The organism is Streptomyces sp. NPDC031210 (assembly GCF_055570395.1).
The window spans coordinates 110,427-167,811 of record NZ_JBVIHH010000015.1; the positions used below are offsets into that span (position 1 = coordinate 110,427).

Genomic DNA, 57,385 nt, shown 5'->3' on the forward strand with positions numbered 1-57,385 from the left:
GACACCGGCTGTCCACGAACGGCCTGGGCATCGACATCGCCCGGCGGATCCCCGTCGCCGGGCGCGAGTTCGTGCTGCTGAGGTCCCCCGACGTGCCACGGGTCCGGGCCGTCTACCAGGGCGTGCGTACGGCGGCGCTGTCGCTGCCCCCGGCGGCGGCCCTGTGCCTGGCGGCCGGACTGCTGCTGACCCGCCGCCGGCGGCGCGCCCTGATCTGCGCCGGGGCGGCCTGCGCGACGACCACCGCCCTGCTGGCCACCGCCCTCGCCGCCGCCCGCACCCGCCTCCTCAACGCCCTGCCCACCGCGATCTCCCGCCCGGCCGCCGACGCCTACACCGACGCCCTCACCGCCCCCCTGCGCACCGCCGTCTGGCTCCTCCTGACCGCCGCACTCCTGACCGCCACCGTCGCCGCGGCGGGACCACCGGCCGTACGGGCACTGCGGCGCGGCGGGTATCGGTGACGGCGGCGCGGCGCAAACGTCCGGCGGCCTTCCGCTATCCGCCGTCCGCCGTCCGCCGTCCGCTGTCCGCTGTCCGCCGTCCGCTGCCTTTTGTCTGTCGCCCCCCACCGCCCACCGCCTCAGAGCGTCAACACCGTCTTCCCCTGTGCCCGTCCCGTGCGGCTTGTCGCGAGGGCGTCCGGGGCCTCCTCCAGGGGGACCTCGCGGCCGACGAGGACGGTCAGGCGGCCGGCGTCGACCTGGCCGGCGAGGATTTCCAGGAGTTGGGGGGAGGGGCGGTTGGCGAAGTTGAAGCCGCGGAGGTTGTGTTCGGTCAGGATGTCCGCGTCGGCGGAGCCGATGGTGGAGACGGCCGTGCCGCCGTCGCGTACCGTCCGGGTCAACTCCACGAAGTCCTCCGGCCCGCTGACCAGGTCGATCAGGACGTCCACACCGTCGGGGCGGGCGGCGAGCACCTGGTCGGCGACCGGGGCCGCGGTGTGGTCGATGGTCTCGGTGGCGCCCAGCGCGTGCATCAGGTCCGACTTGGGCGGGCGGGCGGTGGCGATCACCTCGGCGCCGCGGCCGGCCGCCAGTTGGGTGGCGAAGGTGCCCACCCCGCCGGTCGCGCCGACGATCAGCACCCGCCGCCCCTCGCTGACCCGCGTCTCCTCGACCAGGTTGTAGGCGGCCGTCCCGGCCATCGGGACGGCCGCCGAGGCGGCGTAGGTCACGCTGCGGGCGGCCGGGGCGATGGACCGTTCGTCGGCGAGGGCGAGTTCGCAGTACGAACCGCCGCCCCGCTCCGGCCGCTGGAACTGGCCGAACACCGCGTCGCCGACCGTGAACCGTCGCACCCCGGTCCCGATCGCGAGCACCTCGCCCGCCCCGTCCGAACCCAGGATGAGGGGGAAGATCGCGGGCACCGCCGCGCCGAGCAGGCCGTCGGCGAGCTTCCAGTCGACGGGGTTGAGCCCGGCGGCCGACAGCCGCACGAGTACCTCACCCGGCCCTGGTTCGGGCTGTGGCAGATCCATGAGCTGCGGCTGTTCACCGAATGCGCTGACTGCTACGGCTCTCATCGTGCGTTCCTTCCACCCTTCCGAACCGGGGGCCGGAGTGGATCGTAAGCACGCCGGTGGTGCCGGACGCGGCAGGAGGACAGGCGGTGCCCCTTAAGCAACTCGTACGGCCCCCGTGCCGGCCCGGTCCGGCCGCCGCCGAACGTGTGGCCGGGTCCTGGGAGGAGCGGACGGCGTGACCGGGCCCGCACCTCGTGAGCCGCGTGGGCCGGGCCCGGTCCTCGTGGACCGCGTGGGCCGGGCCCGGCCCGCCGCCGGTCCTACGCCGCCTGGAGGGCGAGCGTGGGCGAGAGGCGGGCGGCCCGTACGGCCGGGTAGAGGCCGGCGACGCAGCCGATCGCCAGCGTCGCGCCGAAACCGCCGCCGACCGCCCAGGGCGGCACCACCCACGGCATGCCGCCCGCGGCCGCGAAGACGTAGGTGGCGGCCGCGCCCAGGACGATGCCGGCGAGCCCGCCCAGGCCCGACAGCAGCAGGGACTCGGTCACGAACTGGAGGCGGATCTGGCCCCGGGTGGCGCCCATGGAGCGGCGCAACCCGATCTCGTGCCGGCGCTCCAACACCGAAATGATCATGGTGTTGGCGACCCCGACCCCGCCGACGAGCAGGGCCACCCCGCCCAGCCCGAGCAGCAGATCCGTGAACGCGCCCGCCGCCTGCGCCTTGGCCTGGAGCGCCGAGGACGGGTCGGTGACCTGCACGTTGCGCGGATTGCGCGGATCGACGGTGCGCGGGATCAGGTCGCGTACGGCGTGCACGGACGCGTCGGTGGACCGCTCGTAGACGGCCGTGGGGTGGCCGTCGAAGCCGAGCAGGTCGCGCGCGGCCGACCAGCCCACCAGGGCGGACCGTTCGATCTCGGGGGCCAGCGGCAGCGGGCCGAGGATGCCGACGACGGTGAAGTAACGGCCGCCGAGGTGGACCTGCTGGCCGGGCCGGGTGATGCCGAGCCGGTCGGCGCTGACGTCGCCGAGGACGACGGAGGGGTAGCGGCCGTTGGCGCGGTTGAGCCAGGAGCCGGCCGCCATGGTGCCGCGCAGCGTACGCAGCAGGCCCTCGTCGGCGGCCTTGACCGTGATACCGCCGGTCTCCTCCCGGGGGATCTTCTCGTTGCGGCGCACGACGGCGGACAGGTCGCCGGTGGCGCCCACCTGCCGCACCCCCTCGATCCGCCCGACCCTTCCCGGCGCCTGTCCGTCCAGCTTCACCTTTTCCCCGAACATGCCCTGACCGGGCGTGACGACCAGCAGGTTGGTACCCAACGTGTCGAGCTTGCGCAGGAGTTGGGCCTTGCTGGAGGCGGAGATGCCGACCACCGCGATCATCGTGGCGATGCCGATGGCGATGCCGAGCGCGGACAGGACGACGCGCAGGGGGCGGGTGCGCAGGCCGGCGGAGCCGACGTGCAGGACATCGCGCGGGCCGAGGGGGGAGGGGGCGAGTTCGGCGGCCGGTCCCTTGTGCCTCACCGCTCCGCGCTCCGGGGCGCGGTGGTGTGCCGCTCGTCCGCGACCACCCGGCCGTCGCGGATCCGTACCTGCCGGGGCAGCGCGGCGGCGATGTCGCTGTCGTGCGTGATGACGGCGATGGTGGCGCCCTCCTTGTTGAGGTCGTGCAGCAGGGCCATGACCGCCTCGCCGGAGGCGGAGTCCAGCGCGCCGGTCGGTTCGTCGGCCAGCAGCAGATCGGGTTCGCCGACCACCGCCCGCGCGATGGCCACCCGCTGCTTCTGACCGCCCGACAGCTCGTGCGGGCGGTGTCCCATCCGGTCGGCGAGCCCGACCCGTTCCAGGGCGTCCGCCGCCCGGCGGCGGCGGACGGCCCGCGGCAGGCCGGAGTACAGCAGGCCCTCGGCGACGTTGTCCCGTGCGCTGATGCCGGGCACCAGGTGGAAGGACTGGAAGACGAAGCCGATGTGCCGGGCGCGCAGTGCGGACAGCCGGCGGTCGGTCAGCGCGGCCACGTCGTGGCCCGCGAGGGTGACCGCGCCGGCCGTCGGGCGGTCCAGGGTGCCGACGATGTGCAGCAGCGTGGACTTGCCGGAGCCGGACGGGCCGACGATGGCCAGCAACTCCGCGCGCGCCACCCGGAGGTCGACCCCGCGCAGCGCGGCGACCCCGCCGGGGTACTCCTTGGTGACTCCGGCCAGTTCTACGACGTAATCGGTGACGACGTGATCGGTGGGGTGGGGGGTGGGGGGTGGGGCGGCCGGCAGAGTGGGCTCTGCGGTCGGGGGGCCGTTCATGACGCCGGCACCCCGACCTTCGTGCCCGGTTTCAGGCCGCCGCCGGTGACCTCGACCCGGCCCTGGCCGAACATGCCCAGTTTCACCCGCACTTCGCGGGCCCTGCCGCCCTCGACAACCTGGACGCCGAAGCCGCCCGAGGGCAGGGCGAGCAGCGCGTTGACCGGCACCGTCAGCACGTCCTCGCGTACCTCGCCGACGAGGTCGACGGTGACCGGCGACCGGTCGAAGGCGGTGACCTCGCCGGGGTCGGTGAAGGTGACCCGCGCGGTGATCTTCGGGGTTTTCTCCTGGCCGTCGCCACCCTCCTCGGTGACCGTCCGGTCGACCGAGGCGACCTTGCCGCCGGCGGTGGTGCCGTCCGGCAGGTTCACCGTGACCTCGGTGCCGGGCTCGGCCAGAGCGGCCTGCGCGACATCGAGCTTGACCCGGACCTCGCGCGCCGAACCGGTGACGGACAGCACCGGCCGGCCGGGCGCGGCCTGGTCGCCGACCGCCGCCGCTCTCGCGCTGATCCGTACGGCGCCGGGCTGGAAGGAGATCTGGTCCGGGCCGGTGGTGCCGCTCTGTTTCAGGCCGTGCGCCTTCTGCCAGCGCTTGACGGCGTCGGTGGTGCCCGCGGTGAACTCCTCGTCCGTGGCCAGTTGGTCGCCGTAGCCCAGCGCGCGCAGGTTCTCCTTCAACTGCTGGACGTCCTCGCCCTCGTCCCCCTGTTTCAGGGGCCGGTACATGGGTTTCGGGCCGTACATCAGCCGGACCGGGTGGCCGTCGGCCTCGTAGAGCGCGCCGTCCCGCCGCACCGTGGAGCCGGTGGCGGGCAGCCACGTCAGGGTGCCGCTCGCACCGGCGTTGATCCTGCGTTCCTTGGCGTAGCCGAGGGTGCCGTCGACCTGGGTGCTGTTGCTGAGGTCCTGGCGCCGGACGGTGTCGGTGGCGGGCGGCAGGGCGCCCCCGCCGCCGTGCCGCGCTCCGGTGTCCGCCCGGCCGGTGAACGAGCCGAGCGCCGCGCCGCCGCCGGCCAGCAGGGCGACGACGGCCAGTGCGCAGAGCACGGAGGTCTTCGCGCGGCCGCGGCGGGCGTCCGGCCGCCGCTCGTCAGCCGGCATTCTGGCCGCCGCACGCCGAGTTGGCCTTTTCGAACTTCTTTTCCTGGCCCTTGGGAATGCCCATCGCCTTCTGCATCCCGTCGCCGCCGAACTTGGGGTCGGGCATGTGGAATCCGTTCTCGCGCATACAGCGGGCGTACGCGAGCGCCTTGTCCTTGTCCGCCTGGCTCGGCCCGTCCTGACCGGCGCCCGGACCGCTGTCCTGGCACGCCTTGAACGCCTTCTTCATCTTGGCCGGATCGGTTTTCTGATCGCCGCCGACGACCATGCTGCGCGGGTCCTGCCCCGGCTTGGGCTCCTCGACCTTCACCCCGTGTTCCCGCAGGCACTGGCGGTGCTTGTACGCCGCGTCCGCCGCCTTGCCCTTCCCGCCCGCGCCGGAGCCGCCGCCCGCGCCCTTGTCCGCCGCGCCGCCCCCGCCGGAGCAGGCGGTGGCGAACACCGCCAGGCCCGCCATCAACGATGCCGCCGCGAGTGACGCCTTGCGCTGCCTCATGGTTTTCCTCCGTGCCGAATTCGGATGTGACCGACGGCGCAGAGGCTGGCAGGGGGCGGCATTTCGTTTCTCTAACCTGTCTCCGAAACAGGTCTCGCCTGTCTGGGAAACAGCTCTCGCCTGTCTCCGAAACAGGTCTCGCCGGCTGGGCCGCGCCCGGCGGCCTCCGCGTTTACACCGCCGAAAGGTGCCTGTCGGGTACACATGACCCATGCGCGTTCTGGTGGTGGAGGACGAGGAATTCCTCGCGGAAATGATTGCCGAGGGGTTGCGCCGTGACGCGATCGCGGCGGATATCGCCCATGACGGCCGGGAGGCGCTGGGCAAGCTGCGGCTCGGCGCGTACGACGTGCTCGTCCTGGACCGGGACCTGCCCGGAATGCACGGCGACGAGGTCTGCCGGCAGGTCGTCGGGCAGCGGCTGCTGACCCGGGTGCTGATGCTCACCGCCTCCGGCACGGTCCGCGACCGGGTCGACGGCCTCGGCCGGGGCGCCGACGACTACCTGACCAAGCCGTTCGCGTACGAGGAGCTGCTCGCCCGGGTCCTGGCGCTCGGCCGGCGCGCCCGCCCGGCGCTGCCGCCGGTCCTGGAGCGGGCGGGCGTGAGCGTCGACACCGCGCGCCGGCTCGCGCTGCGCGACGGCCGCCCGCTGGCGCTGTCGCGCAAGGAGTTCGGGGTGCTGGAGGTGCTGCTGCGCGCCGAGGGGGCGGTGGTCAGCGGCGACGACCTGATCGAGGAGGTCTGGGAGGAGCACACCAGCTACCGCACCAACGCCGTCCGCGTCACCCTCAGCAAACTGCGCGCCAAGCTGGGCGAGCCGCCGGTGATCGAGACGGTCCCGGGCGCGGGCTACCGGATGAGCGAGGGGCCGGACGCACCAGAGGCACGAGCCGCGCGATGAGCGCTTCCCCGACCGGCCGCCGCCGACTGCCCGGCGGCGAACGCCTGCGGCTCACCGCCCTCTACGGCGGACTGCTGGTCCTGGCCGGCACGATGCTGACCGGCCTCGTCTACGTCCTGCTGCGGCGCGGCCTCTACTCCACCCTCAGCCTGGCCGTCACGACCGCGGCCCCCAGCCGGCCGGGCCCGCTCGCACCGGCCGGCACCGCCATACCCTCCCCCGGCCCCACCATGACCCCGGCCTCGCCGCTGCCCTCCCCCGCCCGGCAGCTCGCCGACGGCGGCCTCTACAGCGTCACCAGGAACATCACCAGTGCCGCCGAAGAGGCCGCGCTCAGCCGCCTGGTGACGGTCTCGCTGACCGCGCTGCTGGTCTTCGCCGTCGTCTCCGTGGCGCTGGCCTGGTGGATGGCCGGGCGGGTGCTGCGCCCGGTGTCCGTCATTACCCGCACCGCCCGCCGGCTGTCCGCCGCCAACCTGCACGAACGCATCGCACTGGACGCGCCGCCCGGCGAACTCAAGCACCTCGCCGACACCTTCGACGAAATGCTCGACCGGATCCAGCACCTGGTCTCCGCGCAGCAGCGGTTCGCCGCCAACGCCGCCCACGAGCTGCGGACCCCGCTGGCCGTGCAGCGCGCCGCCGCCGAGATCGGCCTGGCGGACCCGGACCCGGCCAACGTACGGCGCATCCGCGGCAAGCTGATCGAGGTCGCCGAGGACAGTGAGCAACTGATCGAGGGTTTGCTGCTGCTGTCCGTCTCCGACCAGGGGCTGCAACGCCGGGAGCCGGTCGCGCTCGGCGCGCTCGCCGAGTCCGTGGCCGCCGAGTACGCCGACGACGCCTGGCGGCGCGGCCTGACGCTCGCCACCGACGTCCTCCCGCTGACCGTCGACGGCGACCCGGTCCTGCTCGCCCATCTGGTCCGCAACCTCGTGGCCAACGCCGTACGCCACAACCGTCCCGACGGTCGCATCACGCTCAGCGTCCACGACCGCACCCTGGAGATCAGCAACACCGGTCCGCCCGTGCCGCCGGAGTCCGTCCCCTACCTCTTCGAGCCCTTCCGCCGCCTGGAGGAACGCCGGCACGCGCCCGGCGAGGGCGCCGGCCTCGGACTGTCGATCGTCGCCTCGCTGGCCCGCGCGCACGCCGCCTCGGCCACCGCCCACGCCAACCCCGGGGGCGGCCTGACGGTACGGGTGACGTTCCCCGCCCGGTTGCCCGCCTGATCGCTTCGCGAGCGCGCCCTGAACGGGCCGCCGATGCCTTACACACCCCATGTATACATCCAGTGTGTACTTGCTATGTATAGTCCGCCGCATGTCGAAGAAGAAGAGGTCCGCGGGCCACCGCACGTCCATAGCCGGGCTGCTGACGGCCGCCTCCCTGGCCATGGCCCTCAGCGGCTGCGCGACGTACGACGTCACCGCACCGGCCGACGCCCGGGACGAGGCCCCGCCGGCCGCCGTCGAAGCGAAGGACGCGCAGGACGGGAAGAACGGGAGGCCGCGGGACGGCGGCGGCGGCGCCGGCCGGGACGTCGACTGCCGCAAGGCCAAGTGCGTCGCCCTCACCTTCGACGCGGGCCCCAGCGAGAACACCCCCCGGCTGCTGGACATCCTCAAGCGCGAGAAGGTCCACGCGACGTTCTTCATGCTCGGCAGGAACCACATCGCCGAGCGTCCCGAGGACGTGAAGCGGATCGACGCCGAGGGCCACGAACTGGCCAACCACACCTGGTCGCACCAGATCCTGACGGACATCGCGCCCGCCGAGGTGAAGAAGGAGCTCTCCCTGGTCCAGGACGCGGTGCGCGACCTCACCGGCAAGACGCCCCGGCTGATGCGTCCGCCGCAGGGCAGGACCGACGGCGAGGTCTCCAGGATCAGCGAGGAGCTGGGGCTCGCGCAGGTCCTGTGGAGCGTGACCGCCAAGGATTACCAGACCAACGACTCCGCGCTGATCACCGAGCGGGTGCTCGAACAGACCGAGCGCGACGGCGTCATCCTGCTGCACGACATCTACAAGGGCACCGTGCCGGCCGTCCCCGGCATCCTCAAGGAACTCAAGAAGCGCGGCTATACCGTCGTCACCGTCTCCCAGTTGCTGTCCCCGGCGAAGCCGGAGCCGGGGATGGTCTACCGGCCGTAGGACCGCTCACAGGACCGCTCGCAGGGCCGCTCGCAGGGCGTCGGCCGGCGGACCACGTCGAAGGGGGGCGCCGGACAATCCGGCGCCCCCCTTCGACGATCCTCGCGGCGTCAGCCCCGCGACGGCTCCGCCTCTACCCGCTTGCGGTCGGCGGCCCCCGGCGACGCGGTCGGCGCCTTCGGCCCACCGGGCGCACCCGCCGCACCGGACGTCGGCTTGCCCGGCCGCGCGATGGCCTCCGTGTCCTGCGGGAACGTGAGCTGCCGACTCTGCCACTCCAGCGCGGGCACGACCTCGCGCCGCCACGTCGTGAACTGGTGGCTGCCCTGCGGCAGGATGATCGAGTCCACCGTCATCGGCGGCTTCGCCGCGCGGACGAACCGCATGGTGGGGCCGTAGCCCTTCTCGCCCTTGCGGCTGCTGGCCACCAGCGCGGAGATCTGCGGTGCGGGCAGGTGCTCCAGACGCCACAGCAGATCGTGCTCGCGCTCGCGCCGCGCGCCGTCCTCGCCGCTGCCGAAGAGGCTGCCGGTGGTGAGGTCGTCCTTGATCGCGTAGTCACCGGAGAGGGACACGGCCGAGGTGTAGATCCCGGGATTGCGCATCGCGAGCTGGAGCGCGCAGGTGCCACCGGACGAATAGCCGAACGCGCCCCAGGCGCTGGGGTCGCGGCCCACCCGGTACGCCGACTTCATGGCGTCCGGCAGGTCCTTGGTGAAGAACGTCTCGGCCTGCGGTCCGTCCGGCACGTCCACGCACTCGGTGTCCCGGGGCGGCGCGATGGTCGGCCGCACCATGACGATCACGGTGGGCTGCATCTTGCCCTGCGCGATCAGCCGGCCGGCGTTCTGCGGCACCTGGAGGTGCTGGGCGAGGTTCATGATGCCGCCGGGGTAACCGCTGATGACGACCATGACGGGGAACCGCTGGCGGCGGAACTGCGGCTGGAAATACTGCGGCGGCAGATAGACGAAGCCCGGGTTGATGGCGCGCGTCCGGCGGCCGATGATGCGGACGGACTCGATCTTGCCGACCTTGTCGGCGGGGCCCTGGGGAAGGCCGGTCACCCGGTCGAGGCCCTGCGGGCCGGCCGGCTGGACCAGGCCGCCCTTGGTGTCGCCGACGGAGGCGTACTGCCCGCCGCCGTTGCTGACCGACACCGGTGCCTTCTCCTCGTTGCCCAGGAGGTCGTCCCAGGTGCCGTAGAACTCGAAGCTCGAATTCACCGCGAGGGCGAGGGCGCACAGGATGGAGAGCTGCGTGACCGCGATGGCGCCGAGCCTGCCCAGGACGGGCCGCAGGCCGCGCCGCGACAGCCGGGGCCAGAGCCAGACCGTGGCGGCCACGCTGATCAAGGCCAGCACGATCACCGTGTATTCGAGCGACTGACTGGTCAGCCCCATGCGCCCACATCTCCCGTCACCCTCGAAAGGGTTCTTGCCTTTTTAACGGCCGCCTAGAGGCACAACGGGCGGCTCCGGACAATGGTCACCGGAGAAGAGGGGCACACCTGCGAATCGGATACCTGAACGACTTACTTCTTACCCAGATCTTGCCTTCCCGTTTCCGCGGCGTGATGTGGGGCGCCCCTTCCCCCGGCAACAGGGGCGCCCCGGCTCACGTGGCAGCACCGACGCGACGGGCCGTGCGCGGGGCTCCGCGACCCCACCGACGCCCGCCCGCGCGGCTTTTACGCCCCGATGTCCCGCCCGTCCTCGCGCCACACGCCGACCACCGACGGCCGCACCAGCTTCCCGGGCCCGTCCGGCCAGAGCGACGCCGGCCGCTCCACACTCGCGCCGTCCACCTCGCCCGGGTGCTGCACGGCGACCAGCACCCGCCGGTCCTGCACGATCGGCCCGCACGTCTCGGCACCGGTCGGCACGGTCAGGAACTGCCGGACCTCGCCCCGCCGGGCGCCGGCCGTCGCCACACCGAACAGCCCGTCATGACTGCCCAGCGCGTTGCCGTCCGTCGAGATCCACAGGTTGCCGTACGCGTCGAAGGTGAGGTTGTCCGGGCAGGAGATCGGGCTGACCTGGTCCTTGGGGAAGCCGCCGAAGTACGTCGAGGGGTCCTCGGGGTCGCCGCACACCAGGAACAGCCGCCAGTGGAAACGGCCCGCCGCCGGGTCGTCCCGGTGCTCGGCCAGCTCCAGAACCTGCCCGTGCTTGTTGGCGTTGCGCGGATTGGCCTCGTCGGCGGGCGCCTTGCCGGCCTTGCCCCGGTCGCCGTTGTTCGTCAGCGCGATGTAGACGCGGCCGGTGCGCGGGCTGGGCTCGACATCCTCGGGTCGGTCCATCTTCGTGGCGCCCACCTTGTCGGCGGCCATCCGCGTGAAGACGTACACCTCTTCCGCCGTCATCCCCGGCACATGCGAGGTGGTGCCGGTCGCCAGCGGGATCCACCGCCCCGACCCGTCGAACCGCCCGTCCTCCGGCAGCTTCCCGGAGCCGTCGATCTCGTCCGCCGGGCTGTCCCCCGTGAACTTCGCGACGTACAGCGTCCCCTCGTCCAGCAGCGTGCGGTTGTGCTCCCGGGCGGCCCGTCCGCCGCCCCGCTTCATCCGCTTGCCGGAGACGAACTTGTAGAAGTAGTCGAACTTCTCGTCGTCGCCCATGTAGAGCACCGGCCGGCCGTCCGCCGTCAGCCGCGGCTCGGCCGCCTCGTGCTTGAAGCGCCCCAGCGCCGTCAGCTTGCGCGGTGTCGACTCGGGGTCGTACGGGTCGATCTCCACGACCCACCCGAACCGGTTCGCCTCGTTGGGCTCACGCGTCACATCGAAGCGCCGGTCGAACCGCTCCCACTTGCGCTGGCTCGCACCCCCCGTGATCCCGTACCGCTTGAGCCGGGCCGCGGCGGCGGGATCGGTGACGGATCCCCCGTTGGCGAAGTACTGGTTGAAGTTCTCCTCACCGGAGAGCACCGTGCCCCACGGCGTGATGCCGCCGCCGCAGTTGTTGAGCGTGCCGAGTACGCGGGTGCCCTCGGGGTCGGCGGACGTCCTCAGCAGTTCGCTGCCCGCCGCCGGGCCGGTGACGTCGAACGGCGTGGTGCCGGTGATCCGCCGGTTGAGGTGGTGGCGGGTGACCGCCGTCAGCTTCCCCGTCCGCCGCTCCTCCTGCGCCACGAGGACGGACAGCCCGTGCGCGGCCCAGCCGATCTCCGCCTGTTCGCGGGTCGGGTTCTCCGCGTCGTAGCCGGCGAACATGAGCTGCTCGTCGGTGTACTCGTGGTTGATCACCAGCAGTTGCCGGCCGCGCTCGCCCGGCACGTCCAGCACCGCCATGTAGTCGTTGTTGTAACCGAACTGACCCGCCTGCGCCGTGGCCGACTGCCGTTCCGGGTCGAAGGCCGGCGCCCCGCGCAGAATCGGGTCACCCCATCGGATGAGGACATTCTGCGCATGCCCGTCCGGAACGACCACCGCGTCAACGGTGTTGGGCGCGACCGTCGGGAACCGCAGCCCCCGCGCCGCCTTGCCCGTCTTCCCGCCGGCCGCGCTCGCGGCGTCGTCGGCGGTGGCGGCCGCGGCCTCGGGCGCACCCGCACCGGCCAGGGCGCCGCCCGCGGCCGCCGCGACCGTCACCACGGCCGCCGCCCGCACCACCGACCGACGCGAGAGGGCCCCCGCGATGACCTCACCGACGTACTCGTTGCCGCTCACATTGGGCGTGTCGTGAAAACACGCGTCGCCACAGCGGTACCGGCAGGTCATGGCCGAACGCCCGCCCGGATGCGAGCCGATCAGTGGCAGAAACTTGCGCACGCTTTCCCCTCCGTATGGATCCGTGCGGCCCTTCCCGGGAGCCGGACGGCATCGAACGCGACCGTTCGATTCGCCGTGACGCTATGGGCGCCGCCCCGCCTCCCGGCATCGCAAACATGAACGCCCGGTGAATCCGACACCACGACAAGTCCGCGCGGCACGGTACGAACGGTCAACCCGGGCTCTGCGGAGGCATGTCCTCCCGGCCGACGGAGCGGGCCGGATCCCTGGCGAACGGAGCGGCCCAACTCCCCGGTCCACGCACCGAGACGGCGCCCGCCCCGTCACGAATGTCCGAGGGCCGAAACCCCCTCCCATCCACACAGACCCGGATGGCCCAGCAATCCCCCACCACACGAGGCGCGGGGTCCCACGATGAGCCCGGTGCAGGCCGCTACCCTTACGTATCCGTCCTGGTCAGGGACATGTCTGTGCTTCACGGACATACGCCGCACCCACCACACGCTAAGAGAGGTTCGCCGATGGGCATTCGGAGTCTGCTGCGCAACGCTTTCGGTCGCTCCAAGGCGACCCGTGAAGAATCCGGCGCGGCACCGACCGGCGCCGATACGCCGGAGTCGGCAACGATCCCGGAGGCCCGCGAGGAGTCCGCCCCGGCATCGACCACCCCGGCCTCGGAACCCGAGGTCCCCGCCGCCCGCACGGCGCCCACCGAGCCCACGGCCCCCGAGCCGGCCCCGGCGGCGACCCTGCCGACCCAGGGCACCCCCTCGGAGAGCACGGGCGACGGCGCGCCGGTGAGCGCGGACCGGCCGGAGGCCGAGGCGCGCGTCGAGGCCCCGGCCGAGCCCACGCCCGTCAAGGCCGAGGTGGCCGACGAGCCCGACGCGGCCGACGAGGCCCCGCGGGGCGACAAGGCCGTCCAGGTCGAGGAGAGGGCCGAAGCCGCCGAGGCAGCCGCCGACCCGGTGGACGCGGCCCCCGCCGACAACCTCTCCGACCTGGTGAGCCGGGCCTTCGACAACCCGGCCCCGACCGCTGTCACCGAGGCGGCTCCCGAGCCGGCGAAGGCCGAGACCACGGAGGCGGAGCCCGTCGAGGCCGAGGCCGTGGAGCCCGAGACCGTTGAGCCGAAGGCCGTTGAGCCGAAGGCCGTTGAACCGAAGGCCGTAGAGCCCGAGGCCACGGTCGAGGCCGCCGAGCCCGCCCCGGCCCCCGAGGCCGAGCAGGAGCCCGCCTCCGCCGCCCTCTCCCTCTCCAAGGTCGAGGCCACCGCCCCCGGGCTCGTCAGCCTCTACAAGTCGGCGTCCGCCACCCTGGAGAAGCACGGGCTCACCACCCAGCGCGCCGCCGTCTACCTGGTCCTCGACCGCTCCGGCTCGATGCGCAACTACTACAAGGACGGCACGGTCCAGCACCTCGCCGAACAGGCCCTCGGCCTCTCCGCCAACCTCGACGACGACGGCACCGTCCCGGTCATCTTCTTCTCCACCGACATCGACGGCTCGGCCGACCTCGACCTGACCAACTACGAGGGCCGCATCGAGGAACTGCACGCGGGCCTCGGCCACATGGGCCGGACGAACTACCACTGGGCCATCAACGCCGTGGTCGACCACTACAAGAAGTCCGGCTCCACCGTCCCCGCGTTCGTCATCTTCCAGACCGACGGCGCCCCGACCTCCAAGCCGGCCGCCGAAAAGGCCCTGTGCGAGGCGGCCCAACTGCCCATCTTCTGGCAGTTCGTCGGTTTCGGCGACCCGGACGCCAAGGGCTTCGACTTCCTCCGCAAGCTCGACGACCTGGCCGTCCCGGACAAGCGCGTCGTCGACAACGCCGGCTTCTTCCACGCCGGCCGCGAGCCCCGCGGCCTCTCCTCCGACGAGCTCTACCAGCAGCTCATGGTCGAATTCCCCGAGTGGCTCACCGAGGCCCGCAGCGCCGGCGTCCTCAAGGACAACTGACCCCTCCCACCCCGTCCCCACCCACCGGCCGCGGCCGGGCCCCCGGGCCCACCGCGGCCGGCGCCGTTCGGGTACGGGCGGCGGCCGCCGGCCCGCCGCCCACCAGCCGCCCGTACGCGTCCCCCCGCGGGCTCCCCATCAGGAGGCGAGGTCGCCCCCCGCTGCCTAACCTGAATGGGTGAAGCGCTCCGGGTTGCCCCGGTATGCGCGGGTGGCCGTAGGCGGGGTTCCGGCGGAGGCGGGTCGTGATGAGTCGAGCGAGCCAGGCGGAAACACCCTCGAACCCTCCGAGCTGGGCGGCGGAGAAGGAGCCCGATCCGCGGCGGTGGTGGGCGCTCGTGGTGATCGCCATCGCCCAGTTGATGGTGGTGCTGGATGCGACGATCGTGAACATCGCCTTGCCGTCGGCCCAGCGGGATCTTCAGATGTCGGACGCCAACCGGCAGTGGGTGATCACCGCGTACACCCTCGCGTTCGGCGGGCTCCTGCTGCTCGGCGGGCGGATCGCCGACCTGGTGGGCCGGAAGATGACGTTCGTGATCGGCCTGATCGGGTTCGCGGTGGCGTCGGGTCTCGGCGGGGCGGCGACGAATCCGGGGCTGCTGTTCGGGGCCCGCGCGCTTCAGGGGGCCTTCGGCGCGCTGCTGGCGCCCACCGCGCTGTCACTGCTGACCACGACCTTCACCATCGGCAAGGAGCGCAGCAAGGCGTTCGGGATCTACGGCGCCATCGCCGGTGGCGGCGCGGCGATCGGACTGATCGCGGGCGGTCTGCTGACCGAGTACCTGGACTGGCGCTGGTGCCTGTACGTGAACATCCCGATCGCGGCCGTCGCACTCGTCGGCGCGCTCGTCCTCCTGCACGACAAGCCCGTCCGCGGCCGCTCCCGGCTGGACGTACCCGGTGCGGTGCTCGGCTGCGCCGGTCTGGTCGCGATCGTCTACGGGTGCAGCGAGGCGCAGCCGCGTGGCTGGAGTGACGCGCGGGTCATCGCTCTGCTCGTGGGAGGCGGGGCGCTGCTGGCGGTCTTCGCCTGGTGGCAGACGCGGGCGCGTCACCCGCTGCTGCCGCTGCACATCGTCCGGGACCGCAACCGCGGCGGGGCCTTCCTCACGATGGGACTGGCGTTCATCTCGCTGTTCGGGATGTTCCTGTTCATGACCTATTACCTCCAGGTCGTGCTCGGGTATTCACCGGTCAAGACGGGACTGGCGTTTCTGCCGATGACCGGGGCGATCATCGTCGGATCGACGCAGATATCGGCCCGGCTGCTGCACCACCTGGCGCCGCGCCTGCTGATGGTGCCGGGCGCGCTGCTGGCCGCGGTGGGGATGTATCTGCTGACGTATCTGACCGCCGAGCCCGCCTTCGTCTCCCACGTCCTGCCCGCGGAGCTCCTGGTCGGCCTGGGGATGGGCCTGATCTTCATGCCGGTGATGGCGACGGCGACGTCGGGGGTGGCGCGGCACGATTCCGGTGTCACGTCCGCGACCGTCAACACCGCGCAGCAGGTGGGCGGTTCGATCGGTACGGCGCTGCTCAACACCATCGCGACCTCGATCAGCGCCACGTACGTCGCGTCGCACCTCGCGGACGCCGCGCGCCGGAACGGGGGCCGGGTCCCGCCCGGTGTGCGCGACGGCATCGTCAAGGACGGGGTGGTGGACGGGTTCACCGTGTCCATCGGCGTGGGGGCGGCGATCATGTTGCTGGCCGCGGTGATCGCGGGGCTGATGATCACGGCCCGGGCACCGAAGGACGGGCCGGTCCCGGCGGACGGCGGCGCGGAGTCGGCGGACGCGGCGGCGTAGCCCCCGCAGACGGTGGGGCGGCGGGCCTCAGAGACCGCCGCTCCAGTGTGGTGCCCTCCCTTCCCACTCCCCGAAACGCCTAGCCGTGGCCCTCGGCCCGTCCAGTACGATATTGACGTTCCGTAAAGCAAATCCTCACTTTCCGTAGCGACTTGGGAGCAGCCGGCAATGGCTCGACACCTCATCACCAGCGCCCTTCCGTATATCAACGGGATCAAGCACCTGGGCAACATGGTGGGGTCCATGCTCCCGGCCGATGTCTACGCCCGGTATCTGCGCCGGCGCGGGCACGACGTGCTCTACATCTGCGCGACGGACGAGCACGGCACGCCCGCCGAGCTGGCCGCGAAGGCCGCCGGCCAGTCGGTGGACGCGTTCTGCGCCGAGCAGCACGACAAGCAGAAGGCGATCTACGACGGCTTCGAGCTGGACTTCGACTACTTCGGCCGGAGCTCGTCGCCGGAGAACGTCGAGCTGACGCAGCACTTCGCGCGCAAGCTCCACGAGAACGGCTTCATCGAGGAGCGGGCGATCCGCCAGGTCTTCTCGATCGCCGACGACCGCTTCCTGCCCGACCGCTACATCGTCGGCACGTGTCCGCACTGCGGCTACGACAAGGCGCGCGGCGACCAGTGCGAGAACTGCACCCGGGTCCTGGACCCGACCGACCTGATCGACGCCCGGTCGGCGATCAGCGGCAGCGGTGAGCTGGAGGTGCGGGAGACCAAGCACCTGTTCCTGCTCCAGTCCAAGCTCCAGCACGAGGTCGAGGGCTGGCTGGCGGAGAACGGCAGCAAGGAGTGGCCGACGCTGGCCTCCTCCATCGCCCACAAGTGGCTGACGGAGGGCCTCCAGGACCGCGCGATCACCCGCGACCTGGACTGGGGCGTGCCCGTCCCGGCCGATGTGTGGCCCGAGCTGGCGGCCGAGGGCAAGGTCTTCTACGTATGGTTCGACGCCCCGATCGAGTACATCGGCTCCACGAAGGAGTGGGCGGACCAGGCGCCCGAGGAGCGCGACTGGAAGTCGTGGTGGTACGAGGCCGACGACGTGCGCTACACGGAGTTCATGGCCAAGGACAACGTCCCCTTCCACAGCGTGATGTTCCCGGCCACGCAGCTCGGCACCCGTGAGCCGTGGAAGAAGGTCGACTTCCTCAAGGCGTTCAACTGGCTGAACTACTACGGCGGGAAGTTCTCCACCTCCCAGCAGCGCGGCATCTTCACCGACGCGGCGCTGGAGCTGCTGCCGGCCGACTACTGGCGCTACTTCCTGATCGCCAACGCCCCGGAGTCGGACGACACCTCCTTCACCTGGGAGCTGTTCTCCTCCTCGGTCAACAAGGACCTCGCGGACACCCTCGGCAACTTCGTCAACCGCGTCCTGTCGTTCTCGCGCAAGCGCTTCGGCGACGAGGTGCCGGCGGGCGCGGAGGCCGGCGCCGCCGAGCGGAAGCTGGGCGAGGAGATCGCCGGGCTGCTCGCGGAGTACGAGGGCCACATGGAGGCCCTCCAGTTCCGTAAGGCGGCGGCCTCGCTGCGCGCCCTGTGGAGCGCGGGCAACTCCTACCTGGAGGAGAAGGCCCCGTGGCTGGAGATCAAGACCGACAAGGACGCGGCGGCGCTGACGCTGCGCACGGCGATGAACCTCATCCACCTGTACGCGGTCGTCTCCGAGCCGTTCATTCCGGCGTCGGCGCGGGCGATGCGCGGTGCGTTCTCGCTGGAGAACGACACGGCGGCGTGGGTCTCCCAGGAGGAGGCGAAGGCCCTGGCCTCGGTGCCGGCCGGGACGCCGTTCACGGTGCCGCCCGTGCTCTTCGCGAAGATCACCGAGGAGGACCTGGAGTCGTACCGCGCACGCTTCGGCGGCGGTGACGAGGCGTAACGACCGCCTCCCCGGCCCCTGACACCCGCACGCCCTCGGACCGCTCCCGGTCCGGGGGCGTCGTCGTACCCGGACCGGACGTGCGCCCGGGAGCGTTGTCAGTGGCGGGTGGGACGCTGAGCGAGTGACCTTCACCGAGCGTTCCGTGCCGCCCATGACCGCCGACGAGCGCACCACCCTGGAGTCCTGGCTCGACTTCCACCGTGCCACCCTGGCGGCGAAGTGCGCCGGTCTCGACGAGGAGGGAGCCCGGCGGGCGTCCGCCGGGCCCTCGCCCATGACGCTGCTCGGGCTCGTCCGGCATCTGGCGGAGGTGGAGCGGACGTGGTTCCGGCGCGTACTGCGGGGCGCCGAGCTGCCGACGATAGGGGGCGACGCCTACGACCCGGCCGCGCCCGACGGCGGCTTCGCGCTGACGGACGACGCCACGCTCGCCGGGACGCTCGCGCTGTGGCGGGAGGAGGTCCGTGCCTCGCGGGCCGCCTGCGCGGGAGTGGGCCTGGAGGCGACCGGTGACTTCCGTGGCGCGCCGGTCTCACTGCGCTGGATCTACGTCCACATGATCGAGGAGTACGCCCGGCACAACGGGCACGCGGACCTGATACGCGAGCGGGTGGACGGCGTCACGGGCGTGTGAGGCGGACAGCGTGAAGGGCCCGTAGCCGTCCCCGGCACGGGCCCTTCACGGACGGCGGTCGGGCCGCCGGCGCCGCTACTTCACCTGCGGCTTGCGCAGCGACAGGTGCAGTTCCTTCAGCCGCGCCTCGTCGACCTCGCTCGGGGCGCCCATGAGCAGGTCCTGGGCGTTGCCGTTGAGCGGGAAGGCGATCGTTTCGCGGATGTTGGGCTCGTCGGCGAGCAGCATGACGATGCGGTCGACGCCCGGGGCGATGCCGCCGTGCGGCGGGGCGCCGAACTTGAACGCGCGGAGCATGCCGCCGAACTCCGCCTCGACGGTCTCCTTGTCGTAACCGGCGATGCCGAAGGCCTTGTACATGACCTCGGGCTCGTGGTTGCGGATCGCGCCGGAGGACAGCTCGACGCCGTTGCAGACGATGTCGTACTGCCAGGCCAGGATGTCCAGCGGGTCCTTGGTCTCCAGCGCCTCCAGGCCGCCCTGGGGCATGGAGAAGGGGTTGTGAGAGAACTCGATCTTCCCGGTGTCCTCGTCCTTCTCGAACATCGGGAAGTCGACGATCCAGCAGAAGCGGAACTCGCCGTCGACGAAGTGGCCGGCGCGCTTGGCGGCCTCGACGCGGACCGCGCCCATGATCTTGGAAACCTCGTCGAACTCGCCGGCGCCGAAGAACACGGCGTGGCCGGGCTGGAGGTCCAGGGCCGTGACCAGCGACTTGACGTCGTCCTCGGTGAGGAACTTGGCGATCGGGCCGCTGAGGGTGTTGTCGTCGCCGACGCGCACCCAGGCCAGGCCCTTCGCGCCCTGCTGGACGGCGAAGTCACCCATCTGGTCGAAGAACTTGCGCGGCTGCCCGGCGGTGTCCGGGACGGCCAGGGCGCGGACGTGCTTGCCCGCGAAGGCCTTGAAGCCCGAGCCGGCGAACACGTCGGAGACGTCCACCAGCTCCAGCTCGGCGCGCAGGTCGGGCTTGTCGGAGCCGTACTTGAGCATCGACTCGCGGAAGGGGATGCGCGGGAAGGGCGAGGTGACCGTGCGGCCGTTGCCGAACTCGGTGAAGAGCTCGGTCATCAGCTTCTCGATCGGCTGGAAGACGTCCTCCTGCTCGACGAAGCTCATCTCGACGTCGAGCTGGTAGAACTCGCCCGGCGAACGGTCCGCGCGGGCGTCCTCGTCGCGGAAGCAGGGCGCGATCTGGAAGTAGCGGTCGAAGCCGGCGATCATCAGGAGCTGCTTGAACTGCTGGGGGGCCTGCGGCAGCGCGTAGAACTTGCCGGCGTGCAGGCGGGAGGGGACCAGGAAGTCGCGGGCGCCCTCGGGGGAGGTCGCGGACAGGATCGGGGTCGCCATCTCGTTGAAGCCGAGTGCGGTCATCTTGTGCCGGATGGCGGAGATGACGGCGGTGCGCAGCAGGATGTTGCGGTGCATGCGCTCGCGGCGCAGATCGAGGAAGCGGTATTCGAGGCGCTTCTCCTCGTTGACACCGTCGTCGGCGTTGATCGTGAAGGGGATCTGGTCGGCGGCGCCGAGCACCTCGACCTCGGTCACCTCGATCTCGATCTCGCCGGTGGGCAGGTCGGGGTTGACGTTGTCCGCACCGCGGGCGCTGACCTTGCCGTCGACACGGACGACGGTCTCCTTGGTCAGGTGGCTGAGCGCCTCGTTGGCGGGCGTGCCGGGACGGGCGACGAGCTGCACCAGACCGTAGTGGTCGCGCAGATCGATGAAGAGGATGCCGCCCAGGTCACGTCGATTGTGCAGCCAGCCGCTGAGGCGGACGTCGGTGTCGACGTCCGCGGCTCGGAGCTCGCCGCAGTTATGGGACCGGTACCGATGCATCGCTCATCCAAGTCGTCGCGAGTCGAGGTGGGGAGTTGTGGGGATACGGGAAAGGCGGGAGCCACGGCGTTCGAACGTAGAGATCGACCGCCTGGTGGATCACCCGGCGCACCCGGATCATCCGAAAGACCACCCCAGGATTGGCATATCCGCTCCAGGTTACCGTCCCGGCCCCCGGCACTCGTTGACATATACGCATCACAGCGCCCTGAGGTGAGCGCGGGGCGCGCGGCTGGGACGATGGTCACGTCCGGCTCGCTGGTCGGGCTCCGTGAAACCCACATAAAGTGATGCAATGCGCACCAAGGACCTCCTGGCCGCCATCGCGACCGGCCTGTGGCGCTGGGACAACGCGACGGGTCGGGTGACCCTCGACGCGGAAGCGGCCCGGCTGCTCGGGCTGCCCGCGGAACCGACGGAGCTCAGCGAGGCCGCCGTGCGCTCCCGTTTTCATCCCGTCGACTTCGCCGAGATCAACGGCGTCATCAACCTGGCCCTCGCCGAGGAGACGCTCGCCGAGTCGCGGCTGCGCATCGTGGACGAGCGCGGCAGGGTCCTGCGGATCGTCCGTTCCCGCTCCCGCCCCCTGATCACCGACGGCGACTTCGAGCTGGTCGGCACCCTCCAGGAGGTCCCCGAGCCGCAGCCGGGCACCTCCGCCGCGCACACCCCCATCACCGGAGACTGGCGCCGCTCGCGCGAGGCGTTCCTGCTGGACGCGGGCCGGGCGCTGGCCGAGGCCGAGTCGACCGCCGAGGTGCTGCGGGTGGCGGCCGGGCTGTCCATGCCCGGGTTCATGCCGGACGGCCTGGCGGTCTTCGGTATCGAGGGCGACCGGGTGTCGGTCATCGGTCACCACGGCCACGAGCCCGGTGACGAGCGACCGTTCCTCGACATGCCGCTGGGCACCGGCTATCCGGCGGCCGAGGTGATAAGGACCGGCCGGGCGATCTACCTGCCCTCACCCGAGGAATACCGCCGCCGCTACCCGGCCACCTGGCCGCTGGCCGCCCGCTTCCGGCGCACCTCGTGGGCGTTCTTGCCGCTGGTCAACGCGGGCCGGACGATCGGTGCGTGGATGGCGGGGTTCAGCCAGCCGGTCGCCTTCACCCCCGACGAGCGGTCGGTGCTGACCACCGTCGCCCGGATGCTGGCGCAGGCCCTGGCCAGAGCCGGTGTGCAGGAGTCGCAGCAGGAGCTGGCGGTGGGCCTCCAGCGCAGCATGATGCCGACGGTGCAGCCGGACATCCCGGGGATGAAGGTCGCGGCCCGTTACGTCCCGACCGGCGGCGGGCTGGAGGTCGGCGGCGACTGGTACGACATGATTCCGCTGCCGTCCGGCCGGATCGCGCTGGTCATCGGCGATGTCCAGGGCCACGACGTACGGGCCGCGGGCCTGATGGGCCAGTTGCGGATCGCGCTGCGTGCCTACGCCTCCGAGGGCCACCACCCCGACGCGGTGCTCTCCCGCGCCTCCCGCTTCCTGGCCGGCATCAACGAGACGGAATCCCGCGGGCACGGCGAGGACCAGCGCTTCGCGACGTGCCTGTACATCGAGGTGGATCCGGCGACGGGGCTGCTGGACATCGCGCGGGCCGGCCACCCCGACCCGGCGATCCGGATGAGCGACGGAACGATGCTGATCCGCCCGACCTCGGGCGGTCTGCCGCTGGGCATCGACCCGGACAGCGACTACCCCACCACCCGGCTCGTCCTGGAGCCCGGCGAGACGATGCTGGTGTGCACCGACGGGCTGATCGAGACCGGCGGCCACGATCTGGAGACCGGCTGGGCGCGGCTGCGCGACATCATCGAGGCGCATGACGGCGGCGAGGACGGCGCGGCGCTGGAGCGGCTCGCCGACACCCTGGTCCAGGCCGTGCACGGGCCGTCATCGCACCACACCACCGGCCCGCTGGCCGACCGCCGCGAGGACGACATCGCGATGCTGCTGCTGTGCCGGGAGGGCGGAAGCTGCGGGGTGGGCACCGGCGGCCGGCTGGCGCAGCGGCCCGTACGGCGCACGGTCCTGACCGTCGCGCAGGCCGAGCCGGAGCGGATAGCGGAGGCCCGCCGGCAGGTGCGGGACGTGCTGCACGACTGGGCCGATCCCGACCAGGTCGACTCGGCGGTCCTGCTGGTCTCGGAGATGGTCACCAACGTCCTGACGCACACCGACGGGGACGCGCTGCTGGTCGCCGAGATCTCCGGGGAGCAGGGCGTCCGGCGGCTGCGCGTCGATGTCGCCGACGGCAGCGACGAACTACCGCACCGGCGCAGCCCCGGCGAGCTGGCGTCGTCGGGGCGCGGCCTGCTGCTGATGGACCTGCTGGCCGGCGCGTGGGGGGTCGATCCGCGCGGGGACGGCAAGTCGACGTGGTTCGAGATCTACGAGGACGCGGGCGTGGCGGCTCAGACGGCGCCGGACGGTTCCGGGCGGCGAGGACGGGCCGGTCAGGACGCGCCGGCCGGGTCCGGCGGGCTGTCCGGGCCCTCCGGTCCGGACGGGGCGCCGGACGGTCCCGGGGAGTCGGTCCCCGAGTCCGCCGCGTAGTGTCCGCGCAGTTCGTGGAGCACGCCGGAGACGGCCGCCGTCAGCGGCACGGACAGCAGCATGCCGAGGATTCCGGCGACGCTCGCGCCCGCGGTGATCGCCAGCATGACGGTCGCCGGGTGCATCTGGACCGTACGGCTCTGGATCATCGGCTGGAGGACATGGCCTTCGAGGACCTGCACGGCGAGGACGACGCCGACCGCCCACAGCGCGATGACGAAGCCGCGGTCGGCCAGTGCCACCAAGATCGCCACCGCACCGGAGATGAAGGCGCCCAGGTAGGGGATGTAGGCGCCGACGAAGACCAGCGCGCCCAGGCCGAAGGCGCCCGGCACCTGAAGGATCAGCAGGCCGACGGTGATGCACACCGCGTCGATCAGCGCGATGAAGGTGGTGCCGCGCATGAAGCCCTCGATGGCCTGGAAGCCGCGGCGGGCCATCCGCTCCAGTTGCGGCGCGGAGCCGCCCGGCGACCAGTCGTGCAGCGCGCGGACGGCCTTGGGCGAGTCCCGCAGGAAGAAGAAGGTCAGCAGCAGGGCCAGTACGGCCGCGGCGATGGCCTGCCCGACGATGCTGACCCCGGTCAGCAGGCCGGAGGCCGCCGTGCCGCCGAACTTGCCGAGCAGTTCCTTGGCGTTCGAGGCCAGGTCGTCCAGTGAGGTGCCGGCCGTCCCGAAGTGCTTGGAGAGGTCCTTGGCGGCGTCCTTGAGCGAGGCGATGATCTGGTCACCGGTGTCGACCAGCGCGCTGACGACGATGTAGCCGGCGCCGCCGACCACGATCAACAGGACCGCGCAGGTCAGCCCGGCCGCCAGCGACCGGTTGAGTCGCATCGCCACCAGTCGCCGGTAGAGCGGGCCGAGCAGCGCACTTCCCAGCAGGGCCAGCAGCACGGGTGTGACGGCCGCGCTCAGCGCGACGCACAGCCACACGCCGAGCGCCACCACGGCCGCGACCAGCAGCCCCACCGCGCACCAGGCCGCGGCGCGGCGTGCCTCGATCGGCAGCAGCGGCTGCTCGGGCAGCGGCCGGCCGTGGGGGGAGCCGCTCCGGTCGTGATCCGAGTCGTTTCGCACCCGGACAGTCCACCACGACCGCCCGCCGGCCAGCCGGTTTTGGCGCCGCGCGACCGCACCGAACACCCCGGGCACGCCGTGAGGGGCGGCGTTTCACGTGAAACGCCGCCCCTCCCCCCCCGCCGGCCTCTCAGCTCCGGCTCCCGCGCGGCATCAGGTCGCGTCGACGGGGATGGTCCCCAACCGGCCCGCCTGGAAGTCCTCGAAGGCCTGGGCCAGTTCGGCGTGGGTGTTCATCACGAACGGGCCGTAGTGCATCATCGGCTCGCGGATGGGCCGGCCGCCCAGGAGGACCACCTCGAAGTTGGGGCTGCGGGATTCCTGGATCTCGTCCGCACGGATGGTCAGTGAGTCGCCCGCACCACCGAAGACGACCGACTGGCCCATCCGGAAGGGCCGTCCGTCGGAACCGGCGGTGCCCCGTCCGGCCAGTCCGTAGGCGAGGGCGTTGAAGTCCGCGCGCCAGGGCAGGGTCAGTTGGGCGCCGGGGTTCAGCGAGATGTGCATCATCGTGATCGGTGTGTGGGTGATGCCGGGGCCCTGGTGGCCGTCGAGATCACCGGCGATCAGCCGGAGCAGCGCGCCACCGTCGGCGGAGGTGAGCAGTTTGACGTTGCCGCGGCCGATGTCCTGGTAGCGGGGCGCCATCATCTTGTCGCTCTTGGGCAGGTTGACCCACAACTGGAGGCCGTGGAAGAGGCCGCCGCTCGTGACGAGTTCCTCCGGCGGGGCCTCGATGTGCAGCAGGCCGGAGCCGGCCGTCATCCACTGGGTGTCACCGTCGTTGATCACGCCACCGCCGCCGTGCGAGTCGCGGTGCACGAAGGTGCCGTCGATCAGATACGTCACGGTCTCGAATCCGCGGTGCGGGTGCCAGGGCGTGCCCTTGGGCTCTCCGGGCGCGTACTCCACCTCACCCATCTGATCCATCATGATGAACGGGTCGAGGTGCTGGTAGTCGATACCGGCGAACGCCCGGCGGACGGGGAAGCCCTCGCCCTCGAAGCCGCTCGGAGCGGTGACCACGGCGAGGACGGGACGCGTGCGGGCCGCGGCGGGGGCCGCCACACGGGGCAGGGTCAGCGGGTTCTCTACGGTCACAGCGGGCATGACGGCCTCCTCGGTCGTTCGTCATCCAAGTTAGTTGAACTCTGAACAACCTGCAAGGCGTGCCGCATTCCCGCCCGCGTTCACGCAGGTCAGACAGGGTGGTGCCGGGATCCACGGCCGCGGCAGCGCGACGGCCCGGCGGCGGCTCAGCCGTACATGCGGCGCATCGCGAAGTCGACCATCTGCTCCACGGCCTTGGCGTCGAAGACCATCCGGTGGTCGCCCTCCATGTCGAGGACGAAGCCGTAGCCGGTCGGCAGCAGGTCGAGCACCTCGGCGCCGGTGATCACGAAGTACTTGGACTCCTTGCCCGCGTAACGGCGCAGCTCCTTGAGCGAGGTGAACATCGGGATCACCGGCTGCTGGGTGTTGTGCAGCGCCAGGAAGCCGGGGTTCTCCCCGCGCGGGCAGTAGATCTTGGACGTGGAGAAGATGCCCTGGAAGTCCTCGGCCGACATGGAGCCGGTCGTGAAGGCGCGCACCGCGTCGGCGAGGGAGGGCGGGGACGGCTCGGGATACAGCGGCTGCTGGCCGTAGCCCCCGGGGGCCGGTTGCTGCGGCGGGGGCTGCGGCGCACCGTACTGCTGCTGCCCGGCACCCGCGTTCTGGTCGTAGCCGTACATGCGGCACAGCGTACTGAGTCGGCGGGGCCCGCACCGGCCGCCGGCCGAAGCCGGCCGGGATCGGACCGGCGGCCCACCGGGGGAGGAACCGCGCCGCCGCCCGGCAAGGGACGCTCGTCACAGATGTGCGGTTAGGGGTTGCTTCTTATTACCCGTGGGTAGCATCATCGTAGCTACTTGCCGGTATTGCGTTTTGAGGTCCCTCCTCCCGAGCCTTTACGGAGCTGTACCCATGGGCCACTACAAGTCGAATCTCCGCGACATCGAGTTCAACCTCTTCGAGGTGCTCGGCCGCGACAGCGTGTATGGCACCGGACCGTTCGCGGAGATGGACGTCGACACCGCCAAGAGCGTGCTCGCCGAGATCGCGCGACTGTCCGAGAACGAGCTGGCGGACTCCTTCGCCGACGCCGACCGCAATCCGCCGGTGTTCGACCCCGAGACCAACACCGCGCCGGTTCCGGACACGTTCAAGAAGAGCTACCAGGCGTACATGGACGCCGAATGGTGGCGTCTGGGCATCCCGGAGGAGATCGGCGGCACCACCGCGCCGCGCTCGCTGCTGTGGGGCTTCGCCGAGACGATCCTGGGCTCGAACCCGGCCGTGTGGATGTACTCCTCCGGCCCGGCGTTCGCCGGCGTGCTCTTCGAGGAGGGCACCGAGCAGCAGAAGCACATCGCCAAGGTCGCGGTGGACAAGGGCTGGGGCTCCACCATGGTGCTGACCGAGCCCGACGCGGGCTCCGACGTCGGCGCCGGCCGCACCAAGGCCGTCAAGCAGGAGGACGGCTCCTGGCACATCGAGGGCGTGAAGCGCTTCATCACCTCCGGCGAGCACGACATGTCGGAGAACATCCTTCACTACGTCCTCGCCCGCCCCGAGGGCCACGGCCCGGGCACCAAGGGCCTGTCGCTCTTCCTCGTCCCGAAGTTCGAGTTCGACTTCGAGACCGGCGAGCTGGGCGCCCGTAACGGCGTCTACGCGACCAACGTCGAGCACAAGATGGGCCTGAAGGCGTCCAACACCTGCGAGATGACCTTCGGCGACCGCCACCCCGCCAAGGGCTGGCTCATCGGCGAGAAGCACGACGGCATCCGCCAGATGTTCCGGATCATCGAGTTCGCCCGGATGATGGTCGGCACGAAGGCCATCGCGACCCTGTCGACCGGCTACCTCAACGCCCTGGAGTACGCCAAGGAGCGCGTGCAGGGCCCGGACCTGGCCGCCTTCACCGACAAGAGCGCGCCCCGCGTCACCATCACCCACCACCCCGACGTGCGCCGCTCGCTGATGACGCAGAAGGCGTACGCCGAGGGCATGCGCGCCCTGGTGCTCTACACCGCGACGGTCCAGGACGAGATCCTGATCAAGGAGGCCGCGGGCGAGGACGCCAGTGCCGAGAACCGCCTCAACGACCTGCTCCTGCCGATCGTGAAGGGCTACGGCTCGGAGAAGTCCTACGAGCAGCTCGCGCAGTCGCTCCAGACCTTCGGCGGCTCCGGCTACCTCCAGGAGTACCCGATCGAGCAGTACATCCGGGACTCCAAGATCGACACGCTCTACGAGGGCACCACCGCCATCCAGGGCCAGGACTTCTTCTTCCGGAAGATCGTCCGCGACCAGGGCCAGGCGCTGACCGTCCTGTCCGAGGAGATCAAGAAGTTCCTCGCCGACGGCGTGGGCGGTGCGGAGCTGGAGCAGGCCCGCGGCGAGCTGGCCAAGGCCGCCGCCGACCTGGAGGCGATCGTCGGCACCATGCTGACCGACCTCGCCGCCACGGAGAAGGACGTCAAGTCCATCTACAAGGTGGGCCTGAACACCACCCGCCTGCTGATGGCCTCCGGCGATGTCGTCATCGGCTACCTCCTCCTCAAGGGCGCGGCAGTCGCCCACGAGAAGCTGGCCGGCGCCTCGACGAAGGACAAGTCCTTCTACACCGGCAAGATCGCCGCGGCGAAGTTCTTCGCCCACAACGTCCTGCCGGGCGTCTCCGTCCAGCGCGGCCTGGCCGAGTCCGTCGACCAGTCCCTGATGGAGCTCGACGAAGCCGCGTTCTAGAAGAACCCGCGATCCCGGCGCCCTGACGATCTTTCTTAGAGGTCTCTCAGAATCGGCGTCCAGACTGACGGTGCCCGTCTCCCTTCCCCCGGGGAGGCGGGCACCGTCGTCTGCGTGAAGAGCCGGCGCCGCCCGGCCCGGCCGCCCCGAGCGGCGGAATCCCGTACTCCGCCGGTGATTTCGGTGTGCGATGCAGCGATCGTGGCCGGAAGGGAGCGGCGTCACGTACCGCGGGCGCGGGGAATGGGGGGTCTTCCTCCTTATGCTGAATCCATGAGCCACTCCGCCCGCTTCGATCGCGGCCACACCGACGACCTGATGTCCTTCCTCGCCGCCAGCCCGTCGCCGTACCACGCGGTGGCGAACGCGGCGGAGCGGCTGGAGAAGGCCGGCTTCCGGCAGGTGGCGGAGACCGATAGCTGGGACGGCGAGAGCGGCGGCAAGTACGTGCTGCGCGGCGGCGCGATCATCGCCTGGTACATCCCGGAGGGCGCCGGCCCCGCGACTCCGTACCGGATTGTGGGGGCTCATACCGACTCTCCCAATCTGCGCGTCAAGCCGATCCCGGACACCGGCGCCCGCGGTTGGCGGCAGGTCGCCGTCGAGATCTACGGCGGCACCCTGCTCAACACCTGGCTCGACCGCGACCTCGGGCTCAGCGGCCGCGTCACCCTGCGCGACGGCGGCAACCGGCTCGTCAACGTCGACCGCGCCCTGATGCGCGTACCCCAACTCGCCGTGCACCTCGACCGATCGGTGAACGCCGACGGGCTCAAGCTCGACAAACAGCGCCACATGACGCCGATCTGGGGCCTGGGCGAGGTCTCCGAGGGCGATCTGATCGCGTTCGTCGCCCAGGAGATCGGCGTGCCGGCCGACGACATCCGCGGCTGGGACCTCATGGCGCACAGCATCGAACCGCCCGCCTACCTGGGCCGCGACCACGAACTGGTCGCCGGCCCCCGGATGGACAACCTGCTGTCGGTGCACGCCGGTACGGCCGCGCTCACCGCCGCGGCGGCCGGCGGCGAGCTGACCACCATCCCGGTACTGGCCGCCTTCGACCACGAGGAGAACGGCAGCCAGTCCGACACCGGCGCCGACGGCCCGCTCCTCGGCACCGTCCTGGAGCGCTCGGTCTTCGCGCGCGGCGGCTCCTACGAGGACCGGGCCCGCGCCTTCGCCGGCACCGTCTGCCTGTCCTCCGACACCGGCCACGCCGTCCACCCCAACTACGGCGAGCGGCACGAGCCGGGGCACCACCCGATGCCCAACGGCGGCCCCATCCTCAAGGTCAACGTCAACCAGCGCTACGCCACCGACGGCAGCGGACGGGCCGTGTTCGCCGACGCCTGCGAGCGGGCCGGCGTGCCGTGGCAGTCCTTCGTGTCGAACAACTCGATGCCGTGCGGGACGACCATCGGCCCGATCACCGCCGCCCGGCACGGCATCGCGACCGTCGACATCGGCGTCGCGATCCTCTCCATGCACTCGGCGCGCGAACTGTGCGGCTCCGAGGACCCGTACCTGCTCGCGAACGCCCTGACGGCCTTCCTGGAGGGCTGAGTTGGAATTCTCACTGCTGGGCCCGATCGCCGTGGCGACCGGCTCCGGGGAGCTGCCGCTCGGGCCCGCCAAACGGCGCAGCGTCCTCGCGCTGCTGCTGTTGCAGCCCAACACCACCGTCCCGCTGGAGCAGTTGATCGACTCCCTGTGGGAGGACGAGCCGCCCGAACACGCCCGTACGGTCGTCCAGGGGCACGTCTCGCGGCTGCGCGCCACCCTGGCGGAGGGGGGCGCGGACGCGTACGGCATCGAGCTGGCCACCCACGGCTCGGCGTATCTGCTGCGGCTGCCCGAGGAGCTGATCGACGCCCACCGGTTCGGTGAACTGGTGGCGCTGGCCCGGCCCGAGGCGGCGCCGGCCGACGCCGTGCCGCTGCTGCGGGAAGCGCTGGGGCTGTGGCGCGGCCCGGCGCTGACCGGCACGGTCACCAGCCCGCCGTTCGCCGCCGCCGCGCACGCCCTGGAGGAGCGCAGGCTGACGGCCGTCGAGGCGCTCGCCCGCGCGCACGGCGCACTCGGCGACCACGAGCAGGCCGCCGCCATCCTCTACTCCGCCGCGGTCAACCACCCGCTGCGGGAGGGGCTGATCGCCGCGCTGATGCGGGCGCTGTTCCAGGCGGGACGGCAGTCCGACGCGCTGGAGTGGTTCCACCGCACCCGCCGGCTGCTCAGCGAGGAGCTGGGAGTCGACCCCGGGGAACGTCTCGGCGGCGCGTACGAGGAGATCCTGCGGGCGGAGGCGGCGGACCGGCGCAAGGCCGCGCCCGGGCCGGCGGCGGGAGGCGGGGCGCGTGCGGCTCGTACGCCGGCGGCCGACGGGGCGCGGACGGCTGGTACTCCGGCGGCCGACGGGGCCGGTCCCGCCGCCGATGAGGGGCGGGTGCCGGTGCAGGGCGGCGCCGGCGCACGCGAGACCGCCGGACGCGCGGTGGCCGCGCCCCGGCTGCTGCCCCGTCCGCCCGCCCGCTTCCTGGGCCGCGAGCATCAACTCGCCGCGCTCAGCGAGGCGTTGACGGACCGCGGCACGGGCGAGAGTCCGCTGGCGGTGGTCGCCGGGCCGGCCGGCGTCGGCAAGACCGCCTGCGCCGTGCAGTGGGCGCATCTGCGCGCCGCGGCCTTCCCCGACGGGCAGCTCTTCGCCGACCTGCGCGGATTCGGCGAGGGCGACGAGGCGGCGCCGGCCGAGATCCTGCGCGACTTCCTGCTCGCCCTGGGCACGCCGCCGGAGCGGGTACCGAACTCGGCACAGGCCGCCTCGGCCCTGTTCCGGTCGCTGGTGGCCGACCGTCGGCTGCTCGTCGTCCTGGACAACGCCCGCAGCTCCGCACAGGTCCGCCCGCTGCTGCCCGGCGGCCCGCGGTGCGCCACGGTCGTCACCAGCCGCAGCCGGCTCGACGGCCTGGTCGCCACCGACTGCGCCCGCCCGGTGGGCCTCCAGGTGCTCGGCCACGAGGAGGGCGCGGCGCTGCTCGGCGCGATGCTCGGGCCGGAGCGGGTCGCCGAGGACCCGGCCGCCGCCCGGGAACTGGTCGCGCTGTGCGACGGCCTGCCGCTGGCCCTGCGGGCCGCCGCCGCCCAGCTCACCGCCCGGCCGCGCTGGCGGCTGGCCCGGCTGGCCGCGGCACTGCGCGACGAACGGCGGCGCCTGGCGCTGCTGTCGGCGGAGGACACCGGGATCGCGGCGGCGCTGCGGATGTCCGTCGCCCGGCTGTCGGCGGATGACGCGCGGCTGCTGTCCGCCCTGGCGACCAGCGCGGACGGGCACCTGAACGCGTCCGTGGCGGCGGCGCTCGCCGGTTACGACCCGGAGCGGACCCAGGACGGCCTGGACCGGCTCGCTGAGATGCACCTGGTGGATGAAGAGGCCACGGACGTCTACACGATCAGCACGCTGACGCAGCTTTTCGCGCGGGACGAGCGGGGGGAGACGGGGGAGCGAGGGGAGGGGGGCCAGCGAGGCGATGGGTGAGCGGGGCGTTAGGCGGGCGTTAGTGGCGCGGCAGCGGTGGTCGGCAGTCTTGGGCCACACCGCACCCACGCCATCGCCTCTCGGGGGAGACCGAAATGCCCGCACGCACCACTCGTACCGTCCGCCGCCGCACGCCGCTGATCGCCGCCGCCGGTCTGACCGCCGCCGCCGCGCTCACGCTCACCGCCTGCGGGGGCCAGTCCGGCAGCCCGCTCAAGACCACCGACGCCAAGCCGTACCACCCCGCCTCCCAGGGCGAGGCGAAGCAGGCGTCCACCGGTCACGGCGGTGCCGGGCGCGGTGACAACGACAACGGCCAGGGCGTGGCCGGACAGGGCACAGCCGGTCAGGGCGCGTCCGGCCCGAGTGCGTCCGGACAGAGTGCGGGCCGTCGGACCACGGGCGCCGAGGACGCGGGCGTACGGCACGCCGCCTGTGACGCCACGAAGATCCGCATCGTGGCGAAGCCCCTCAACCGGCCGGTCAATCACCTGCTGCTGGTGGCCACCAACACCTCCGGCGCCACCTGCGACCTCTACGCCGCCCCCTACCCGCGCTTCGACGCCGCGCAGTCCCCGCTGCCCGGCCTCCCGGAGAGCAAGCCGCAGGCCGTCGTCACCCTCGCCCCGGGCGCGTCCGGTTACGCCGCCGTGATGACCTCCGCCGCGGACGGCTCCGGCCGCCACGGGCGCAACGCCACCTCTCTGACGGTGAGCCTGCCCGGCCGCGACGGCAAGGGCAGCATCGGGGGCCCGGCACGGGTCGCGCTGCCGGGCGGCTCGGCGTACGTCGATGACAGCGCCTGGGTGACGTACTGGCAGACGAACGCGAGCGACGCCACCACCTGGTAGGCCACCGGGACGGTGGTCCACCCCCTCGAAAACCCACTCCTCGAAGGGCCACTCCGGGAGGCCCACCCCCGAAAGTCCGCTCCTCGAAGGTCCGCTCCTCGAAGGTCCGCTGCCTCACATCAGGGCGCCCGCACCCCGCGCGGGCGCCCTTTCGCGTCCCCGCCGGCCCCACGGACGTCCCGTCATGTCCCACCAAGGCACCGCCGACGTCCCGTACTCGCCCCCGCCCGGTCAGGTCTTCGCAGGTCAGCGGCCTCGCGCGGGCGCGGGATGTCCCACGGGACACCGATGCCGCGGTCGGCGGCCGATACCCGTCCCACTATGAATCCGCCGCTTCGGCGAGGACCGGACCGGTAGGGAAGGGACCGGACCGGTAGGGAGAGGACTGGTATGCACGAGCGCAGGAGCACGCGTTTCCCCGCGCGCCGCACAGCCGCCGCGGGCGGAGTCACCGTCGCCGTCGCCGCGTTCGCGACGTTCGCGGGGTTCGCCGACACCGGGGTCGCCGGATTGGCCGGCACCGCCCGTGCCGCCGACGCCGACGCCGTAGGGCGGGCGGCGGCCGACTTCCCCACCTGGGGCACGCGGTGGGTGGTGCACGCCACCGCCGACACCCGCTCGCCCGCCGTCGGCATGCTCAACACGTCCGGCGAGGGCCAGGACCGGATAACCGCCGACTACCAGGTCGACACCGGGCGCCGGGCGTGCGAGGGCAGCGCCTGCTCGACCTTCATGGCGCACATCACCGGGCCGGTCAGCGGCTTCCTCAGCGTCGTCGCGGTGGACATACCGCAGGACCGGCTGCCGGGCGTGCCGGTACGGGGCGGCGAGCCGCCGCGGCCGCCGCGCCCCGGTGGGTCCCGCCAGGAGACGCTCGCCCGGGCCGCCACCTGGCTGACCGCCGACCACGGCGCCCAAGTGCCGTACAGCCAGGCCGAGATCTGGAAGGACGGCTACCGCCAGGACTGCTCGGGCTATGCGGCGATGGCGCTCGGGCTGCCGGCGCCCGGCACGAACACCGTGGGCCTGGCCACCGACCGCGCCCTGACCCGCCCCATCGCGGTGAGCGAACTGGCGCCCGGTGACCTGCTCATCGACGCGGCGGGCGACAGCGACAACCGGCATGTCGTGATCTTCGAGAAGTGGAACGACGACGCGCACTCGTCCTACACGGCCTACGAACAGCGCGGCGGCCACGGCACCGACCACCGGACGCTGACCTACGGACTGCCGGGCGGCGACGCCGCGTTCACGCCCTACCGGCCCGTGCTGTTCGGCGACTGACCGGCCTCGTCCGGCCCGGGCGCCCTCGCCAGCCCGGTCGCCCTCGGCAACCCGGCCGGCTGAACCGGCTCACCGGCCGGCCCGCTTCGGCGCGGTGAATTTCACGGACTGATCCGGTTCCGATCCGGATCGTGTAACGAGGGGCACTTCCGCCACAGGGGAGCGGAAGTGCCCCTCGCGCGCGCATGGCCGCTGTGCTGGAATGCCAGACGTGCCCGGCAATCCGAATCACGCCGCAAATGCCCGTCGTAAGCCCCTGGCCCCACTCCCCGACGATCTGTCCGGACCCGTACGGGACTTCGTCGCCGCCCTGCGCCGCATGCACGGCGAACTGGGTTGCAGCCTCAAGGAATTGGAGAGCCGGCTGCCCGCCAGCCGGTCCTCCCTCTCGCGCTACCTGCGCGGCCAGAGCCTGCCCGACGAACGGCTGCTGGTGCGGTGGTGCAAGCTCTCGTTCACCGGCGAGGACCGGCTGCCGGCCCTCGTGGAGCTGCTGCACCGCGCTCAGGAAGCCGCCCCGCAAGGCACACAAGTCACACAAGGCGCACAGGCCACACAAGCCCCGCAGACCACGCAGACCGAGCAGACCGAGCAGACCGAGCAGACCGAGCGAGCCACGCAGACCGCGCACCCCGCGCCACCGTCCGCCCGGCGGCGGCTGCCGCTCGTCCTCGCCGCGGTCGGCACCACCGCCGTCCTGGCCGCCGCCGCGCTCGCCGTCCCGGCACTGACCGGGTCCGAGCGGGACGCCTCGCCAGGCGGCGGCCGGGCCCCGGACGCGCGGACCGCGTCCACCGGCTCCGCCCGGATCACCGTCCACAACATCGAACGGGCCTGCCGCGGCAGCCGCGCCACGGAGTGCGGCCTCGGCCTGGCGCGCGACCCGTATCTGCCCTACCGCCGCTCCAACGTGGCGGGCCGTGTCTGGCACGGCGAGGTGCTGCACGCCCTGTGCCGCATCGCCGACGGGACCACGATCACCGACGAGGTGGGCGGGCACAGCAGCATGTGGTTCCGGATCGCACACGACGGCGGGCAGCTATGGGTGCCGGGCATCAGGATCCGCCCCGAACAACTGGAGAACACCGCACTACCCCGCTGCCCGAATTGATCTTGCTCCCTCCGCACCCGCCTGACCTGCACCGACGCGGTGTTCGCAAACCCGCCCTGGCGGATCGGACGCCACTCGATATCGTGGCCGTGCCATGACACACACGCTTCGCTGAACGCAGTGACCCACTGGGGGACCCACCCATGACCGCACGCCGCTCCCGCCGCCGCTCCGCCGCGTACGCCGCCCTGGCCCTCGGACTGGCCGGCTCGCTCGCGCTGACCGGCTGCAACAGCCACTCCAAGAAGTCGAAGAAGAGCTCGTCCTCATCGACGTCGAAGAGCAAGAAGCGCAAGATCATCGGCGGCGGCGCGGCCGCGGCGGGCGCGGGCGCGGGGGCTGCGTCGCGCAGGACGACCGCCTGCACCACGGGCACCTCGGGCAACTTCAGGTTCACCACCCGGACCGACCCGAGCCACGTCATCCTCAAGTTCCACAACAACAAGAGCCGCTCCTGCTACCTCTACAACTCCCCGATGCTGTACTTCGGCACCGCGAAGGAGCCGCTGGGGTACTACGAGGGCGCGCCGTCGTTCGGGGACACCCAGCGGATCGAGGTCCCGGCGGGCGGCAACGCCTACGCGGCGATCCCGACGACGACCGCCGCGACCAAGGGCAGCAAGCAGAACGTCGTGAAGATCGGCTTCATGAACTCCTCGGAGCCCACCGTCCGCGGCCTGACGACCATCCTGCACTTCTCGCAGTACGACAGCCTGCCGTCGGTCGGCAAGACCGCCAAGGTCAGCGACTGGTACCTCTCCGACACGCTGGCCGAGCTCAAGACCGGCACCGAGAAGTGACCGGCGCCGACCGCTGACCGGTTGGGTGGCGGGGAGCCGACCGCACCGGCCCCCGCCGACCCGGTACCGAGCCTGCTGCCGCCGACCCGGTACCGAGCCCCCGCCACCCAATACCGCGCCCCCGCTACTCGGTTGTCGCGTCCAGCCCCGCCAGGACCAGCGCCAGCCGGGCCGTCCCGTCCTGGGTGACCTCGACCGGCACGCCCCAGTCCTGCTGGTGCACATGGCAGGCCGGGTACTCGATGTCCGGGTCGTCGTCGCAGGACGCGGCCATCGCCGAGACATGCAGCACGCCCTCGGTCACGCCGTCCGCGAGCACCAGGTCGCGGGCCAGGTCGGTGTCCGCGCCCGCGCCCCCGGCGAGCAGTTCCGGCGGCGTCGCGCTGACCAGCAGCCGGGTCGAGGGGCCGTAACGGGTGTCGAGTTTCTGGCCCGCGGGGGCCTGGAAGACGATCTCCAGGCGGAGCTTGCCGGAGGCCACTTCGGTGGCCGCGCGCCGGGTGCGGTGCGCCACCGACTCGACGCGTACGGCTTCCTCGGGGAGCCGCAGCCGGGTCAGCCGGTGCCGCGCCGACTCCACCACCACGATGTCGCCGTCGGCGAGCACCGCGGCCGAGGGCTCGCGCAGGTCCGTCGCCAGGGTCGTCACCTCGCCGCTGGCCGGATCGAAGCGGCGCAGGGCGTGGTTGTAGGTGTCCGCGACAGCGACCGAGCCGTCGGGCAGCGCCGTCACGCCCAGCGGGTGCTGGAGCAGCGCCTGGTCGGCGGCGCCGTCGCGGTGGCCGAAGTCGAACAGGCCGGTGCCGACGGCGGTGTGGACGACGTAGCCGTCGCCCTCCTCGGCGGGCGCCACCCACCGCACCGCGCTGGTCTCGGAGTCGGCGACCCACAGCCGGTCGCCCGCCGCCGCGAGGCCGGACGGCTGCGCGAACCACGCCTCGGCGGCCGGGCCGTCCACCAGGCCCTCGTTGGTCGTGCCGGCCGCGACCTGGACCGTGCCGGCCGCCGGGTCGTACGTCCAGAGCTGGTGGACGCCGGCCATCGCGATCCACAGCCGGTCCTGCCACCAGGCGACGTCCCACGGCGAGGAGAGATCCACCTCGCGCGCCGGACCGGAGACCGGCGAGCCCTGCCACCACTGCTTGCCGGTACCGGCGACCGTCTCCAGCGTGCCGTCGGCGGGGTCGAACACCCGGATGGCGTGGTTGACGGTGTCCGCGACGGCGACCCGGCCGTCGGGCAGCAGCGCCAGGCCCTGCGGCTCGTTGAACGCGTCCGGGCCCAGCCCCCGCTCCCCGCTGCCGATGCGGCGCACCACGCGCTCGCCGTCGGCGGCCAGCTCCACGAGCTGGTGCCGGGTGGTGTCGGAGACGAGGAACGTGCCGGCCGGGAGCCGCAGCGCCTTGCCGGGGAAGCGCAGGTCGGTGGCGACCGGCTCCGGCGGGACGTACGGGCCGTCGCCGCGCCGCAGCGTGCCCTTGGCCTCGTGCTCGGCCTGAAGCTCGCCCACCAGCTTCTCGATGGCGTGGGCGTGGCCCTCGCCGGCGTGCTGGGCGACGACATAGCCCTCGGGGTCGATCACGACGAGCGTCGGCCAGGCCCGCACGGCGTACTGCTTCCAGGTGTCGAGGCGCGGATCGTCGAGCACCGGGTGTTCGACGCCGTAGCGCTCGACGGCGTCCACGACCGCCTGGTGGTCGGCCTCGTGCACGAACTTGGGCGAGTGCACCCCGACGATCACGACCGTGTCGCGGTGCCGCTCCTCCAGCTCCCGCAGCTCGTCCAGAACATGCAGGCAGTTCACACAGCAAAAGGTCCAGAAATCGAGGATGACGATGCGTCCTCGCAGGTCGGAGAGGGTCAGATCCTTGTTGCCGGTGTTCAGCCAGCCGCCCTCGCCGATCAGCTCGGGGGCCCGGACGCGCGCTCGTGAAGCCATGTGGACATTCAACGTCACTCCGGTGCCCGCGCATTCCGCAGGGGCCCCGGGGAACACCTCAACCCATGCCGCACTCTCCGGGGTCACGCCCCGCCCGCCCCCACACCTACCTCGTCCGCGACCGGATCTTCGGCATCGGCGACGACTACTGGATCGATGACGAGCACGGCCGGCACGCCTTCCTGGTGGACGGGAAGGCGCTGCGGCTGCGGGAGACCTTCGAGCTGAAGGACCTCGACGGGCGGGTGCTGGTCACCCTCCGCAAGAAGATGCTCAGCCTGCGGGACGCGATGACCCTGGAGCGGGACGACCGGCCGCTCGCCACCATCAAGCGCAAGCGGCTGTCGCTGCTGCGCAACCACTACCGCGTCGAGCTGGTGGACGGCACGGAGCTGGACGTCAGCGGCAAGATCCTGGACCGGGAGTTCGCCGTCGAGTACGAGGGTGAGCTCCTGGCCGAGATCTCGCGGCGCTGGCTGACCGTCCGCGACACCTACGCGGTCAACGTCGTGCGGGAGGACGCCGATCCGGCGCTGATCATCGCTGTCGCGGTGTGCGTGATCCGGCTGGCGGAGCGGGAGCGCGGCGAGGACTGAGGGGAACGGTGGGGAGGGGTGCGGGGTGGGCACGGTGGTGCCCCCCTTCCCCGGCCGGCTGCGGGCCCTTACGGCCGGTCGAGGCCCAGGACGCGGTCGCGCAGGACGGGGAAGTCCGCGCGGGTCTTGGCGACCTTGGCCGGGTCCAGGTCCACGGTCAGCACCTCTTCGTCCGGCCCGGCCTCGGCCAGCACCTCGCCCCAGGGGTCGATGACGACGCTGTGGCCGGCCTGTTCCACCCCGGCGTGGGTGCCCGCCGTGCCGCACGCGAGGACGTACGCCTGGTTCTCCACGGCGCGGGCACGGGCCAGCAGCGACCAGTGGGCGCGGCGGCGGGCCGGCCAGCCGGCCGGTACGACCAGCAGTTGGGCGCCGTCCGCCACGAGCTGCCGGAACAGTTCGGGGAAGCGCAGGTCGTAGCAGGTGGCCAGGCCCAGGGTGGTCTCCGGCAGGGGGACGGTGACGACCTGGTCACCGGCGCCCAGCAGGACGGCCTCGCCCTCGTCGAAGCCGAAGCGGTGGATCTTGCGGTAGGAGGCGGCGAGCCGGCCGTCGGGGGAGAAGACCAGGGAGGTGTTGTAGAGCGTGCCGTCGGCGGCCCGCTCGATGACGGACCCGGCGTGCAGCCACACTGCGGCGTCCCGGGCGGCCGACGCCATCGCGTCGTGCGTGGGGCCGTTGAGCGGTTCCGCCTCGGTGGCGAAGAGATCCGACGCGAACGCGCCGACCGGCCACAGCTCGGGAAGGACGACGAGGTCGCTGTCCGCCTGCTCGCGCACGAGTGAAGCCACCCGTCCCCGCCGGGAATTGACCGATTCCGCCGGGTCCACACCGATCTGGATCAATGAGGCGCGCACAGTACCACCGCCTAAGCTTTCGAGCCGCTCCGCCGTCAAACATCCGCCTACGATGGTCACCCGAAAGCACTGCCGGGGTGCCCGTGCGCAGCGTAACTTAACTGCACAGACAGCAGCCCGCGTACGAACCGTCCGAGGGGTCCCGTGACCGTCCATCCCAGCCTTCAAGCCGCCATCGATGCCTGGACTCACTCCATAGAAGCGATAGCCGAGCTGGTGACACCGCTCGCCGAAGGCGAATGGAGCTGGGCGACGGACCTGCCAGGGTGGTCCGTCCGCGATGTCGTCTCGCATGTCATCGGCGTGGAATGCGAGATGCTCGGCGACCCGCGGCCGATCCACACCCTGCCGCGCGATCTCTACCACGTGCGCAGCGAGTTCGCCCGCCGGATGGAGGTGCCGGTCGATGTCCGCCGCCACCACACCGCGCCGGAGATGATCGGCGAGCTGGAGTACACCGTCATCCGCCGCTCGCGGCAGTTGCGCAACGAGACCCGTCAGCCGGACGCCGTGGTGCGCAGTCCGCTCGGCGAGGAGCGCACGCTGGAATTCGTGCTCCAGCAGCGGGCCTTCGACGTCTGGGTGCATGAGCAGGATCTGCGCCGCGTGCTCGGCAAGCCCGGCAATCTCGACTCCCCCGGCGCGTATGTGACGCGCGATCTGCTGATGAAGGTGCTGCCCGGCATCGTCGCCAACCGGGCGCAGGCACCCGCCGATTCGGTGGTGGTCTTCGATGTCAGCGGGCCGGTGGAGTTCATGCGCACGGTGCGCGTCGACGCCGAGGGCAAGGGCACGGTGGACGGCAGCGTCTCGCTCGGTCCGACGGTGACGCTCGCGCTGGACTGGGAGACCTTCGTCCGGCTGGCGTGCGGCCGGATCCGCCCCGCGGCCGTCGCCGAGCAGATCAAGGTCGACGGAGACCACGCGCTGGCCCAGGCGATCCTGGACAACTTCGCGGTGACGCCGTAGCGGTAGCCGGGGAGGGGAACGTCTGTTTCACGTGAAACGGCGCCTCCTCCCGCACCGCTCTTCCTGCGGTCGGTTCTCCCCCGCCGCTCTCCCGCCGCTTCACACCGGCACGTGCACGGCCTCGACTCGGCTGACGACCAGCCGCTCCCTCTCGCGCCGTGCCGCCCGGCCGCGCAGTCGCAGGATCTGCGAGACGCCGACCGCCTCCAGGACGAAGACCGAGGCGAAGGCGATGCGGTAGTTGTCGCCGGTGGCGTCGAGCAGCACCCCGACGGCGAGGAGGGTGGTCATCGAGGCGGTGAAGCCGCCCATGTTGACGATGCCGGAGGCGGTGCCCTGCCGCTCCGGCGGGTTCGCCGGCCGGGCGTAGTCGAAGCCGATCATCGAGGCGGGTCCACAGGCGCCCAGCACCACGCAGAGCGTGATCAGCAGCGCCATGGGCGCGTGCGCGGCCGGCCAGGTCAGGGTGAGCGCCCACAGCAGGGCGGTCGCCGCGACGGTGCCGAGTGCCAGCGGCGTACGGGCCGCGTGGTGGCGGGCGATGACCTGGCCGTAGACCAGCCCGACGGCCATGTTGGAGAGCACGACGAGGGTGAGGAGTTCCCCGGCGGTGCCACGGGACAGGCCCTGTGACTCGACGAGGAACGGCAGTCCCCACAGCAGCAGGAAGACCATCGCGGGGAACTGGGTCGTGAAGTGCACCCACATGCCCAGCCGGGTGCCGGGCTCGCGCCAGGCGTCGGCGATCTGCCGCCGTACGAATCCGGCGCCGGTGTGCCCGGCGGGGGCGGGGGGCGGTTCGAAGCCCTGCGGATGGTCCTTGAGGAACAGCAGCATCAGGCACAGGACGACGATGCCGCCCACCGCGCTGGCGGCGAACGTCGGGGTCCAGCCGAAGGTGTGCAGCAATCGGGCCAGGACGAGCGTGGAGATCAGGTTGCCGGCCATGCCGACGAGCGCGGCGATCTGCGCGATCATCGGGCCCCGGCGGGCCGGGAACCACCGGGCGCCCAGCCGCAGCACGCTGATGAAGGTCATGGCGTCACCGCAGCCGAGCAGCGCCCGGGAGCCGAGCGCCATGGCGTAGGACTCGGACAGCGCGAAGCCGAACTGGCCCAGGGTGTAGAGCACGACCCCGATGGTCAGGACCTTCTTGGCGCCGAGCCGGTCCACCAGCAGGCCGACGGGTATCTGCATGCCCGCGTAGACGAGCAGTTGGAGGATCGAGAACGTGGACAGCGCCGAGGCGTTGATGTGGAAGCGCTCGGCGGCGTCCAGGCCGGCCACGCCCAGACTCGTGCGGTAGGTGATGGCGACGAAGTAGACCGCGACACCGATGCCCCAGACCGCCATGGCCCTCCGGCCGCCGGGCGGGTCCGCGGGCAACGCCCGGGACGCGCTGCCGCCGGCCCCGGTACTCCCGCTCATCGCACGTCTCCCTGCGCGAGGTTGCGGACCCAGCTCACGTGCCGGTGCACGGCGTCGGCCGCCGCGTCGGCGTCGCCGTCCCGCAGCGCCTGGAGGATCTCCGCGTGCTCGGCGATGTTCTTGGCGATGCGGTCGGGATGCGCGTGCATGACGGCGACGCCCATCCGCAGTTGCCGGTCGCGCAACTGCTCGTAGAGCCGGTCGAGGATCTGGTTGCCGGCGCTGCGCACGATGGCCGCGTGGAAGGCACGGTCGGTGACGGAGACGGCGGCCAGATCGCCGGCCTCGGCCTGGTGCCGCATCGTTTCCAGCAGCCCGGCGAGCTCGTCGGTCAGCGCCTCGCCCGCGGGGACCGCCTTGGCCGCCGCGTGCTTCTCCACCAGCAGCCGGGTCTCGACGACATCGGTGATCTCCTGCGCGGAGACCGGCAGCACCAGCGCGCCCTTCTTGGGATAGAGCTTGATCAGCCCTTCCACCTCCAGCCGCAGCAGGGCCTCGCGCACCGGCGTCCGCGACACCCCCACCGCCTCGGCCAGCTCCCCTTCGGTGAGCAGCATCCCGCCCTCGTAGCGGCGCTCCAGCACGGCTTCCTTGATGTGTGCGTAGACCCGCTCGGCGGCGGGCGGCTGTTTGGCGGCCCGCGGGGCTTCGCCGGTGCCGGACGGCGCGGCGGTGGGGGCGGCGGTGGCCGGGGTGACGGTCGAGGACGCGGAAGGCATGCGCACAGGATAGATACAACAGAGATACGTGCGGCATCCTGTTCCGCGATGCGGACGAGCGGGGGGGCGGGCCGACGGCGCGGGCACCCCCGTCCCGGGGGCGGTCCGAAGCGCGGTGTCTGACCGAAGGGGGAGGGCGGGTCAGACTCAAGGCTGACCCGAGGTCCCTACCTGACGCGTACGAAACCGCCCGGATTCCATGGGTGAATGGAGGCATGGAGCCGAGGAGGCTCCGCCATTCAAGGGGAGTTGACCATGCAGACCAGGACGAACGCCGGCCGTCGTACCCGGAACGCCGTCGTGGTGGCACTGATCGTCGCCGCCCTGTGGGCGGGCACCACACTGACCCGGGGCGCCGCACACGCCGACCCGTCCGCCCCGACCGGCCCGGTGGCGCACTTCAGCCGCGCCGTGGAGCTCATCCGCAGTTGAGCGGCCGACGACAGGCCCGCACACAGACCGGTGGCCCGCCCGCACGAGCGGGCGGGCCACCGCCATGAGCACAGCGCCCGGCGCACCGGAACCCCGGACAAGAGGCCCGGCCAGGCGCTCAGCCCCAGGTGATCAGCCGCTTGGGGCGCTCCAGCACCGCCGCGATGTCCGCGAGGAGCTTGGAGCCCAGTTCGCCGTCGATCAGGCGGTGGTCGAAGGACAGCGCCAGGGTGGTGACCTGGCGGGCCTTCACCTTGCCCTTGTGCACCCAGGGCTGGAGCCGGACCGCGCCGAAGGCGAGGATCGCGGACTCCCCCGGGTTCAGGATCGGCGTACCGCTGTCGACGCCGAAGACACCCACGTTGGTGAGGGTGACCGTGCCGCCGGACATCGCCGCCGGAGAGGTCTTCCCCTCGCGCGCGGTGGCCACCAGCTCGCCCAGGTCCGCGGCGAGTTGGGGGAGCGTCTTGGCGTCCGCGTCCTTGATGTTGGGGACGATCAGCCCTCGCGGAGTGGCCGCCGCGATTCCGAGGTTGACGTAGTCCTTCTGGACGATCTCCTGGTTCGCCTCGTCCCACGTGGCGTTGACCTCGGGGTGCCGCTTGATGGCGACGAGGAAGGCCTTGGCGACGAGCAGGAGCGGGTTGACGCGCAGGCCGGCCATGTCCGGGTCCTGCTTGAGCTCCTGGACCAGCTTCATCGTGCGGGTCACATCGACGGTGATGAACTCCGTGACGTGCGGCGCGGTGAAGGCGCTGGCCACCATCGCCTGCGCGGTGGCCTTGCGTACGCCCTTGACCGGCACCCGCCGCTCGCGGGCGGCGGTGTCGACCGTGGCGGCCTGCGCCTGCGCCGGGATGGCTTCCTCGGCCGGGCTGACTGTTTCACGTGGAACCAACGTCGCCGTCGACGCCGCGGCGTGCACGTCCTCACGGGTCACCACGCCGTCGGGACCGGTCGGCGTCACCGTGGCCAGGTCGATACCGAGGTCCTTGGCGAGCTTGCGCACCGGCGGCTTGGCCAGCGGCCGTCCCGCGGACACCGGCGCCGCAGGAGGCGCGACCGACGTGACGGGGGCGGCGGGCTTCGCGGCGGTCGCCGTCCGACCGTTGAGGGTCGCCCGGGGCACGGCGGGCACGGGCTCCGGCCGGGCCGGCTCCCCCTGCTGCGGCTTGCGCGGACGGCGCTTGGTCGACGACGGCGCGGCGCCGTAGCCGACGAGCACCGCCTGCCGGCCCTGCGGCTCCGCCTCCGCCGCGGTCTCGTCCTCGGTCACGGGGGCCGGCTGCTCCCGCTCCGGCGCCTCGGCGGGCCCGGCGCCGGGGTCGGTGTCCACCGTGATGATGACGGTGCCGACATCGACGGTGACGCCTTCGCCGAAGCGCAGTTCGTGCACCACCCCGTCGTAGGGGATGGGCAGTTCGACGGCGGCCTTGGCGGTCTCGACCTCACAGACGACCTGGCCGTCGGTGACGGTGTCGCCGGGCTGGACGTACCACTTGAGGATCTCGGCCTCGGTGAGCCCCTCGCCCACGTCGGGCATCTTGAACTCGCGGAAGCGCTGATCGTTGGCGGTACTTGCAGTCATGGTCACGACTCTCCTCAAACCCCTCAGTACGCCAGCGCGCGGTCGACGGCGTCGAGCACCCGGTCCAGTCCCGGAAGGTACTCGTCCTCCAGCCGGGACGGCGGATAGGGAGCGTGGAACCCGCCGACGCGCAGCACCGGGGCCTCCAGGTGGTAGAAGCAGCGTTCGGTGATGCGGGCGGCGATCTCCGAGCCCGTACCGAGGAACACCGGGGCTTCGTGGACGACCACCAGCCGGCGGGTCTTCTCCACCGACGTCTGAAGCGTGTCGAAGTCGATCGGGGAGAGCGAGCGCAGGTCGACGACCTCGACCGACTTGCCTTCCTCGGCCGCGACCTTGGCGACATCGAGGCAGACCTTCACCATCGGGCCGTAGGCGGCCAGCGTGAGGTCTGTGCCGCTCTGCGTGACGCGGGCCTTGTGCAGCGGGTCGGGGATCGACTCGGTGTCCAGGCGCGACTTGTCGTGGTAGCGGCGCTTGGGCTCGAAGTAGATGACCGGGTCATCGCCCGCGATGGCCTGCTGGAGCATCCAGTAGGCGTCGGAGGAGTTCGAGGGGGAGACGCACTTGAGGCCCGCGACGTGCGCGAAGAGGGCCTCGGGCGACTCGGAGTGGTGCTCGACCGCGCCGATGCCGCCCGCGTAGGGGATACGGATGACGACGGGCACCTTGACCTTGCCCAGCGCCCGCGCGTGCATCTTGGCGAGCTGGGTGACGATCTGGTCGTAGGCGGGGAAGACGAAGCCGTCGAACTGGATCTCCACGACGGGACGGTAGCCGCGCAGGGCCATGCCGATCGCGGTGCCGACGATGCCGGACTCGGCGAGCGGGGTGTCGATCACCCGGTCCTCGCCGAAGTCCTTCTGAAGGCCGTCGGTGACCCGGAAGACGCCGCCGAGCTTGCCGACGTCCTCGCCCATGACCAGGACCTTGCTGTCGGCCTCCATGGAGGTCCGCAGCGATTCGTTGATCGCCTTCGCGATGGTGATCTTCTCGAAGACTGCCATGGTCAGTTCCCCTCCGCGGCGGCATCGGCGTCGGCGAAGGACGCCTGGTACGCGGCGAACTGCGCGCGCTCCTCATCGACGAGCGCGTGCCCGTCGGCATAGACGTTCTCGAAGATCGCCATGGTGTCCGGGTCGGGCATCGCCCGTACGACGTCGCGGACCCGCTTGCCCAGGGCCTCGCTCTCCTCATCGATGGAGGCGAGGTAGGCGTCGTCGACGATGCCCTCGGCCTCCAGGTACGTCCGCAGCCGCAAGATGGGGTCCTTGGCCGCCCAGGCCAGCGTCTCCTCGTCGGCCCGGTACTTCGTCGGGTCGTCGGAGGTGGTGTGCGCGCCCATGCGGTACGTGAACGCCTCGACCAGGGTGGGGCCCTGCCCGGTGCGCGCCCGCTCCAGCGCCGCCTTGGTCACCGCCAGACAGGCCAGCACGTCGTTGCCGTCGACCCGTACGCCGGGGAAGCCGTAGCCCTGGGCGCGCTGGTAGAGGGGGACGCGGGTCTGCCGCTCGGTGGGCTCGGAGATCGCCCACTGGTTGTTCTGGCAGAAGAAGACCACCGGCGCGTTGTAGACCGCGGAGAAGGTGAAGGACTCGGCGACATCGCCCTGGCTGGAGGCGCCGTCACCGAAATACGCGATGACCGCGGAATCCGCGCCGTCCTTCTGCACACCCATCGCGTAGCCGGTCGCGTGCAGCGTCTGCGAACCGATCACGATGGTGTAGAGGTGGAAGTTGTTGCTGTTGGGGTCCCAGCCGCCGTGGTTGACCCCGCGGAACATGCCCAGCAGGTTCGTCGGGTCGACACCGCGGCACCAGGCCACGCCGTGTTCGCGGTAGGTCGGGAAGACGTAGTCGTCATCGCGCAGCGCGCGGCCCGAGCCGATCTGGGCGGCCTCCTGGCCGAGCAGCGAGGCCCACAGGCCCAGCTCGCCCTGGCGCTGGAGGGTGGTCGCCTCCGCGTCGAATTTCCGCGTCAGCACCATGTCGCGGTAGAGACCGCGCAGTTCTTCGGGGGAAAGATCGATCGCGTAATCGGGGTGCTCGACCCGCTTCCCTTCCGGGGTCAGCAGTTGTACGAGCTGATGCTGCTCCGCCTGGTCCGCGCGGCCGGTGTTCGCGGCCTCGGCCGACGTCGCCTTCTTGGCCGGCGTCGCCTTCTTGGCGGTGGTGCGCTTGCTGCCGGCGCGGGTGGTTTTCCGCTGGGCAGTGCCTTCCACGGTCACGTGCTGCTCCTCCGTCTGTCCGGCCCCCGGGGTCCGCCGGTGGCCGTATTGCGGCTCACCCGGTATCCGATACGGCGCACGGGGTGGGTGCGAACGCGGCCGGATCCGGGTGGAACAAAGCGTCCCGGACAGTGGCCTGCTCATTGCACGTTACCCACTGTCAAAGCCTAAGTGGAAACGGCGCTGACCTGCGATTTTGCTTGGATTTCCAAGTAAACCGCGAAGGCTGGTAACAACTCCTGGTCACAGCGTTGCAGGCCGCCGGAACAACGGCACGTTATATCGGCGACCTGGAGCACGGGAAGACTTCGTGTGTGAGACTGTGCCGGTGCGCGAAGACGGAAAAATCACGGTATTCCTTCTCGATGATCACGAGGTCGTCCGCCGCGGTGTCCACGAAATGCTGTCGGTGGAAGCGGATATCGAGGTGGTCGGCGAGGCCGGTACCGCCGCAGATGCCCTGGTCAGGATCCCTGCGACGAATCCGGACGTGGCGGTGCTGGACGTCCGGCTACCGGACGGCAGCGGAGTCGAGGTGTGCCGCGAGATCCGTTCACAAAACGAGGACATCAAATGTTTGATGCTCACCTCTTTCGCGGATGACGAGGCGCTCTTCGACGCGATCGTGGCCGGCGCGGCCGGGTACGTCCTCAAGGCCATCCGCGGCAATGAGCTGCTGTCCGCGGTCCGCGACGTCGCCGCCGGCAAGTCGCTGCTCGATCCCGTCGCCACCGCCCGCGTCCTGGAACGTCTGCGCGAGGGCAGCGGTACCAAGGGCGACGACCTGCTGGCAAGCCTGACCGAGCAGGAGCGCCGGATCCTCGACCTGATCGGCGAGGGCCTGACCAACCGCGCCATCGGTGAGCGCCTCCACCTCGCCGAGAAAACGATCAAGAATTACGTCTCCAGCCTCCTCTCCAAGCTCGGCATGGCCCGCCGCTCACAGGCCGCCGCCTATGTCGCCCGCCTCCAGGCCGAACGCCGCTGACCCTCCCGCACGCTCTCGACCTGCGGTTCCGGTGTCGCGGCCGGGCTCGCCTCCACGGCCTTCGGGACCAACGTCCCGCCGCACTCGGGGCCGCCGCCCCTACTTCCCGCGCGCCCGGACCGCCAGGGTGAGAGCATGCCCAGCGACGACGGCACCGCCCGCCTGGCGCGCCCCACCCCCGCCGAGCGAGGGCTCTTCGGCCGCACGCCCCGGCTGGCCGACGGCGACCCGTTCGACGCGGTCTTCCTCCGTATCGAGCCCCGCTTCGTGACCCTCCACCGCCTGACGGAAGTGCCGGTCTTCCGCCCCGCCCACTCTGCGTAAGGCCTTGCGGCACACCCGCTTCGATTGATCACGGTGATCTAACATCTGGCGCGTGCTGCGCTCATCTGTAGCCCGGATGGCGGCGACGCCCGACGGGCACACCCTCGGATCCCTCCTGCGCCACCACGACGGCGCCGGAGAGCCGCTGTCGTGCGAACCCGTCGCCGAGGGCCTGCTCAACCACGGCTACTTCCTCGCCACCACCCGCGGCCGGTACTTCCTCAAGCACCACCTCGACGGCGACCGCCCCGCCATCATCCGCCAGCACCACGCCACCCTCCGGCTGGCCGCCCTGGGTCTGCCGGTCGCCCCGCCCGTCGCCGACGCCGACGGCCGTACGGTCACCGTCCTGGACGGCCGCTGCTACGCGCTGCACCCCTGGGTCGAGGGCCGGCACTTAGGAGGGGCCGCGCTGACCCGCGGCCAGTCCCGCCGGCTCGGCGCCCTGCTCGGGCTGGTGCACACCGCCCTGGAACAGGTCATGGCGGACGAACCTCCACCACCACGGCCGCCGTACGCGGACGCCGCCGCCGACCCGGCCCGCACCTTCGAAATGATCGACGAGCTGCTGGTACTGGCCCGCGGCGCCCGCCCGCGCACCAGCTTCGACGAGCTGGCCGAGCACCGGCTCCTGGAGCGCCGGGCCCTGCTGGAGCGGCAGGCCCACCGACGTCCCGCGCCCGGCAGCGAAGGGGCCACCGGCTGGGTGCACGGCGACTTCCACCCGCTCAACGTGCTCTACCGCGGCGCGGAACCGGCCGCGATCGTCGACTGGGACCGGCTCGGAGTCCAGCCGCGCGCCGAGGAGGCGGTCCGCGCCGCGGCGATCTTCTTCGTCCGCCCCTGCGGCACGCTGGACCTGCCCAAGGTGCGGGCGTACGCGGGTGCCTACCGCAGCGCCTGCGGGGCCGGGGCCGGGGAGCTGGCCGCGGCCGTGCACCGGGTGTGGTGGGAGCGGCTGAACGACTTCTGGATGCTCACCTGGCGCTACCGCCTCGGTGACCGCCGCACCGATCCGCAGTTTCCGGCGGCGGCCGCCCTGGCGGTGTGGTGGACGCGCGAATACGGGGCGGTGCGGGAGGCGTTCACGGGGTGAGGCGGCCGGGCCGGGAAGCGCGGGCGGGCCCGGTGGTTCGGGCTCGCCCCGGTGCCGGGGTGTGCGCGGTCCGGCACCTCGCGTCGTGGGGGAACGAAACGGCGGGCCGGGCTCCTGGTGCGAGGAGCCCGGCCCGCCGGGGCCGTTGAGCCGGGACTGCTGAGCCGGGGCCGCCAACGCCGTACGTCAGCGCGCGGCCGGCGCGGACGGTGCGGTCAGCCGGTGGTGTTGACCGGGCCGCCGTCCGTGCCGCTGGTGGTGGTCCCACCGGTGTCCGTGCCGCTGGAGGTACCGCCGGCGTCGGTGCCGGTGGTGGTCCCGCCGTCCGCCGTCCCGCCGTCCGTGGTGCCACCGTCGGTGGTCTCGCCGTCCGTGCTGCCGGTGGGCGGCTCGGAGGTCGGCGGCTCCGACGTCGGAGGCTCCGAGGTGGGCGGCTCGGACGTGGAGGGCGTGGTGGGCTGCTCGGTCGGCGGCGGGGTGTACGTGCCCGCGCCACCGTCGCTGCTGCCCGGCTGGGTCTGCGGCGTGGTCGGCTCGTCCGTCGGCGGCTCGGAGGTCTTCTCCTCCTTGGACGCCGACGGTGTGGGCGATTTGGTGGTGCCCGGGTCCGTCCGGCCGTCGCCGGCGTTCTTCAACGCGAAGGCCACACCGAGCGCGATGGCGATCACGGCGAGCGCCGCGATCAGCCAGACCCTGCCGCGGCCGCTCTTGGCGGGGCGGTGGCCGCCTTCGAAACCGCCGTCGTCCGGCCGCATGCCGGAGGGCAGGATCGGGCTGGCCATCGTGTGCCCCGACTCGGGGTGGGGCAGCGCGGTGGTGGCGGCGGTGCCCATGGCGGGCGTGCTGCCGCCCTCGTGCATGCCGACCGGCCCGGTGTTCCAGGTGCCGGTGTGGCCGCCCTGCTCCTGGAGCATCTGCAAGGAGTACTGGACCAGGCCGCGCATCTCCTCCGCGGTCTGGAAGCGGTCGTCGGGGTCCTTGGCCAGCGACCGCATGACCAGGCCGTCCAGCTCCGGCGGCACCGAGTCCGCGACCTCGGAGGGCGGCACCGGCATGTCCTGAACATGCTGGTAGACGACCGAAAGCGGCGTCTCGCCGGTGAACGGCGGGCGCAGCGCGAGGAGTTCGTAGAGCAGGCAGCCGGTGGCGTAGAGGTCGGAGCGGGTGTCGACGGTCTTGCCGAGCGCCTGCTCCGGGGAGAGGTACTGGGGGGTGCCCATGACCATGCCGGTCTGGGTCATGGTGGACGCGGCGCCGTGCAGGGCACGGGCGATACCGAAGTCCATGACCTTGACGGCGCCGCTGTGCGTGATGATCACGTTCGCGGGCTTGATGTCGCGGTGCACGATGCCGTGCTGGTGGCTGTAGGCCAGCGCCTCCAGCACACCGGAGACGATGATCAGCGCCTGGTCCGGGGGCGGCGCGTCCGCGTTGAGCAGCAGGTCGCGGATGGTGTGCCCGTCGACCAGCTCCATGACGATGTACGGCACGGTGTTGCCGCCGACGAAGTCCTCGCCGGAGTCGTACACGGCGACGACGGCGTGGTGGTTCAGCCCGGCCACGGACTGGGCCTCACGCGTGAAGCGGGCCTTGGACACCGGGTCCTCGGCGAGATCCGAACGCAGCAGCTTCACGGCGACGGTACGGCCCAGCCGCACGTCCTCGGCGGCGAACACCTCCGCCATGCCGCCCCGGCCCAGTCGGCGCGTGAGCCGGTAGCGGCCGTCGCCGACCAGCCCGCCGTTGCCCCACATCTCCGGTGCGTCGGGGCTATTGGAGCCGGTGGCGTCAGGATCGGACGGGCCCTGTGGGCTCTGCGTCGGTGCCATCGGTCCTCGCCGTCGATTCGGTCCGCGTGTAGCGGTAAGGTCTCGGTCTTCGCTAGAGCACGCTACAGGCTCCGGGGCACCCACCGGTCCGTCGTGGACCGGCCATCAAACCTCTCGGATACCAAAGGTCGCAAGTTCACCTGGGACGATAAGAGCCCAAAAACGTCTCGGCACCGTGCCGGGATCTTGCACATCTGGTCACGGAACGGGCACACGGCTTGACGTGTCCGGGCCCTGGGGCAGACTTGGCTGCGGAATTCCAGATTTTGATCGCTATGCATGTGGGCAGTGCGCCTAGGGGGAAGCGGAACGATGAGCCAGGACGGCGCTCAGGGCCAATTCGAGGGCCGTTCGGTCGGCGGGGGACGCTACCAGCTTCGTGATCTTCTCGGCGCGGGCGGTATGGCTTCCGTCCATCTCGCCTATGACAGCGTGCTCGACCGCGAGGTCGCGATCAAGACCCTGCATACCGAGCTCGGCCGCGAACAGGCATTCCGCGAACGCTTCCGGCGCGAGGCGCAGGCGGTGGCGAAGCTCACGCACACCAATATCGTCTCGGTCTTCGACTCCGGTGAGGACGAGCTCGACGGCGGCATGGTGCCGTACATCATCATGGAGTACGTCTCCGGGCAGCCGCTGCGTTCGGAACTCGACGCCGACATCGCCCAACACGGCGCGATGCCGACCGAAAAGGCGCTGAAAATCACCGCCGACGTACTCGCCGCTCTTGAGGCGAGCCACGAGATGGGCCTGGTCCACCGGGACATCAAGCCGGGCAACGTCATGATGACCAAGCGCAATGTCGTCAAGGTGATGGACTTCGGCATCGCTCGCGCCATGCAGTCCGGCGTGACGTCCATGACCCAGACCGGCATGGTCGTCGGCACCCCGCAGTACCTCTCGCCCGAGCAGGCGCTGGGCCGGGGTGTGGACGCCCGCTCCGACCTCTACTCCGTCGGCATCATGCTCTTCGAGCTGCTGACCGGGCAGTTGCCCTTCGACGCGGACTCCCCGCTCGCGATCGCCTACGCGCATGTGCAGGAGGAGCCGCCGGTTCCCTCCAGCATCAACCGCTCGCTGCCGCCGGCCGTGGACGCGATCGTGGCCCGGGCGCTGAAGAAGAACCCCAACGAACGGTTCCCGACCGCCGAGGCGATGCGGGACGAGTGCCTGCGCATCGCCGGATCCGCGCAGTCCGGCGCCACCCCGCTGATCATCAGCGAGGGTCCCCGGGCGCGCACCAGCGGTTCCTCGGTCTCCTCCGCCGTGTTCCCCGCCGCGAGCGGCAACCCGCACACCCCGGCGCCGCCGAGCGTCCAGCAGCCGTACCAGCCGACGCAGGTGCCCGGCTTCGGCCCGACGACGCCCCCGCCGCCGAACAACGTCTACCCGACGCCGGTGCCCGGCCCGGCGCCCGCGCCGTTCAACGCCGGTGGGTTCCCGGCTCCGCCGCCGGCCTACACCCCGCCGCCCGTGACGGCCTCGATGCCGGCCGCCGGCGGGCCCGGTGGGCGCAAGAACAACACTCCGGTGATCGTCGTCTCGGCGATAGTCGGCGTGGTCGTGGTCACCGCCATCGCGATCGGCATCGGGTTGAGCGCGGGCGGCTCCAGCGAGGACATCGGCGGCGATGACACGCCCACGTCGACGTACACGCCGTACTCCTACACCCCGTCGCCCACCGGCAGCACCAGGCCCGAGGACAAGTCGGCGCGCAGGATCCCGACGTCCGACTGCACCGACGCCGACCATCCCTACAGCGAACCGTCCAAGGTCTACTTCCCGTCGTTCCGGTTCAAGAACCTGGAGTCGGTGGAGGCGTGCCTGAAGGCGGCGCACTGGAAGTACAAGATCACGGAGGAGGACGGCCCGCTCTGGGGCAAGAACACCATCACGGACCAGACGCCGGGCGCCTTCACCCAGTGGGACCCCAAGAGCGGCGAGACGATCCAACTGACCGTCGCGACCGGGCGCGACAAGTAGCGCGCCACCTCACCTGATCACAGGCATGACGGAGGGGCCGGCACCGGGTGCCGGCCCCTCCGGTCGTCAAGCGGCGAGCCGGGCTCAGAGGTAGGGGCCCGAACGGGCGTTTCCGTGGCCGGGGTGCTCGCCCTCGGCTTCCAGCGGGCCGGCGCCGGGCGGCAGCGCGCGACGCATCGACTCCAACTGGGCGCGGGCCGCCATCTGCTGGGCGAACAGCGCGGTCTGGATGCCGTGGAAAAGTCCCTCCAGCCAACCCACCAACTGAGCCTGGGCGATCCGCAGTTCCGCCTCGGTGGGCACCGACTCATCGGTGAACGGCAGGGAGAGCCGCTCCAGCTCCTCCACCAGCTCGGGCGCCAGCCCGTCCTCCAGCTCCTTCACCGAGCTGGAGTGGATCTCCTTGAGCCGGACCCGGCTCGCCTCGTCCAGAGGAGCGGCCTTCACCTCCTCCAAGAGCTGCTTGATCATGCTGCCGATGCGCATGACCTTCGCAGGCTGTTCGACCATCTCCGTCACCGGAACCTCACGGGGCTCGTCGCTGTCGTCCCCGCTACCGGAGCCGGCGCTGCCCAGCGCCATGCCATCCGGGCCGACAACCAGGACGTGCGGGCTCTCCTGCGACCGTTCGTTCATCGGCATATCCATGCCGCCATTCTCTCGTACCGACGCTCAAGAACGGTGGTGCCCCCAGGAGACGATGATCCACCCCCGCGGGAAGGGTCTGCCGTGTCTCTGTGCCCGACCGGCGGTACCGCGCGCACCGGCTCGGGGGTGTTCACGTGGAACACCGCTCAATGCCGTTTCACGCGGAACGCCCGATCCACGATGTTTCACGTGGAACACCCGCTCGAAGCCGTTTCACGTGAAACGGGGTCGCGTCAGCGGCGGCGGAGCCGGAAGCCGAGGAAGGCGAGGCCGAGGCCGGTCAGGGCCAGGCCGGCGCCCATCGGCAGGACCCGTTCGACGCGGGCCTCCGGGGCGTCGAAGACGTACGGGTTCCCCGTGCTCCCCGTGCCGGTCGCACCGGTGCCCACGGCCTCCGGATCGGCCTGACGCTGCGTCTCCGGCGAGGGAGGCGTCCGAAGCGGCACCGGCTGCTCGTAGGCAGGACGAGGGAGCCGACCCCCCGCTTCGGAACCATGCGGAGGCCGTGCGGGGCCGGGGCCGGGCACGGCTTCCAGGGGCCGGGCAGGAGCGTCCGACACCGCGGGCGACGGCACGGGCGGGAGCGCCGGGGGCTGCGTGCCACCGGCCTCGGACGGGCTCTGGGAAGCGGACGGCTGCGGGCCGTCCGGCTCCGCCACCTCGATCGGCTCCTCTCCCGGCGCCGACGCGGAGGCCGAGGGCAAGGCGGAGTCGGCGTCGGGTGATGGGGACTGCGGTGGCGAGGCGGACGGCACGGCCGGGGCGTCCGGCGGGCGGTCCCGGAAGCCCGCGAGCAGGTCCGTCAGGCCGGGGAAGTCCAGCAGCCCGGGCAGGGCGTCCGAATCCGGGACTCCCGCCGGCGCACCGGGGTGGCCCCGACCCAGGCCCGCGCGGCTGCCGGCCAGCGGGAGGTCGCCCGTAGAGCTGTCCACCGGCTCCCGCCGAGACGCGAGTTCCGGGGGCCGGTCCGCCGGGGTGACCCGCTCGTCCGAGGCTGTGGCGCTGCCGGCCAGGATCGAGACGGGCAGGACGGTGGCGAACACCAGCAGGCCGGTGGTGAGACGCGAACGCGATGCTGGTGCCACGACCGTGCCCCCCTCCCGTACCGCGCCGTCGAGTGACGTGATCAGCGTCACATGACGTCACCTGTCCGGCATCCCGGACAGGCTGTTCGGGTGAAGCGCCCGGGCCTGGGGGCGGCACGGGACGAGGCGGGGGCGGGACGCCCGGCGCGGGGAGCGGCCGGCTTCTCCCCGCGCCCCTACGCCGGCCGACCGACGCGGCTCAGACCGTCAGGACGACCTTGCCGACATGCACGCTGGCGTCCACGACCCGGTGAGCCTCGGCGGCGTCCGCCATCGGCAGCGTCCGGTCCACGATCGGCCGGACCTGGCCGTTGGCGATCAGCGGCCAGACGTGTTCGCGTACGGCCGCGACGATGGCCGCCTTCTCGTTCAGCGGGCGGGCGCGCAGACCGGTCGCGGTGATCGCGGCGCGCTTGGACATCAGCGCCGCGAGATTGAGCTCCGCCTTCACCCCGCCCTGCATCCCGATGATCGCGAGCCGTCCGCTGACCGCCAGCGCCTTGACGTTCCGCTGGAGGTACTTCGCACCGATGATGTCGAGGATGACGTCCGCGCCCTTGCCGTCGGTGGCCTTGCGGATCTCCTGGACGAAGTCCTGCTCGTGGTAGTCGATGAGGATGTCCGCACCCAACTGCGCGCAGTGCGACAGCTTTTCGGGACCGCCGGCGGTGACCGCGACCCGCGCGCCGACCGCCTTGGCGAGCTGGATCGCCATGGTGCCGATGCCGCTGGAGCCGCCGTGGACCAGCAGCGTCTCGCCGGGCCGCAGGTGCGCGATCATGAAGACGTTCGACCAGACGGTGCATGCCACCTCGGGCAGCGCGGCGGCCGTGACGAGGTCGAGGCCCGCGGGCAGCGGCAGGACCTGCCCGGCCGGGACGGCGACCTGTTCGGCGTATCCGCCGCCCGCCAGCAGCGCGCACACCTCGTCGCCGACCGCCCAGCCGTGTACGCCGGGGCCGAGCGCGGTGATCCGTCCGGAGCACTCCAGACCGGGGTACGGGGAGGAACCGGGCGGCGGGTCGTAGAAGCCCTGACGCTGCAACAGGTCGGCGCGGTTGACGGCGCTGGCCGCGACCTCGATCAGCACCTCGCCCTCGGCGGGCTGCGGATCGGGCACGTCAGCCCAGACAAGTGCTTCGGGGCCACCGGGCTCGGGGATAGTGATCGCTCGCATGGGCGCGAGGCTACTCGCCGTCCGGGCGCGGGGCGAAGGGGCGGGGGCACGGTGTGCGCCGAGCCGCCTCCGCGCCCGGAGTTACTCGTCCGCCCGGCGCATCGGGGAGACGCTGGTCCCCGGGAGGGTCGGCCGGCGGTTCGGCTGCTTGCCGTTCGGCTCCGAATCCTCCGTGGGGGCGGCGCGGACGATGGTGATCAACCGGTCCGCGGACTGGAGCGGACCGGCCGCCGGATCGTCATAGCCGAGGAGACGGTGGCCGCGCAGGACACACACGACCAGGTCCTCGGTCTCGCGGACGGACTTGCCGACCTCGGCCTTCACCACCGGCCGTTCGATGAGGTCGAGGCCGCTGCCCTGCTGAATGAGGTCTTCCATGACGGTGCCCGCGCTGGGGCTGAGGACGGAGAGCCCCAGCAGGCGGCCCGCCGCGCTGGCGGAGGTGATCACGGAGTCGGCGCCGGACTGCCGCAGCAGCGGCGCGTTCTCCTCCTCCCGTACCGCCGCGACGATGTTGGCCTTCTTGTTGAGCTGACGGGCGGTCAACGTGACCAGGACCGCGGTGTCGTCCCGCTGCGTGGCGATGACGACCTGCCGGGCCCGCTGGGTCTCGGCGCGCAACAGCACGTCGCTGCGCGTCGCGTCACCGACCACCCCGGCGAACCCGTCGGCGACCGCCGAGTCGATCACCTTGGTGCTCGGATCGACGATGACGATGCGGTCGCGGCGCAGGCCCGTGGCACAGAGAGTCAGGACGGCGGACCGGCCCTTGGTGCCGAATCCGACGACGACGGTGTGGTCGCGCAAGGCGGTTCTCCAGCGTTTCAGTTGCCACTGCTCACGGGTGCGCTCGGTGAGCACCTCCAGGGTGGTGCCGACCAGGATGATCAGGAAGAGCACGCGGAGGGGCGCGATGAGCACGATGTTCAGCAGCCGCGCGCTGTCTCCGTACGGAACGATGTCGCCGTAACCGGTCGTGGAGAGCGTGACGGTCGCGTAGTAGAAGCAGTCGAGGAAATCGACCGAGCCGTCGGCGTTGTCGTGGTACTCGGCGCGGTCGATCCACACGATGAACACCGTCACGAGCAGAACGATCAAAGCCATCAGCAGCCGGCGGCCGACCTGCCGCAGCGGCGGCAGGGGCGTGCGGCGCGGGAGTATCACCCGGTGGGAACGGTCCTCGGGGACCTCGTGCGCCGCCGCGTCCTGGGACGGCAGTTTCACGCGCCGGTCCCCTGCGGGCGTGCGGGCGACTCCGAGTGGGCGCCATCGGCACCGGTTCCGGGCGGTTGTTCCGGGGTCGGCGGGTCCGCCGACCAGTCGCCGGACCAGGGCGCCGACCAGGGGAGTTCCAGGATTTCGGTCTCGGCACCGAGGTCCGCGCCACCGGGCGGGATGACGGCCAGCGCGTCGGCGGCGGCGATGCCTCGCAACATCGCCGGGCCGTGATAGCGCAGCGGCTCCGCCAGCAGACCCTGCCGGTCGTCCTCGCGATAGGTCACCGGGACCAGCCGGGTGTCGTGCGGATGCCCCTGGACGGCGGCGGCCAGCGGTGTGCGCAGCGGCGGCACCGGACGGCGGGCGGTGAGCGTACGCAGCAGCGGTTCGGCGAGGGTCAGCAGCCCGGAGACGGCGGCGAGGGGGTTGCCGGGAAGGCCGACCAGATGGCGGCGCGGCGCGAGACGGGCCAGCAGCATGGGGTGTCCCGGCCGTACGGCCACGCCATCCACGAGGATGTCGGCGCCCAGGCGGCGCAAGGTGGGATGGACGTGGTCGACGGGCCCGGACGCGGTTCCGCCCGTGGTGAGGACGACGTCGGCGGTGGACGCCGCGAGGGCGGCGTGGAGCGTGTCGGCGTCATCCGCGAGCGGGCGGGGCGGCGCCACGTCGGCGCCGAGGGCCCGCAGCCACGGGCCGAGCATCGGTCCCAGCGCGTCCCGGATACGTCCCTCGTGGGGCAGGCCGTGGCGCAGCAATTCGTCACCGAGCACGAAGACTTCGACGCGCGGGCGGGGGTACGTCACCAGCTCGTCGTAGCCGGCGGCGGCGGCCAGGCCGAGCACGGCGGGCGTCACCAGCACGCCGGAGGGCAGGAGATGGTCGCCGCTGCGGCACTCCTGGCCGCGCGGGCGGATGTCCTGCCCCGGTGACGCGGGCCGCGGCGCGTACAGCCGCGCCCGTCCGTCACCCAGATCACGG

At 71.9% G+C, this 57,385-nt stretch carries 47 protein-coding genes (2 of these 47 only partly in view); 23 read left to right on the forward strand and 24 right to left on the reverse strand.

Features of this window, described 5'->3' with window-relative positions:
• Positions 1-464, forward strand: the final stretch of a protein-coding gene (locus ACZ45Z_RS25750; RefSeq protein ID WP_468366776.1) for a hypothetical protein. The gene continues 514 nt to the left of window position 1, outside the view; the window shows 464 of its 978 coding nt (coding positions 515-978); the start codon falls outside the window, past its left edge; the stop codon is at positions 462-464.
• Between the two features lie 119 nt (positions 465-583).
• Here the strand turns inward: ACZ45Z_RS25750 and ACZ45Z_RS25755 are convergent, their stop codons facing one another.
• From ACZ45Z_RS25755 to ACZ45Z_RS25775, 5 genes are all read right to left on the reverse strand, one after another.
• Positions 584-1,525 (reverse strand): NADP-dependent oxidoreductase, encoded by a 942-nt coding sequence (locus ACZ45Z_RS25755; protein ID WP_468366779.1) that lies wholly within the window; start codon positions 1,523-1,525, stop codon positions 584-586.
• Positions 1,526-1,785: 260 nt separating this feature from the next.
• Positions 1,786-2,994, reverse strand: coding sequence for an ABC transporter permease (locus ACZ45Z_RS25760; RefSeq protein ID WP_468366782.1), 1,209 nt, complete (start codon positions 2,992-2,994; stop codon positions 1,786-1,788).
• Positions 2,991-3,770 (reverse strand): ABC transporter ATP-binding protein, encoded by a 780-nt coding sequence (locus ACZ45Z_RS25765; protein WP_468366785.1) that lies wholly within the window; start codon positions 3,768-3,770, stop codon positions 2,991-2,993. The genes ACZ45Z_RS25760 and ACZ45Z_RS25765 overlap by 4 nt, the downstream gene beginning before the upstream one ends.
• The gene (locus ACZ45Z_RS25770; RefSeq protein WP_468366788.1) at positions 3,767-4,876 is read right to left on the reverse strand and encodes a peptidoglycan-binding protein; all 1,110 of its coding nucleotides are present in this window, start codon (positions 4,874-4,876) and stop codon (positions 3,767-3,769) included. The genes ACZ45Z_RS25765 and ACZ45Z_RS25770 overlap by 4 nt, the downstream gene beginning before the upstream one ends.
• A complete protein-coding gene (locus ACZ45Z_RS25775; protein WP_468366791.1) occupies positions 4,866-5,372 on the reverse strand; it encodes a hypothetical protein in 507 nt (168 codons plus the stop codon). The genes ACZ45Z_RS25770 and ACZ45Z_RS25775 overlap by 11 nt, the downstream gene beginning before the upstream one ends.
• Positions 5,373-5,583: 211 nt before the next feature.
• Here ACZ45Z_RS25775 and ACZ45Z_RS25780 point away from each other — a divergent pair, with 211 nt between their 5' ends.
• The 3 genes from ACZ45Z_RS25780 to ACZ45Z_RS25790 all read left to right on the forward strand — a co-directional run bounded on the left by ACZ45Z_RS25780 (position 5,584) and on the right by ACZ45Z_RS25790 (position 8,430).
• The gene (locus ACZ45Z_RS25780; protein WP_468366794.1) at positions 5,584-6,276 is read left to right on the forward strand and encodes a response regulator transcription factor; all 693 of its coding nucleotides are present in this window, start codon (positions 5,584-5,586) and stop codon (positions 6,274-6,276) included.
• Positions 6,273-7,508: a sensor histidine kinase gene (locus tag ACZ45Z_RS25785; RefSeq protein WP_468366797.1), complete on the forward strand. Its 1,236-nt coding sequence runs from the start codon at positions 6,273-6,275 to the stop codon at positions 7,506-7,508. The genes ACZ45Z_RS25780 and ACZ45Z_RS25785 overlap by 4 nt, the downstream gene beginning before the upstream one ends.
• Before the next feature lie 91 nt (positions 7,509-7,599).
• Positions 7,600-8,430, forward strand: coding sequence for a polysaccharide deacetylase family protein (locus ACZ45Z_RS25790; protein ID WP_468366800.1), 831 nt, complete (start codon positions 7,600-7,602; stop codon positions 8,428-8,430).
• Between the two features lie 110 nt (positions 8,431-8,540).
• Here ACZ45Z_RS25790 and ACZ45Z_RS25795 read toward each other — a convergent pair whose 3' ends face one another.
• Complete coding sequence (locus tag ACZ45Z_RS25795) at positions 8,541-9,833, reverse strand: alpha/beta hydrolase (protein ID WP_468366803.1); 1,293 nt, start codon at positions 9,831-9,833, stop codon at positions 8,541-8,543.
• A 287-nt stretch (positions 9,834-10,120) separates the two neighbouring features.
• On the reverse strand, positions 10,121-12,199 hold the full coding sequence (locus ACZ45Z_RS25800; protein WP_468366806.1) for a PhoX family protein: 2,079 nt from the start codon (positions 12,197-12,199) through the stop codon (positions 10,121-10,123).
• A gap of 482 nt (positions 12,200-12,681) precedes the next feature.
• Here ACZ45Z_RS25800 and ACZ45Z_RS25805 point away from each other — a divergent pair, with 482 nt between their 5' ends.
• The 4 genes from ACZ45Z_RS25805 to ACZ45Z_RS25820 all read left to right on the forward strand — a co-directional run bounded on the left by ACZ45Z_RS25805 (position 12,682) and on the right by ACZ45Z_RS25820 (position 18,459).
• A complete protein-coding gene (locus tag ACZ45Z_RS25805) occupies positions 12,682-14,124 on the forward strand; it encodes a vWA domain-containing protein (protein ID WP_468366809.1) in 1,443 nt (480 codons plus the stop codon).
• A gap of 248 nt (positions 14,125-14,372) precedes the next feature.
• On the forward strand, positions 14,373-15,935 hold the full coding sequence (locus ACZ45Z_RS25810; RefSeq protein WP_468366812.1) for an MFS transporter: 1,563 nt from the start codon (positions 14,373-14,375) through the stop codon (positions 15,933-15,935).
• Positions 15,936-16,103: 168 nt separating this feature from the next.
• Positions 16,104-17,822, forward strand: coding sequence for a methionine--tRNA ligase (metG, locus tag ACZ45Z_RS25815; protein ID WP_468366814.1), 1,719 nt, complete (start codon positions 16,104-16,106; stop codon positions 17,820-17,822).
• 124 nt (positions 17,823-17,946) lie between these two features.
• The gene (locus tag ACZ45Z_RS25820) at positions 17,947-18,459 is read left to right on the forward strand and encodes a DinB family protein (protein WP_468366816.1); all 513 of its coding nucleotides are present in this window, start codon (positions 17,947-17,949) and stop codon (positions 18,457-18,459) included.
• 75 nt (positions 18,460-18,534) lie between these two features.
• Here the strand turns inward: ACZ45Z_RS25820 and aspS are convergent, their stop codons facing one another.
• Complete coding sequence (gene aspS / locus ACZ45Z_RS25825; protein WP_468366819.1) at positions 18,535-20,298, reverse strand: aspartate--tRNA ligase; 1,764 nt, start codon at positions 20,296-20,298, stop codon at positions 18,535-18,537.
• A 295-nt stretch (positions 20,299-20,593) separates the two neighbouring features.
• Between aspS and ACZ45Z_RS25830 the strand changes: the two genes are divergently transcribed.
• A complete protein-coding gene (locus tag ACZ45Z_RS25830; RefSeq protein ID WP_468366822.1) occupies positions 20,594-22,852 on the forward strand; it encodes an ATP-binding SpoIIE family protein phosphatase in 2,259 nt (752 codons plus the stop codon).
• Here ACZ45Z_RS25830 and ACZ45Z_RS25835 read toward each other — a convergent pair.
• The 3 genes from ACZ45Z_RS25835 to ACZ45Z_RS25845 form a co-directional block, all read right to left on the reverse strand.
• Positions 22,753-23,928, reverse strand: a complete 1,176-nt coding sequence (locus tag ACZ45Z_RS25835; RefSeq protein ID WP_468366824.1) for an AI-2E family transporter — start codon at positions 23,926-23,928, stop codon at positions 22,753-22,755. The genes ACZ45Z_RS25830 and ACZ45Z_RS25835 overlap by 100 nt on opposite strands.
• Positions 23,929-24,081: 153 nt before the next feature.
• On the reverse strand, positions 24,082-25,038 hold the full coding sequence (locus tag ACZ45Z_RS25840) for a pirin family protein (protein WP_468366827.1): 957 nt from the start codon (positions 25,036-25,038) through the stop codon (positions 24,082-24,084).
• Between the two features lie 146 nt (positions 25,039-25,184).
• A complete protein-coding gene (locus ACZ45Z_RS25845) occupies positions 25,185-25,661 on the reverse strand; it encodes an SseB family protein (protein ID WP_468366829.1) in 477 nt (158 codons plus the stop codon).
• 232 nt (positions 25,662-25,893) lie between these two features.
• Between ACZ45Z_RS25845 and ACZ45Z_RS25850 the strand changes: the two genes are divergently transcribed.
• From ACZ45Z_RS25850 to ACZ45Z_RS25880, 7 genes are all read left to right on the forward strand, one after another.
• A complete protein-coding gene (locus ACZ45Z_RS25850) occupies positions 25,894-27,720 on the forward strand; it encodes an acyl-CoA dehydrogenase (protein WP_468366831.1) in 1,827 nt (608 codons plus the stop codon).
• 273 nt (positions 27,721-27,993) lie between these two features.
• Positions 27,994-29,286 (forward strand): M18 family aminopeptidase, encoded by a 1,293-nt coding sequence (locus tag ACZ45Z_RS25855; RefSeq protein ID WP_468366834.1) that lies wholly within the window; start codon positions 27,994-27,996, stop codon positions 29,284-29,286.
• Position 29,287: 1 nt separating this feature from the next.
• Positions 29,288-31,255, forward strand: coding sequence for an AfsR/SARP family transcriptional regulator (locus ACZ45Z_RS25860; RefSeq protein WP_468366837.1), 1,968 nt, complete (start codon positions 29,288-29,290; stop codon positions 31,253-31,255).
• Positions 31,256-31,350: 95 nt separating this feature from the next.
• On the forward strand, positions 31,351-32,106 hold the full coding sequence (locus tag ACZ45Z_RS25865; RefSeq protein ID WP_468366840.1) for a DUF4232 domain-containing protein: 756 nt from the start codon (positions 31,351-31,353) through the stop codon (positions 32,104-32,106).
• A gap of 390 nt (positions 32,107-32,496) precedes the next feature.
• Positions 32,497-33,390: a hypothetical protein gene (locus ACZ45Z_RS25870; protein WP_468366843.1), complete on the forward strand. Its 894-nt coding sequence runs from the start codon at positions 32,497-32,499 to the stop codon at positions 33,388-33,390.
• Between the two features lie 202 nt (positions 33,391-33,592).
• On the forward strand, positions 33,593-34,501 hold the full coding sequence (locus ACZ45Z_RS25875) for a helix-turn-helix domain-containing protein (protein ID WP_468366845.1): 909 nt from the start codon (positions 33,593-33,595) through the stop codon (positions 34,499-34,501).
• A 143-nt stretch (positions 34,502-34,644) separates the two neighbouring features.
• Positions 34,645-35,301: a DUF4232 domain-containing protein gene (locus ACZ45Z_RS25880; RefSeq protein WP_468366848.1), complete on the forward strand. Its 657-nt coding sequence runs from the start codon at positions 34,645-34,647 to the stop codon at positions 35,299-35,301.
• Between the two features lie 124 nt (positions 35,302-35,425).
• Here the strand turns inward: ACZ45Z_RS25880 and ACZ45Z_RS25885 are convergent, their stop codons facing one another.
• Positions 35,426-37,240, reverse strand: coding sequence for an NHL domain-containing thioredoxin family protein (locus ACZ45Z_RS25885; protein ID WP_468366850.1), 1,815 nt, complete (start codon positions 37,238-37,240; stop codon positions 35,426-35,428).
• Between the two features lie 65 nt (positions 37,241-37,305).
• Here ACZ45Z_RS25885 and ACZ45Z_RS25890 point away from each other — a divergent pair, with 65 nt between their 5' ends.
• Positions 37,306-37,836: an LURP-one-related/scramblase family protein gene (locus ACZ45Z_RS25890; RefSeq protein ID WP_468366853.1), complete on the forward strand. Its 531-nt coding sequence runs from the start codon at positions 37,306-37,308 to the stop codon at positions 37,834-37,836.
• Positions 37,837-37,904: 68 nt separating this feature from the next.
• Here ACZ45Z_RS25890 and ACZ45Z_RS25895 read toward each other — a convergent pair whose 3' ends face one another.
• The gene (locus tag ACZ45Z_RS25895; RefSeq protein WP_468366855.1) at positions 37,905-38,693 is read right to left on the reverse strand and encodes a carbon-nitrogen family hydrolase; all 789 of its coding nucleotides are present in this window, start codon (positions 38,691-38,693) and stop codon (positions 37,905-37,907) included.
• A 144-nt stretch (positions 38,694-38,837) separates the two neighbouring features.
• Between ACZ45Z_RS25895 and ACZ45Z_RS25900 the strand changes: the two genes are divergently transcribed.
• On the forward strand, positions 38,838-39,662 hold the full coding sequence (locus tag ACZ45Z_RS25900) for a maleylpyruvate isomerase family mycothiol-dependent enzyme (protein WP_468366857.1): 825 nt from the start codon (positions 38,838-38,840) through the stop codon (positions 39,660-39,662).
• A 99-nt stretch (positions 39,663-39,761) separates the two neighbouring features.
• Here ACZ45Z_RS25900 and ACZ45Z_RS25905 read toward each other — a convergent pair whose 3' ends face one another.
• The gene (locus ACZ45Z_RS25905; protein WP_468366860.1) at positions 39,762-41,090 is read right to left on the reverse strand and encodes an MFS transporter; all 1,329 of its coding nucleotides are present in this window, start codon (positions 41,088-41,090) and stop codon (positions 39,762-39,764) included.
• Complete coding sequence (locus ACZ45Z_RS25910) at positions 41,087-41,809, reverse strand: GntR family transcriptional regulator (protein WP_468366863.1); 723 nt, start codon at positions 41,807-41,809, stop codon at positions 41,087-41,089. The genes ACZ45Z_RS25905 and ACZ45Z_RS25910 overlap by 4 nt, the downstream gene beginning before the upstream one ends.
• Before the next feature lie 255 nt (positions 41,810-42,064).
• On the opposite strand from ACZ45Z_RS25910, the gene ACZ45Z_RS25915 reads away from it, so the two are divergent.
• Positions 42,065-42,241: a hypothetical protein gene (locus ACZ45Z_RS25915; protein ID WP_468366867.1), complete on the forward strand. Its 177-nt coding sequence runs from the start codon at positions 42,065-42,067 to the stop codon at positions 42,239-42,241.
• A gap of 118 nt (positions 42,242-42,359) precedes the next feature.
• Here the strand turns inward: ACZ45Z_RS25915 and ACZ45Z_RS25920 are convergent, their stop codons facing one another.
• Genes ACZ45Z_RS25920 through pdhA form a run of 3 tightly spaced genes read right to left on the reverse strand, consistent with a single transcriptional unit; the run spans position 42,360 to position 46,056 of the window.
• Positions 42,360-43,829 carry a dihydrolipoamide acetyltransferase family protein gene (locus tag ACZ45Z_RS25920; protein ID WP_468366869.1) on the reverse strand — a complete coding sequence of 490 codons (1,470 nt, stop codon included), beginning with the start codon at positions 43,827-43,829 and terminating at the stop codon, positions 42,360-42,362.
• A gap of 23 nt (positions 43,830-43,852) precedes the next feature.
• Complete coding sequence (locus ACZ45Z_RS25925; protein WP_468366872.1) at positions 43,853-44,836, reverse strand: alpha-ketoacid dehydrogenase subunit beta; 984 nt, start codon at positions 44,834-44,836, stop codon at positions 43,853-43,855.
• Between the two features lie 2 nt (positions 44,837-44,838).
• On the reverse strand, positions 44,839-46,056 hold the full coding sequence (gene pdhA, locus ACZ45Z_RS25930) for a pyruvate dehydrogenase (acetyl-transferring) E1 component subunit alpha (RefSeq protein WP_468366874.1): 1,218 nt from the start codon (positions 46,054-46,056) through the stop codon (positions 44,839-44,841).
• A 328-nt stretch (positions 46,057-46,384) separates the two neighbouring features.
• On the opposite strand from pdhA, the gene ACZ45Z_RS25935 reads away from it, so the two are divergent.
• From ACZ45Z_RS25935 to ACZ45Z_RS25945, 3 genes are all read left to right on the forward strand, one after another.
• Positions 46,385-47,044, forward strand: coding sequence for a response regulator (locus tag ACZ45Z_RS25935; RefSeq protein WP_468366876.1), 660 nt, complete (start codon positions 46,385-46,387; stop codon positions 47,042-47,044).
• 135 nt (positions 47,045-47,179) lie between these two features.
• Positions 47,180-47,368, forward strand: coding sequence for a hypothetical protein (locus tag ACZ45Z_RS25940; RefSeq protein WP_468366879.1), 189 nt, complete (start codon positions 47,180-47,182; stop codon positions 47,366-47,368).
• A gap of 52 nt (positions 47,369-47,420) precedes the next feature.
• Positions 47,421-48,464 (forward strand): phosphotransferase, encoded by a 1,044-nt coding sequence (locus ACZ45Z_RS25945; RefSeq protein ID WP_468366882.1) that lies wholly within the window; start codon positions 47,421-47,423, stop codon positions 48,462-48,464.
• Between the two features lie 215 nt (positions 48,465-48,679).
• On the opposite strand, the gene ACZ45Z_RS25950 is transcribed toward ACZ45Z_RS25945, so the two are convergent.
• Positions 48,680-50,293 carry a protein kinase domain-containing protein gene (locus tag ACZ45Z_RS25950; protein ID WP_468366885.1) on the reverse strand — a complete coding sequence of 538 codons (1,614 nt, stop codon included), beginning with the start codon at positions 50,291-50,293 and terminating at the stop codon, positions 48,680-48,682.
• A 312-nt stretch (positions 50,294-50,605) separates the two neighbouring features.
• Between ACZ45Z_RS25950 and ACZ45Z_RS25955 the strand changes: the two genes are divergently transcribed.
• Positions 50,606-52,276 carry a Stk1 family PASTA domain-containing Ser/Thr kinase gene (locus ACZ45Z_RS25955; RefSeq protein WP_468366888.1) on the forward strand — a complete coding sequence of 557 codons (1,671 nt, stop codon included), beginning with the start codon at positions 50,606-50,608 and terminating at the stop codon, positions 52,274-52,276.
• Between the two features lie 84 nt (positions 52,277-52,360).
• Here the strand turns inward: ACZ45Z_RS25955 and ACZ45Z_RS25960 are convergent, their stop codons facing one another.
• The 5 genes from ACZ45Z_RS25960 to ACZ45Z_RS25980 form a co-directional block, all read right to left on the reverse strand.
• On the reverse strand, positions 52,361-52,924 hold the full coding sequence (locus tag ACZ45Z_RS25960) for a bacterial proteasome activator family protein (RefSeq protein WP_468366890.1): 564 nt from the start codon (positions 52,922-52,924) through the stop codon (positions 52,361-52,363).
• A gap of 233 nt (positions 52,925-53,157) precedes the next feature.
• On the reverse strand, positions 53,158-54,060 hold the full coding sequence (locus ACZ45Z_RS25965) for a hypothetical protein (RefSeq protein WP_468366892.1): 903 nt from the start codon (positions 54,058-54,060) through the stop codon (positions 53,158-53,160).
• A gap of 148 nt (positions 54,061-54,208) precedes the next feature.
• Positions 54,209-55,186: an NAD(P)H-quinone oxidoreductase gene (locus ACZ45Z_RS25970; protein WP_468366894.1), complete on the reverse strand. Its 978-nt coding sequence runs from the start codon at positions 55,184-55,186 to the stop codon at positions 54,209-54,211.
• Between the two features lie 81 nt (positions 55,187-55,267).
• Complete coding sequence (locus tag ACZ45Z_RS25975) at positions 55,268-56,410, reverse strand: potassium channel family protein (RefSeq protein ID WP_468366897.1); 1,143 nt, start codon at positions 56,408-56,410, stop codon at positions 55,268-55,270.
• Positions 56,407-57,385, reverse strand: the 3' portion of a protein-coding gene (locus tag ACZ45Z_RS25980; RefSeq protein WP_468366900.1) for a molybdopterin molybdotransferase MoeA. The gene runs 929 nt beyond the window's last position; 979 of the gene's 1,908 nt are visible here — the last part of the coding sequence; its start codon lies off the right edge, out of view; the stop codon is at positions 56,407-56,409. Before ACZ45Z_RS25980 ends, ACZ45Z_RS25975 begins: the two co-directional genes overlap by 4 nt.

Excerpts from the sequence above, each read along its gene's own strand:
- ACZ45Z_RS25870 (WP_468366843.1), top strand. The coding sequence starts at position 32,497 with ATGCACGAGCGCAGGAGCACGCGTTTCCCCGCGCGCCGCACAGCCGCC.
- ACZ45Z_RS25905 (WP_468366860.1), bottom strand. The coding sequence starts at position 41,090 with ATGAGCGGGAGTACCGGGGCCGGCGGCAGCGCGTCCCGGGCGTTGCCC.
- ACZ45Z_RS25850 (WP_468366831.1), top strand. The coding sequence starts at position 25,894 with ATGGGCCACTACAAGTCGAATCTCCGCGACATCGAGTTCAACCTCTTC.
- ACZ45Z_RS25830 (WP_468366822.1), top strand. The coding sequence starts at position 20,594 with ATGCGCACCAAGGACCTCCTGGCCGCCATCGCGACCGGCCTGTGGCGC.
- ACZ45Z_RS25970 (WP_468366894.1), bottom strand. The coding sequence starts at position 55,186 with ATGCGAGCGATCACTATCCCCGAGCCCGGTGGCCCCGAAGCACTTGTC.
- ACZ45Z_RS25890 (WP_468366853.1), top strand. The coding sequence starts at position 37,306 with ATGCCGCACTCTCCGGGGTCACGCCCCGCCCGCCCCCACACCTACCTC.
- ACZ45Z_RS25840 (WP_468366827.1), bottom strand. The coding sequence starts at position 25,038 with ATGCCCGCTGTGACCGTAGAGAACCCGCTGACCCTGCCCCGTGTGGCG.
- ACZ45Z_RS25880 (WP_468366848.1), top strand. The coding sequence starts at position 34,645 with ATGACCGCACGCCGCTCCCGCCGCCGCTCCGCCGCGTACGCCGCCCTG.
- ACZ45Z_RS25765 (WP_468366785.1), bottom strand. The coding sequence starts at position 3,770 with ATGAACGGCCCCCCGACCGCAGAGCCCACTCTGCCGGCCGCCCCACCC.
- aspS (WP_468366819.1), bottom strand. The coding sequence starts at position 20,298 with ATGCATCGGTACCGGTCCCATAACTGCGGCGAGCTCCGAGCCGCGGAC.
- ACZ45Z_RS25940 (WP_468366879.1), top strand. The coding sequence starts at position 47,180 with ATGCCCAGCGACGACGGCACCGCCCGCCTGGCGCGCCCCACCCCCGCC.
- ACZ45Z_RS25855 (WP_468366834.1), top strand. The coding sequence starts at position 27,994 with ATGAGCCACTCCGCCCGCTTCGATCGCGGCCACACCGACGACCTGATG.
- ACZ45Z_RS25960 (WP_468366890.1), bottom strand. The coding sequence starts at position 52,924 with ATGGATATGCCGATGAACGAACGGTCGCAGGAGAGCCCGCACGTCCTG.
- ACZ45Z_RS25775 (WP_468366791.1), bottom strand. The coding sequence starts at position 5,372 with ATGAGGCAGCGCAAGGCGTCACTCGCGGCGGCATCGTTGATGGCGGGC.
- ACZ45Z_RS25875 (WP_468366845.1), top strand. The coding sequence starts at position 33,593 with ATGCCAGACGTGCCCGGCAATCCGAATCACGCCGCAAATGCCCGTCGT.
- ACZ45Z_RS25925 (WP_468366872.1), bottom strand. The coding sequence starts at position 44,836 with ATGGCAGTCTTCGAGAAGATCACCATCGCGAAGGCGATCAACGAATCG.
- ACZ45Z_RS25885 (WP_468366850.1), bottom strand. The coding sequence starts at position 37,240 with ATGGCTTCACGAGCGCGCGTCCGGGCCCCCGAGCTGATCGGCGAGGGC.
- ACZ45Z_RS25790 (WP_468366800.1), top strand. The coding sequence starts at position 7,600 with ATGTCGAAGAAGAAGAGGTCCGCGGGCCACCGCACGTCCATAGCCGGG.
- ACZ45Z_RS25950 (WP_468366885.1), bottom strand. The coding sequence starts at position 50,293 with ATGGCACCGACGCAGAGCCCACAGGGCCCGTCCGATCCTGACGCCACC.
- ACZ45Z_RS25780 (WP_468366794.1), top strand. The coding sequence starts at position 5,584 with ATGCGCGTTCTGGTGGTGGAGGACGAGGAATTCCTCGCGGAAATGATT.
- ACZ45Z_RS25785 (WP_468366797.1), top strand. The coding sequence starts at position 6,273 with ATGAGCGCTTCCCCGACCGGCCGCCGCCGACTGCCCGGCGGCGAACGC.
- ACZ45Z_RS25920 (WP_468366869.1), bottom strand. The coding sequence starts at position 43,829 with ATGACTGCAAGTACCGCCAACGATCAGCGCTTCCGCGAGTTCAAGATG.
- ACZ45Z_RS25770 (WP_468366788.1), bottom strand. The coding sequence starts at position 4,876 with ATGCCGGCTGACGAGCGGCGGCCGGACGCCCGCCGCGGCCGCGCGAAG.
- ACZ45Z_RS25955 (WP_468366888.1), top strand. The coding sequence starts at position 50,606 with ATGAGCCAGGACGGCGCTCAGGGCCAATTCGAGGGCCGTTCGGTCGGC.
- ACZ45Z_RS25910 (WP_468366863.1), bottom strand. The coding sequence starts at position 41,809 with ATGCCTTCCGCGTCCTCGACCGTCACCCCGGCCACCGCCGCCCCCACC.
- ACZ45Z_RS25915 (WP_468366867.1), top strand. The coding sequence starts at position 42,065 with ATGCAGACCAGGACGAACGCCGGCCGTCGTACCCGGAACGCCGTCGTG.
- ACZ45Z_RS25755 (WP_468366779.1), bottom strand. The coding sequence starts at position 1,525 with ATGAGAGCCGTAGCAGTCAGCGCATTCGGTGAACAGCCGCAGCTCATG.
- ACZ45Z_RS25810 (WP_468366812.1), top strand. The coding sequence starts at position 14,373 with ATGAGTCGAGCGAGCCAGGCGGAAACACCCTCGAACCCTCCGAGCTGG.
- ACZ45Z_RS25805 (WP_468366809.1), top strand. The coding sequence starts at position 12,682 with ATGGGCATTCGGAGTCTGCTGCGCAACGCTTTCGGTCGCTCCAAGGCG.
- ACZ45Z_RS25795 (WP_468366803.1), bottom strand. The coding sequence starts at position 9,833 with ATGGGGCTGACCAGTCAGTCGCTCGAATACACGGTGATCGTGCTGGCC.
- ACZ45Z_RS25845 (WP_468366829.1), bottom strand. The coding sequence starts at position 25,661 with ATGTACGGCTACGACCAGAACGCGGGTGCCGGGCAGCAGCAGTACGGT.
- ACZ45Z_RS25865 (WP_468366840.1), top strand. The coding sequence starts at position 31,351 with ATGCCCGCACGCACCACTCGTACCGTCCGCCGCCGCACGCCGCTGATC.
- metG (WP_468366814.1), top strand. The coding sequence starts at position 16,104 with ATGGCTCGACACCTCATCACCAGCGCCCTTCCGTATATCAACGGGATC.